Raw genomic sequence first — 53,689 nt, 5'->3', positions numbered from 1 at the left:
TGGCGGCCGCCGCCGACCCACTGGCCGTCGATGAGCTGGCCCAGGCGATCGAAGGCGGATGCCGCGTTCTGGTTGTCTGTAAGCATGGAAAACTCCTGTCGAGGCGAGGTCAGGCCACCGGAACGAGGCCGTGTTGGGCAAGGCGCCATACCAGCAGATCGAAGCGGTCTTGGCCGAAGAAGGGTTCGTCCTGGAAGACGAACAGCGGCACGCCCCAGTGTCCCGCCGAGTGCTGGTCACGCTGGTTCGCCTGTACGGTCTCTTCGTGCGTTTGCGGATTGGCGGCAATGGCCCGCTCCATATCGGCCAGGTCCAGGCCCGCCCGCCGCGCTGCCTGAGCGAGATGGTCGCCCCGGTCCCAGCCATCGACGCTGCCGTCCCACAGCAGCCGGCTTACCTGCACGATGAAGGGCAGCGCCTTGCCACGCCGCCGTGCCTCGATGCCTAGGAGGGTCAGGCGCCGGATGTAGGGCTGATCGTGCGCGATCTCGAGCGTGCGTGGCTCCTGCACGATCGGATCGGGCACCGGGCGGCGGAATGGCATGCCAAGGAAAGCCGCGACGCGTGCCGAGTCGGCGAGAAAGTACGGACGCGCCAGTGCGTGTTGTCTGCTGAAGTGCTCCGGATAGCGGATGGCTAGCGGGTAGACGATCTTGACGTTGCAGTGCACGCCGTGCTCGCGCGCCAGCGCTTCGACGCGTGGCAGTACCAGGTAGCTGTAGGGACTGCGGAACGACCAGTACAGGTCGATGGGTGGGTTGACGGCCATGGCTGCCTCTTGTCATCGCTGCATGCCACGCGGCGGCGTGGAGTGACGGCAAGAGTAAATAGAGCTGTGATTGCCGTAAAATTTATTTTTCGGTCAATTTGATCTCTTTTTAGATATCAATTGCGATGGCTCCCTCTCCACATCCCCACTGGCTGCTGCGCAGCCGGCTCAAGATGCGCCAGATCCTGCTGCTTGCCACGCTGGGCGACCTCGGGAACTTGCGCCGTGCCGCGGCTCAACTGGGCATGACCCAGCCGGCCGCCACCAAGCTGCTACATGAATTGGAATCCGCAATGGGTGTCTCGCTCTTCGAGCGTTCGAGGCGGGGCATGACGCCTACCCTCTACGGCGATGCCATGATCCGGCATGCACGTGGCCTGCTTGCAGATCTCGATGCCGCTCGCGACGAACTGGACGCGCTTGCCGCAGGCGCGGCGGGTACCCTTACTGTCGGCACCATGACGTCCACCTCGTCCGAACTCGTGCCGCGCGCCGTGGCCGCGCTGCTCGAGCGGCACCCCGGCGTGCGGGTATCGCTCGTCGAGGGCGTCCACGACATGTTGATGGCGGCGCTCGCGCGAGGCGAGCTCGACCTGGTGCTGGGGCGGGTCATGGGCGGGGCCGCGATGGACGATCTCGATCTCGAACTGCTCTACGAGGACGAGTTCCTGGTCGTCTGCGGCTCGCGTCATCCGCTTCTGAAGGCGCGCGAGATACGGCTCGCCGACCTGACCGACCAGCGCTGGATCCTCCCGCATGCCAGTGCGCCGCTGCGCCAGCGGCTGGACATCCTGTTCATGGAGCAGGCGGGCGCGCGTCCGCGCCATGCTGTCGAATCCGTTTCGCTCCTGACCAACCTCGCGCTCTTGCAGGAAAGCGCGACGCTCGCGGTCATGCCGGCTGATATCGTCAGACAGTTCTCGGGCACCGGGCTGGTGCGGGCTTTGCCCGTTTCGCTGCCTGGGTTGTTCGGTCCGGTGGCGCTCATCACCCGCGCCGAGAGGCGGCGCTCGCCGGTGGTCGAGGCCTTCATCGACGACTTGAGGCGGCTGGCGGCCCGTTCGGATCGCCGTCTGCCGCAAACCACCGGCCGCCGCCGGGCCCGATGATACAATCCGCCGGTGAAAGCCTCTCATTTTTCCCCGGCCCGCCGGTGCCGTTTCGTCATCCTGATTTCCGGCCGCGGCAGCAACATGCAATCCATCACGCAGGCCTGCCGCGACCAGGGCTGGCCCGCCGAAGTGGCCGCCGTGATCGCCAACCGCGAACAGGCCTCCGGCCTTGAATGGGCCGCCGGGCAGGGTATCCCCACCCGGGTAGTGCCCCATCGCGACCATCCCGACCGTGCCTCGTTCGACGCCGCGCTGGCGCGCGAGATCGATGCCTTCGAACCCGACTACGTGTTGCTGGCCGGTTTCATGCGCATTCTCACCGACGATTTCGTGCGGCATTATGCCGGCAGGCTGGTCAATATCCATCCGTCGCTGCTGCCGCTGTTTCCCGGCCTGGCCACCCACCGGCAGGCCCTGGAGGCGGGGGTGCGGGTCCACGGCTGCACCGTGCATTTCGTCACGCCGGTGCTGGACCATGGTCCCGTGATCGCCCAGGGCGTGGTGCCGGTGCGCGCAGGCGACACCGAGGACACCCTGGCTGAACGCGTGCTGTCCATCGAACACGTGGTCTATCCGGCCGTGGCGTCCTGGCTGGCGCACGGGCGGGTAGGGCTGGAAGACGGCAGGGTCACGGTGGACGGCGTGGCCGACCGCGTGTTCGGCCTGGCGCCGCAGGCGGCGGTTTCGCGGGGAGACGAGGCATGACATCCGAGCGTTCGAGTTCTTCATCCCGGTCGGCGCAGGGCGCCCGGCGTCCCGGCGGCCAGCAGGCCCGGCCCGGCGCGCGGCGCACCGCCCCGGCGGGTACCCATCCCGTCGCGCAGCGCATCGAGCAGGTGCGCTCCGCGCTGGGCGAGATCCTGCAGTGGTCCGGTCCGGCCGACCAGGTGCTGTCCCGCTGGTTCCGCGACCACCCCAAGCTGGGCGGGCGCGATCGCGGCGTGGTGGCCGAGGCGGTCTACGACGTGCTGCGCCACCTGCGGCGCTACCGCAACGTGGCCGAGGGCGGACGGGGCGCCGCCACGCGCCGCCTGGCCATCCTGGGCCTGGCGTCCACGCTGGGCCGGGACGGTATCCTGCCCGTCCTCGACGCCGATGAAGCGGATTGGCTGCGCCGCGTGTCCGCCATCGATCAGGCGGCCCTGCCGCGCGAGATCCGCCTGAGCATTCCCGACTGGCTGTCCGAGGCGCTGGCGATCGAACCGGACAGCGACAGTCTGCTGGCCGCGCTCAATCGCGCCGCGCCGCTGGACATCCGGGTCAATCCGATGAAGGCCGATCGCGAAACCATCCTGGCCGAACTGCGGGCGGGCGTGGCTGCCGATCTGGCCGAGCCGACGCCGTATTCGCCGTTCGGCATCCGGCTGCAGGGCCGGCCGGCGCTGACCCGATGGGGGCGCTTCGAGGACGGCAGCATCGAGGTCCAGGACGAGGGCAGCCAGTTGCTCGCGCTGCTGGTCGCGCCCCGGCGCGGGGAAATGGTCATCGACTTCTGCGCCGGCGCTGGCGGCAAGACGTTGTTGCTGGGGGCGTTGATGCGTTCGACCGGGCGGTTGTACGCCCTGGACGTCTCGCACACGCGCCTGGCGCGCTTCAAGCCCCGCCTGGCGCGCAGCGGCCTGTCCAACGTCGTGCCGGTGGTGATCGCCAACGAGAACGACGCCCGCGTCAAGCGCCTGGCACGCAAGGCGCACCGGGTGCTGGTGGACGCGCCGTGCAGCGGGACCGGGACGCTGCGGCGTAATCCCGACCTCAAATGGCGCCAGAGTCCTGAAAGCGTGTCTGACCTGTGCGCGCTCCAGCGCAGCATCCTGGCATCGGCGGCGCGCTGCGTGGCGCCCGGCGGCCGGCTGGTCTATGCGACCTGCAGCATCCTGCGGGTCGAGAACGAAGGGCAGGTCGAGGCTTTCCTGGCGGCGCATCCCGAGTTCGAATTGCTGTCCGCCCCCGAGCTGCTGGCCGACCGGGCCGGGGCGTTGTCGCTGCCCGGCCCCTATCTGAAGCTGCGTCCCGACGTGCACGCGACCGATGGTTTCTTTGCCGCGGTGTTTCAACGACGCCACGGTCCGGCCGCTGCCCAGGCTGCCGCGGTCGAGGCCGAAATGCCCGAACCGGACGCGGAAGCGGCTGGCCTGGACGACGAAATCGAGGCTCCGGAAGGCGAACCCGCCCGGGACGAGGCCGGATCGGCCAAGAACCTCGGAGAAGAGGGACGATAACCCTGTTTCGATTAGGGTTATCCCCCTCTTTGAAAAGGGTCGTCCCGCCCCCAGATTCGCGTTATCGTGTCGGGCGCATGGCAAAGGGCCGGATTCCGGCCTTTTCGCCATCCGGTCGCGGGTTTCCCCTGGGGAACCACGGCTGTCGTCCGGTTTCTAAGACCTTGGTCCCGCTGGCTCCACCGGCGCCAGGACCGACGAGTTCCGTTTCTTCGAGGCGCGAGGCGCCTCCCGCGCCGGCACTGCCGCCGGCCTGCCTGTGAGGTGATATGGATTTTGTGCTTTCGTTCTTGTCCGATGGTCTGCTTGGCGCGTCGTGGTGGCAGATCGTCGCCTTCACGCTGGTAGTCACCCATATCACCATTCTTGGCGTCACGATCTATCTGCACCGCAGCCAGGCGCACCGCGGGCTGGACCTGCATCCGGCCATCGCGCATTTCTTCCGTTTCTGGCTGTGGCTGACCACCGGCATGGTCACCAAGGAATGGGTGGCGATCCACCGCAAGCACCACGCCCGCTGCGAGCGTGAAGGGGATCCCCATTCGCCCATGGTCTACGGTATCGGCAAGGTGTTCTTCCAGGGCGCCGAGCTGTATCGCGACGAGGCGACCAACCGCGAGACGATGGACAAGTTCGGCCATGGCACGCCCAACGACTGGGTCGAGCGCAACGTTTATTCGCGCTTCGGCTGGCAGGGCGTGGGCCTGATGATGGTGATCGACGTCGCGCTGTTCGGCGCGATCGGCCTGACCGTCTGGGCGGTGCAGATGATCTGGATCCCGTTCTGGGCGGCCGGCGTGGTCAACGGCATCGGCCATTTCTGGGGCTATCGCAACTACGCCAGCCCGGATGCCAGCCGCAACGTCTTCCCCTGGGGCATCGTCATCGGCGGCGAGGAACTGCACAACAACCACCACGCCTACGCGTCGTCGGCGCGCTTTTCCACCAAGTGGTACGAGTTCGACATCGGCTGGGGCTATATCCGGGCCCTGGAGATCCTGCGCCTGGCCAAGGTCAAGAAGGTCGCGCCCAAGGTGCGGCTGGCGCACGGCAAGCCGGTCGACCTGGAGACCCTGCAGGCCGTGATCACGCACCGCTACGAGATCATGGCGCGCTATGCCGACCTGCTCAAGCATGCCTGCCGCGACGAAATTGCCCGCCTGAAGGCCGCCAAGGAATCGCACCTGCAGTGGAAGCTGCTGCGGCGCTCCAAGGCCCTCCTGCATCGTGCCGACGACGAATCGCTGACCGATTCGCACCGTTCCGCGTTGAACACCCTGCTGGCCGACCACCGTTCGCTGGCCATCCTGGTCGAGATGCGGCGCGAACTGGCCGCCATCTGGGAACGCTCCAGCGCTTCCAGCGAACAGTTGCTGCGCGACCTGCAGGACTGGTGCAACCGCGCCCAGCAAAGCGGCATCGCACGGCTTGAAGAGTTCTCGGCCAGGCTGCGCAGCTACGCGACCTGAGCAGCCGGTCGGACGCAAGAAAAAAGGAGCCTCGGCTCCTTTTTTCTTTTGGCGGTCCGGCCAGGCGACGGATCAGCGACGGGCCGGTTCGCCGTCCCGGCGGCGGTAGCCGCTCAGTTCGGCGCCGGCGTTGGCCGGCAGTTCGCGGCATTGGGTGACGGCCAGCACGCCCAGCAGACCCATGGCGGCGAAGGCCATGGTGAAGTCCGTCAACTGCACCGCCGCATGGCCCAGCGCATGCATGGAGGTGTCCAGCACCAGAGCGGCCAGGCCGATGCCCAGCGCCGCCGTCATCTGCTGGTTGGTGCTGGCCAGGCTGGTCGCCGCGCTCATGCGGGGCTGCGGCACGTCGGCATAGACGATGGTGCCGTAGGCGTTGAACTGCAGCGAGCGCGCCAGGCCGCCCAGGAGCAGCAGCAGGTAGATCGCCGCCAGCGGCCATTCCGGCCGGAAGGCGCCGCACAGGCCCAGCAGCACCGCCGACAGCAGGCCGTTCCAGATCATTACCTTCCGGTAGCCGAAGGCTCGCAGGAAGCGCACCGAGATAGCCTTCATCACCAGGCCGCCCACGGCGCCGGCGAAGGTGATGGCGCCGCTCTCGGCGGCCGACAGGCCGAAGCCCAGTTGCAGCATCAGCGGCATCAGGAAGGGGAAGGAGCCGTAGGCCACCCGGTACAGGAAGCCGCCGCGCATCGCCACGCGAAATGTGGCGATGCGCATCAGGCTGAAGTCCAGCACCGGGTCGGCATGGCGGCGGCTGTGCCAGGCGTAGGCCAGCGCGCAGGCGGCCGCGGCGGCCAGCAGGAGCAGCGCGGTCGGGGACGGTCCGCCGTGGCCCAGTCCTTCCAGCCCGACGATCAGGCAGGCCAGGGTCGCGGCCGCCAGGATGAAGCCCAGGTAGTCGAACGACGAGGGCGGCGCGTCGCTGCGGATGTCGGGGATGTAGGTGGTGGCCAGCGCGATGCCGGCCAGCCCGATGGGCACGTTGATGAAGAAGATCCAGTGCCAGGACAGGTAGGTGGTCAGGAAGCCGCCGATCAGGGGGCCGACGGCGGGGCCGATCATCGCGGGAAACAGCACCCAGGACATGGCCGAGACCAGCTGGGATTTCTCCACCGTGCGCAGCAGCACCAGCCGGCCCACCGGCACCATCATCGCGCCGCTGGCGCCCTGCAACAGCCGCGCGCCGATCAGCCACGGCAGGTTCTGCGCGAGGCCGCACAGCACGGAACTGACGACGAACAGCGTGATCGCGCCGCGGAAGGTGTTGCGCGTGCCGAAGCGGTCGGCGATCTTGCCGCTGATGGGAATGAAGGCCGCCAGGCTCAGCAGGTAGGCGGTCATGGCGAAGTTCATGCGGACCGGATCCGTGCCCAGCGACTGCGCCATGGCCGGCAGCGCGGTCGAGATGATGGTGGAGTCCAGTTGCTCCATGAAGAACGCGCTGGCGACGATCAGCGCGATGATCCGGTAGCTGCCCTGGCGGGACGTGGCATGGCCCATGAAGCCGTGGTCTCTGTGCAATGAGTGGAACGCCCGCGCGGAATCGGGCGGGGAAGGGCGCGGCGGTGGCGGCCGCGCAAGCCCGCGATTTTAGTCCTTCGCGCGCGAACCTGCGGCGCTTCCCGCATGCGCGGCGGCGGCCTGCTCGCCGTAGGTCCGGACGGCATCGACCAGCGCCCGCACGCAGGCGGGCAGGGCCTCGAGTTCGCGCACCAGCAGGTCGCGTTCGCGCACGGCCCACGGTTCGTCCAGTTCCACGATGGACAGCTCCATGGTGCGCCGGTGGCGGCGCGCCGCCGACTCCGGGATCACGCCTATGCCGACGTTCGCCTCCACCATCCGGCAAATGGCTTCGAAGCTCGATACCTGGATGCGCAGGATAAGGCCCGCGCCCCGGTTCTCGACCTGTTCCCGCAGGAAGGTCAGCATGGTGCTGCCCTCGTGCAGGCTGATGTGGGGGTAGCGCAGGGTATCGTCCAGGGTGACCCGGCCTCGCGCGGCCAGCGGGTGGGCGGTCGGAACGGCCAGCACCAGCCGGTCGGTGCTGAAGTGCAGGCGTTCCAGGCCGGGGGCGTTGATGGGGCCGGCGGTGATGCCGAGGTCGGTCGAGCCGTCCATCACCCCGCGGACGATGTCGCGGGTCAGCCGCTCCTGCAGGTCCACCGTCACGCCGGGCCGGCCGGCCAGGAAGCGCGCCAGGATCTCGGGCATGAACTCGGTGACCGCGGTGGTGTTGGCGAAGATGCGGATGTGGCCGGTGGTGCCGGTGCCGCCGTCGGCGAAATCGTTCTTCAGGGAATCGACCTGCCGCATGACCTGGCGGGCGTGTTCCAGCAGCCGCCGGCCGGCGGGCGTCAGCTCCACCCCGCGGCTGTTCCGGTACAGCAGGCGGGCGTCGAGCCGGGTTTCCAGCGACTTGATGCGGGTGCTGGCCGCGGTCAGCGAAAGGTGGGCGCGCCGCGCGCCCTGTGTCAGGCTGGGAGCTTCGGCCACATGGATGAAAAGCCTGAGGTCGGCCAGGTCGAGATGCATGGCGGCGGGGGCGGGGGAAAGCGTCCACCTTACCTGATCCCTTCCGTTTTGGCGAAGACTGGATAACGAAAATCAAAATTTACAGAAGGCTGGCGCGGGCGCATGCTGGCGGCATTTCCACGCAAGGCGGCGCCCGCGGGCGGTCCGCAAGGAGCAAGCATGAGCCAGGACCAGGCTCCATCCCCACGCGACTGGATCGGGCGCACCGAGACCTCGGCCGACCAGATCACGAGCAACCTGGCGCGGCGCATCGCCGCCACCTTGGGGCAGCCGGCGCCCCAAGCGGGCGGCGGGCTGCCCGAACTGTGGCACTGGGCCTATTTCCAGGAGCCGGTGGACGCGGCCGGACTCGGCGCCGACGGGCATCCCGCGCGCGGCGGTTTCCTGCCGCCGGCCGAGCGGCGCAATCGCATGTGGGCCGGCGGCCGGCTGGCGTTCCACCAGCCCCTGGTGGTGGGCGAGGATGCCACGCGCCATTCGACCATCCTGTCGGTGGAAGAGAAGGCGGGCCGCACCGGTTCCCTGCTGTTCGTGACCGTGCGCCACGATTACGCGCAGCGCGGCGTCCTGGCGGTGCGCGAGGAACAGGACATCGTCTATCGCGAGCCGTCGCCGCCGCGCACCGCCGATCCGGAACCCCTGCCGCCGGCCGGGTGGACGGAAACCATCGTGCCCACGTCGACCCTGCTGTTCCGGTATTCGGCGGTCACCTTCAACGGCCATCGCATCCACTACGACTGGCCCTATGCCACCGCCGAGGAAGGCTACGCCGGCCTGGTGGTGCACGGCCCCCTGATCGCGACGCTGCTGGTGGGGGCCTTCGTGCGCGCCCATCCGTCGCTGCGGCCGACGCATTTTTCCTACCGCGGCGTGCGGCCGCTGATCGCGCCCACGCCCTTCGAGGCGGCCGGACGGATGGCGGGCGAGGGCGTGGCGCAGGTATGGGCCGGCAATGCGCAGGGCGCGATCCAGCGCGGCGAACTGCGCTACGTGCAGAGATAACAACGGCGGCCCGCGCCAGCGTGCGCGCGGCTGTCTGTCCATCGGAGACGGCATGCAAGAGTACGACGACATCCGCCAGGGCGTGCGCGCCCTGTGCGCCCACTATGACGCCGCCTATTGGCGCGGGGTGGACGAGGTCCGGGGCTTTCCCGAGGCTTTCGTCCGCGCGCTGACCGAGGCCGGATGGCTGGGGGCGATGATCCCCGCCGAGTACGGCGGATCGGGCCTGGGGCTGTCCGAGGCGTCGGTGATCCTGGAGGAAGTCAACCGCTGCGGCGGCAACTCGGGCACCGTGCATGGACAGATGTACAACCTGTTCACGCTGGTGCGCCACGGATCGAAGGCGCAGAAGGATCATTTCCTGCCGCGCCTGGCCAGCGGCGAGCTGCGCCTGCAATCCATGGGCGTGACCGAACCGACTACCGGCACCGACACCACCCGGATCAAGACTACCGCCGTGCGGCGCGGCGACCGCTATGTCGTCAACGGGCAGAAGGTCTGGATCTCGCGCGTGCAGCACTCCGACCTGATGATCCTGCTGGCCCGCACCACGCCCCTGGCCGAGGTCGCCAAGAAGACCGAGGGCATGTCCATCTTCCTGGTCGACCTGCGCGAGGCGATCGGCCATGGCATGGAGGTGCGCCCCATCGCCAACATGGTCAACCACGAGACCAACGAACTGTTCTTCGACAACCTGGAGCTGCCGGTCGACAGCCTGATCGGCGAGGAAGGCAAGGGCTTTCGCTACATCCTGGACGGCCTGAACGCCGAGCGCGCGCTGATCGCCGCCGAATGCATCGGTGACGGCCGCTGGTTCATCGAGCGCGCGCGCGGCTATGCCGGCGAGCGGCAGGTGTTCGGCCGCCCGATCGGCCAGAACCAGGGCGTGCAGTTCCCCATCGCCGAGGCCCACATCGAGGTCGAGGCCGCGGACCTGATGCGCTGGCGCGCCTGCCGCGAATACGACGGCGGCGTCCATGCGGGCGCCAGCGCCAACATGGCCAAGTACCTGGCCGCCAAGGCTTCGTGGGAGGCGGCCAACGTCTGCCTGCAGACGCACGGCGGCTTCGGCTTCGCCTGCGAGTACGACGTCGAGCGCAAGTTCCGCGAGACGCGCCTCTACCAGGTGGCGCCGATCTCGACCAACCTCATTCTTTCCTATGTGGCCGAGCACCTGCTGGGGCTGCCGCGTTCCTTCTGAGGCGTTTCCATGGACAAGACCAGCCTGGCGCGGGACGGCGCCACCGGCGCCCTGTGTGAATTCCTGGCCGCGCTGCGTTTCGAGGACCTGCCCGCGGCGGTGGTGGACCGGACCGAAGACCTGTTCCTGGACTGGGTGGCGTCGGCCCTGGCCGGGAAGGGCGGGCATCCGGTGCCGCTGTTCGAACGCTACGCCGCCGCGATGGGGCCGGCAGCGGGGCGCTGCGCGATCCTGACCAACCGGCGCACCACGTCGGCGCATTTCGCCGCGCTGGTCAACGGCGCGGCCTCGCACCTGGTCGAGCAGGACGATCTGCACAACAGCTCGGTGCTGCATCCGGCCACGGTGGTATTTCCCGCCGTGTTCGCCGCGGCGCAGGACCTGGGCAAGTCGGGCAGCGAGCTGTTGCTGGCCGCGGTGGCCGGCTACGAGGCCGGCGTGCGCATCGGCGAATTCCTGGGCCGGACGCACTATCGCATCTTCCATACGACCGGCACCGTGGGTACGCTGGCGGCCGCGGCCGGCGTGGCCAAGCTGCTGGGGCAGGATGCGCGGACGCTGGCGCACACGCTGGGGTCGGCCGGAACCCAGGCCTCGGGCCTGTGGGAGTTCCTGCGCGAGGCCGCCGATTCCAAGCAGCTCCATACCGGGCAGGCGGCCGCGAATGGGCTCCTGGCCGCCTATCTGGCACAGGATGGCCTGACCGGCGCGCACGGCGTGCTCGAAGGCCGGCAGGGCATGGCGGCGGGCATGTCCTCGGACGCGGATCCGAGCCGGCTGAGCGATCGCCTGGGCCAGCGCTGGGCCACGCTGGAGACGTCGTTCAAGTTCCACGCCTCGTGCCGCCACACTCATCCGGCCGCCGATGCGCTGTTGCACCTGATGCGTACCGAAGGCATCGCCCACGGCGACATCGCTTCGATCCGCGCCCGGGTGCACCGCGCCGCCATCGACGTGTTGGGCAACGTGGACGAACCCAGCACCGTGCACCAGGCGAAGTTCTCGATGGGGGCGGTGCTGGGCCTGATCGCGGTCCATGGCCGTGCCGGCCTGGAGGAGTTCCGCGACCATGCGCTGACCGATCCCGCGGTGGCGGACATCCGCCGGCGCACGACCATGGTGCTGGACGACGGGGTCGATCGCGCTTATCCCGCCCGCTGGCTGGGCCGTGTCGAGGTCGAGACGCGCGACGGCCGGCGCCTGGCGGCCGCCATCGACAGTCCCAAGGGCGACCCGGACAACACCTTGTCGCGTCCCGAGCTGGAAACCAAGCTGAGGCGCCTGGCGGCCTTCTCCGGCGCGGCGACGCCAGCGGAGATCGATGCGTGGATTCCCCGCCTGTGGAACCTGCGGCACGCGCGCGACCTGTCCGATTTCATGCCGGAGGAGTCATGAGCCCATCCCTTTCATCGACCGCGTCGCGCCCGCTGGACGGCGTCACCGTGCTGAGCCTCGAGCACGCCATCGCGGCGCCGTTCTGCACGCGGCAACTGGCCGACCTGGGCGCGCGCGTCATCAAGATCGAACGCCCGGGAAGCGGGGATTTCGCGCGCGGCTACGACGAGCGCGTGCGCGGTCTGTCGTCCCACTTCGTCTGGACCAACCGGTCGAAGGAAAGCCTGGCGCTGGACCTGAAGCAGGAGAGCGCGCGCGAGGTGCTGGAGCGGTTGCTGCCGCGCGTGGACGTGCTGGTGCAGAACCTGGCGCCCGGTGCCGCCGACAGGCTGGGGCTGTCGTTCGAGGCGCTGCACGCGAGGCATTCCAGGCTGATCGTCTGTGATATCTCGGGCTATGGCGACAGCGGCCCGTATCGCGACAAGAAGGCCTACGACCTGCTGATACAAAGCGAGGGCGGCTTCCTGTCGGTCACGGGCACGCCCGGCGAACCGTCCAAGGCCGGCGCCTCGGTGGCCGACATCGCCGCCGGCATGTACGCCTATTCCAACATCCTGGCCGCGCTGCTGCTGCGGGCCACGACGGGGAAGGGCAGCCGCATCGACGTCTCCATGCTCGAAAGCATGGTCGAGTGGATGGGCTACCCCATGTACTACGCGTTCGACGGCGCGCCCCCGCCGCCGCGCTCGGGCGCCTCGCACGCGACCATCTATCCCTATGGCCCGTTTCCGGCGGGCGACGGCGGCACCGTGATGCTCGGCCTGCAGAACGAACGAGAATGGCGCGTGTTCTGCGAACGGGTGCTGGCGCGGCCGGACCTGGCCGACGATCCCCGTTTCGATGCCAATTCGCGGCGCACCGACAACCGGGCCGCGCTGCGCGACATCATCGTGGAGGTCTTCGCCGGGATGACCGCCGGCCAGGTCATGGCGGCGCTGGACGATGCGCAGATCGCCAATGCGCGCGTCAACGACATGGCCGGCGTCTGGTCGCATCCGCAGCTGGCTGCCCGGCGCCGCTGGACTGAAGTGGCAAGCCCGGCGGGCATGTTGCCCGCGTTGCTGCCGCCGGGGACGGGCGGTGCGTACGCGGCCCGCATGGATCGGATACCGGCCCTGGGTGAAGATACCTTGTCCATCCTGGCCGAACTCGGCTATGGCGAAGCCGAGATCGCCGCGCTGCATGCGCGGCAGGAAATGCCGGGCCGTTAGCTGGCAGGGGGGCGACTTCGGCAGAAAAAATCGTGCCGCGCGTGATAGTGTAGGCACTGCGCGGCCGCCAGCGGCACGCGCCAAAACGAAAGCAAGAAACGACTCAGGAGACTACCAATGAATCGAGGCCGTGCGCTTTTCGCCGCCGCTTTATTGTGTCCACTCGCCGCGTTGGCGGCGGACAGCTACCCTTCCCGTCCCATTACGCTGGTCGTGCCGTTCTCGCCGGGTGGCGTGTCGGACACCACGGCGCGTCCGCTGGCGCCTGTCATCGCCAAGCGTCTGGGGCAACCGGTCATCATCGAGAACCGGCCAGGAGCAGGCGGTGGAGTGGGAATGGCCCATGTGGCCAAGGCGGCTCCGGACGGCTATACGCTCATGATGGCGTTGGCCAGTATTTCGGCAATTCCCCCCGCCGACAAGCTGACGGGCAAGGCACCTTCATATTCCACCTCGCAATTTGCCGCCATCGCTCGCATATCGGCCGATCCCACCGTGCTGGTGGTGCGCGACGACGCGCCCTGGAAGTCCGTGCGCGAGCTGGTGGAGGCGGCCAAGGCCAAGCCCGGCACGATCAGCTTCAGTTCATCCGGCATCTACGGCACCACGCATGTAGCGATGGAGCGTTTCGCCCACGCCGCCGGGATCAAGCTGCTGCACGTGCCGTATGGGGGCGGCGGCGAACAGGTGACGGCGCTGCTGGGTGGGCATGTCCAGGCCTCGACGCAGACCTACGGCAACATTTCCGGCCACATCAAGAGCGGCAAGTTCAAGCCGCTGGCGGTTCAAGGCGCCGAGCGCCTGGCCAGCCTGCCCGATGTGCCGACGCTGAAAGAGCTCGGCTACGACGCTGAATACTATCTTTGGGCCGGACTGTTCGCGCCGACGGGCCTGCCCGAGCCCGTCATGGCGAAGCTGCGTACCGTCGTCAAGGAAGCGGCGGCCGATCCGGCATTCGTCAAGGCCATGACAGGAATGGGGACGCCCGTCCAGTATCTGGATGCGCCGGAGTTCGAGGCCTTCTGGCGGGCCGACGAACGGCATCAGACGCAGATCATCAACAGCATCGGCAAACTCGAATAAAAAGGAAATCCATGAAATATGCAATGTATCGCCGTGATGGCGTCAAGCGCGTGGCCATCCTCGACGGTGCGTGCCTGGTTGATCCGCAAGCGGTCGAACAGGCCGTGGGCGGGCTGGGGCCGCAAGTGAGCTGGTTTGCCGACATGACCGAGGTCATCCGCCATGCCCCGCAGTCCCGGGAATTGGGCGCGCGGGCGGTGGTGCTGGCCGCCGAGCGAGGTGTGGGACGCGTGGCGCTGGATGATGTGCAGCTCTGCGCCCCCATGCTGCCTTCCACCATCCTGTGCGCGGGCAGCAACTACCTGAGCCACAATGCCGAAAAGGCCGGCTCCGACACAAGCGGCAAAGAGCCGGAGTTCTTCCTCAAGACCGCCGACTGCGTCGTCGGCCCGAACGACGAGATCGTCCACGATCCGGTGCTGACGCGCAAACTGGACGGCGAGGTCGAGCTGGGCGTGGTCATCGGCAAGCCGGGGCGGCACATCCCACGCGAACGGGCGCTGGAGCATGTGTTCGGCTATACCATCGTCAACGACGTCACGGCTCGCGACCGCCAGGTGCGCTTTCGGCCGGACGGCAGCAGTTGGTACGAGCTCGGGCGCGGTAAGGTATTCGATACCAGCGCTCCGCTGGGCCCGTACATCGTCGGCGCCGAAGACATCCCCGACCCGCAAAGCCTGGACATCCGTTCCTGGGTCAATGGTGAGCTGCGGCAAAGCAGCAATACCGCACAGATGATCTGGAGTGTGGCCGAACTCGTCCATGTGTTTTCCATCAACCTGACGCTGCGGCCGGGCATGGTGATCATCACGGGCACGCCCAGCGGTACGGCCTGGTCCACCGACAAGGAACTCGGCGGCAAATGGTCGGGAGGCAACGGCATCGTCCCCGCCTCGGGTTATTTGAGGCCGGGCGATCTGATCGAATGCGAAGTCGATGGTATCGGCAGGCTGCGCAATCAGGTGGTGGCCGCTTGATCCCGTGCGCAACCCTGCGCGCCGCCCGGGCGGTGGCGCCATGAAGCGCGTGCGCTCCGCCTTGTTCGTGCCGGGGGACCGGCCCGAACGGCTGCCCAAGGCGCTGGCCAGCGGCGCGGATGCCGTCATCGTGGACCTGGAGGACGCGGTCGAGCCCGATGCCAAGGCGGCTGCGCGCGCGGCCGTGGCGGCATCCCTGAGAACTTGCGGGGATCGGCCGGTGGTGGTGCGCGTCAATGCGGTCCAGACGATCTATTTCGACGAGGACATCGCGCTGTGCGCCGCCAGTCCCGCGGTGGCCGCGGTGATGCTGCCCAAGGCGGAGTCGGCGGCGGACGTGGCCCGGGCGGCGGCGGCCGGCCGGCCCGTCTGGCCGCTGATCGAAAGCGCGCGCGGCGTGCTGGCGCTGGAGGCCATCGCCGGTGCGCCGGGGGTGGAGCGCCTGGTGTTCGGCAGCCTGGATTTCGCGCTGGACCTCGACCTGGATCCGGTATCGGCCGCGGGCCGTGCGGTCCTGGACGATGCCCGGCACCGCATGCTGCTTTACGCGCGCGCCGCGGACCTGCCCGCGCCGCTCGACGGCGTGCATCCGGCACTGGACGACGCCGACGGCCTGCGCGCCGAAGCCGCGCGGGCACGCGGGGCGGGCATGGGCGGCATGCTGTGCGTGCATCCCATGCAGGTCGCCGCGATCAACGAGGCCTTCAGTTCTTCGGACGCGGAATTGGCATGGGCCCGCCGCGTCGTCGAGGCGGCGGCGGGGCAGCGGGGGGCGTTCCGGTTGGACGGGAGAATGGTCGATGCGCCGGTGCTGGCGCGGGCCCGGCGGACGATGGCGGCCGCCGGCGGGGCATAGCGGCGCGTTTGCCGCAGGCAAAGAAAAACCCCGCCTGGGCGGGGTTTTTTTGCAAAACCGAGCCGATTACTTCAGCTTGGTTTCCTTGTAGTCCACGTGCTTGCGCGCGACCGGATCGAACTTCTTGATCAGCATCTTTTCCGGGGTGGTGCGCTTGTTCTTGGTCGTGGTGTAGAAATGCCCGGTTCCGGCGGTGGACTCGAGCTTGATCTTTTCGCGAATACCCTTGGTGGCCATGGTGTGCTCCTGTGGATCCGGTGATTAAACGGCTTCGCCGCGAGCGCGCAGGTCGGCCAGGACGGCTTCGATGCCGTTCTTGTCGATGGTGCGCAGGGCGTTGGTGCTGACACGCAGGCGAACCCAGCGGTTTTCGCTTTCGACCCAGAACCTGCGGGATTGCAGGTTCGGCAGGAAACGGCGCTTGGTCTTGTTGTTGGCGTGGGAAACGTTGTTGCCCGTGATCGGACCCTTACCGGTTACTTGACATACTCGTGCCATGGCGACACCTCTTCTACTATTTCGTGAATTCGGGAGACGGATCCGGGGACCGGCAATGCCGGATAGTGCCCCGAAGTTCTGGCGCTGCTTGGCAGGATGGATGCCGACCCGGTTCGCACGGGTTCTCAAGGCATCCCGGCGCAGGGCCAGAATGCGTTGAAAACGTGCGCTAAAAACATCGCGAGCCAGGTTTGCCAGGCTCGAAACGTTTTATTTTCCCGGACCGAGTTTTCTCGCGGACCAAGGGCAACGCCGTAAAGCTCGCAAGAATAGCACGAAAGCCGCCGTTTTTTCAAGCCGTTGTTTGTGGCGCAGCTTGTTTTCCTGCGGAGCCGCCACGGCATTCTACGGCATCGGGCCGCCGACAACGCGAATGGGCCGCTCGCTAACCCTATGTTGACTGATCGATCAGTCAGGGCCTAGGCTAGCGCATCCCTACCCAGGAAGCGCGCCTTGACCGACCAGAACGCCCGAACCGCCATCCTCGACGCCGCCGAAGGGGTTTTCGCCGCCCATGGCTTCGACGGCACCAGCATGCGGCAGATCGCCAATGAGGCGGGCGTGGCCCAGGCATTGCTGCATTACCACTTCGGCACCAAGGAAAAGCTGTACGAGGCGATGTTCGCGCGCCGCTCCGACGCCATCAACGCCGTGCGCGCGGCTGCGCTGGACCGGCTGTTCGGGCCGGACGGGCAGGGCAGGCCCACGCTGGGCGACCTGCTGGAGGCCTTGTTCCGGCCCACGGTGGAGTTCGGCCACGAGGGGCCCGCGGGCAATCTGTTCTCGCGCGTGCTGGCGGCCACGGCCAATGCCGAGGACGAGCGTTCGCGCACGCTGATCGGCGCCCACTACGACGCGATCGCCCGCCGCTTCATCGACGCTTTCCGCCGCATCCTGCCCCAGTTGCAGCAAGAGGACGCGGTGTGGTCCTACATGTTCGCCATTGGCGTGGGCATGACCATGATGGCCGCCACCGGCCGGGCCGGGCGCCTGTCGGACGGCGCCTGCGACGACAGCGACGTCGATGCCGTCATGGCTCGCCTGGTGCCTTTCATCAGCGCCGGCATCGAGGCGCTGGCGGCCGATCGCGCCGCCGGCCGCACGGGCCGTCCTCCTGTTTTTCCCCCGCGCTCCGGTTCCGGAGCCGGCTGATTCCCCGGGGCGGCGCCCCGACCGAGAACCGGGCCGCAATGAGCCCGGCCCCCTGACAAGGAGACATGCATGCGTATTCTGCCGGCCGCATTGGCGGCTTTGCTGGCCACCACCACGATGGCGGTACAGGCCAAGACCATTACCGTGACACTGGTCAACGGCCACCCGCCGGTATTCCGCTGGGTCAAGCATCTGCAGGAGACCTTCGTGCCGGCGGTGAACAAGGCGCTGGAAGGTTCGGATATCAGGATCGAGTGGAAGCAGCAGTACGGCGGTTCGCTGGCCAAGGTCGGCGAAGAGCTGGAAGCGGCCCAGGACGGCGTGGCCGACGTCGCGCTGGTGCCCACGATCTTCGAGCCGGCCAAGCTGCCGTTGCAGAACGTCACCTACTACACGCCCTTCGTCTCGACCGATCCCGGCGTGGTCACCCATGCCGTGCAGGAAGTGCAAAGCAAGGTCCCGGCCATGGCCAAGGCCTGGGAAGCGAACGACGTGGTCTATATCGGCGGTGGTTTCGGGCTTGACGACTACCTGCTGTTCACGAAGTTTCCGGTCAAGAGCGTGGCCGATCTGAAGGGCCGCAAGATCGGTACGCCGGGCCCCTCGATCAACTGGATGAAGGGCACCGGCGCCGTGGGTGTCGCCGGCAACCTGACCGAGTACTACAACTCGCTGCAGACGGGGCTCTACGACGGCGTGGTCACCTTCGCCACAGCGGCCCTGCCGGCCAAGATCCAGGAGGTGGCTCCCTACATCACGCAGGTCGGCTACGGCGCGCAGTATTCGGGCGGCATCGCGGCCAACAAGGACTGGTACGACGCGCAGCCGGAAGCCCTGAAGAAGGCATTGAAGACGGGCGCCCAGGCCTTCGAGAAAGCCTATACCGACGACCTGCGCAAGGCCACGCAGGCCGCGCTGGACGAACTGGTGGCCAAGGGCGGCAAGCTCAATCCGGATTCGGCCGCCCTGCGCGGCGCCTATGCCAAGGTGCTGGAAGACCCGACCAAGGGCTGGATTGCCGAGCTGCAGAAGCAGAAGCTGCCGGCCAAGCAGGTGCTGGACGCCTACATGAAGGAAGTGCGCGCGGCCGGGGCCAAGCCGGTGCGCGACTGGGATCGGAACTGAACCGGGCGGCGAGGTCATCCATGTCTGAAGTCCCCACCACCGGGGAGGGCGATTTCCTCCCCGCGCCCGTCCACCCGCTGCTGCGCATCCTGGATGCCTGCACCGCGGTCCTGAACGCCCTGGGTACGCTGCTGATCGTCGGCGTGATGATCGCCATCAACTCGGACATCGCGGGCCGTGCCTTCTTCGGCCATCCCATCTCGGGCGTGCCCGAGATGGTCAGCATGTCCATCGTCGCCATCGTCTTTCTGCAGATTGCCCATTCGCTGCGGCTGGGCGGGCTGACACGGGCCGAGGTGCTGCTGGACAAGCTGCCGCCGCGGGGGCGCGCCGGACTGGAAGCCTTGTACTGCCTGATCGGCGCCGGGTTCTGCGCGGTGCTGTTCAACGGCCTCCTGCCGCTGTTCGAGCGGGCCTGGACACGCGATCTGTTCGTCGGCGCGATCGGCGACTTCACCGCGCCGATCTGGCCGGTGCGCCTGGTCATGCTGGTGGGGACGGCGGCCCTGGGCCTGCAGTTCCTGGCCAGGACGGCGCGCGCGCTGTGCGCGGCCGTGGCGACGAACGGCCGGGCCGTGGAAGCGGAGGCGTGAATGAATGATCTGATCATCGGCGCGCTGGCGCTGCTCGGGATGGTGGGGCTGATCTATGCCGGCATGCACGTCGCCATCGCGCTGGCCGTCTGTTCCTTCCTGGGCGTGCTGGCGATCAAGGGCAGTTTCCTGATCACGGGCCGCATGCTGGCCCTGGCCGCCACCGAGTCCATCGACTCCTACATCTTCGGCGTGGTGCCGCTGTTCGTGCTGATGGGCTTCGTCGTATCGCAGGCCGACATCGGCCGCGACGCGTTCGACGTCGCCAATCGCATGCTGGGACGCATCAAGGGCGGCCTGGGCATCGCCACCGTGGGCGCCAATGCGATCTTCGCCGCGATCACCGGCATCTCGATCGCGTCGGCCGCGGTGTTCACCCGGGTGGCCGTGCCCGAGATGCTGCGGCACGGCTACACCAAACGCTTCGCCTACGGCATCGTGGCGGGCAGCTCGGTGCTGGGCATGCTGATCCCGCCCAGCCTGCTGCTCATCCTGTACGGCATCCTGACCGAGCAATCGGTGGGCGACCTGTTCCTGGCCGGCGTGGTGCCGGGCATCGTGCTGGCGATCGCCTTCGGGCTGGGCGTCTACTGGATGGCCCGCAAGCGCCCCGACTTCGCCGGCTCCAGCATCTCCGAGGACGTCGCGCCGCTGTCCGCCGCCGCGATGGGACGCAAGGCGCTACCCATCGTGCTGCTGATCGCCCTGGTGCTGGGCGGCATCTACGGCGGGTTCTTCACACCGACCGAAGCCGGCGCAGTCGGCGCGCTGGGCGCGGTGCTGATCGGACTGTTCCGGCGCGCGCTGCCGCCCGGGCGCATCTGGCGGGTGCTGACCGACACCGGCCAGGTCACCGCCGCCATCTGCTTCCTGATCATCGCGGCCAGCATGTATTCGCGCATGCTGTCGCTCAGCGGCCTGCCGGAGTTCCTGACCGCGGCCCTGGCGGCCAGCGACATCGGCTACTGGGGGATCGTCATCGCCTACGTGCTGCTGGTCATCGCGATGGGGACCATCCTGGACAGCTCGTCCATCCTGCTGATCGTGGTGCCGTTGTTCTACCCGATCATGAAGGCCTTCGGCATCGATCCCATCTGGTTCGGCATCATCACCGTGATCGCGGTCGAGGTGGGCCTGCTGACGCCGCCGTTCGGGCTTTCCGTCTATGTCATCAAGGGGACCTCGCCCGACCCCGCGCTGAAACTGGGCGAGATCTTCCGCGGCGCCTTGCCGTTCGCCGCCATCATGGTGGCGGTGCTCGCCCTGATCCTGGTATTTCCGTGGCTGGCCACCGGCCTGCTCGGACGCTGAACGAAGGAGTCCATCATGCCTCGACGTTTCGTCGACCTTTCCGTCGCCCTCGACGACCGCATCGCTTCCGATCCGCCCGGCCACCTGCCGCAGATCGCCTATCTCGACCATCGCTCGACGGCCGCCGACATGGCGTCCTTCTTTCCCGGGCTGGACGTGGCCGATCTGCCGGGCGGCGAGGGGTGGGCCATCGAGCGGCTGAACGTCTCGACCCACAACGGCACGCACCTGGATGCGCCGTATCACTTCCACTCGACCATGGACGGGGGCGAGCGCGCCATCACCATCGACGAAGTGCCGCTGGAGTGGTGCTTCAGCCGCGGCGTGAAGCTGGACTTCCGCCATCTGCCCGACGGTCACGTGGTCACGCCGGACGAGGTCGAGGCCGAACTGGCCCGCATCGGCCACGTGCTCGAACCCTACGACATCGTGCTGGTGAACACGGCGGCCGGCGCGCGCTACGGCCAGCCCGACTATGTGTCGGCCGGCTGCGGCATGGGCATGGAGGCGACGCTCTACCTGACCGAGCGTGGCGTGCGCGTGACCGGCACCGATGGCTGGAGCTGGGACGCGCCCTTCGTGCACACCGCCAAGCGTTTCGCCGAAAGCCCGGATCCCGCCATGATCTGGGAAGGCCATCGCGCGGGCATGGCGCGGGCCTACTGCCACCTGGAGAAGCTCGGCAACCTGGAAAGCCTGCCGCCGCACGGATTCATCGTCTCGTGCTTTCCCTACAAGATCCGTGGCGCCTCGGCCGGTTTCACCCGCGCCGTGGCCATTTTCGAAGACTGAACCGGAGCCCGCGATGAACGACACCCAAGCCAAGCCCGCCAAGAAATCCGCGCCCAAAATCATCATCACCTGCGCGGTCACGGGCGGCATCCATACGCCCACCATGTCCGAGGCGCTGCCGTATCGCCCCGAGGACATCGCCGCCCAATCCATCGCGGCGGCCCAGGCCGGCGCGGCCATCCTGCACCTGCACGCGCGCGATCCCAAGGACGGCCGGCCCACGCCCGACCCGGCGGTGTTCATGCAGTTCCTGCCGAAGATCAAGGAAGCCACCGACGCCGTCATCAACGTCACCACCGGCGGCGGGCTGAACATGACGGTGGAGCAGCGCCTGGCTGCGCCGCTGCTGGCCAAGCCCGAGATGTGCTCGCTCAACATGGGATCGATGAACTTCGGCATCTACCCCATGGCCGATCGCTACAAGCAGTGGAAGTTCGACTGGGAAGAGAGCTACCTGCGCAACACCGACGACTTCATCTTCCGCAACACCTTCCGCGACATCGAGCGCATCCTGAAAATGCTGGGCGAGGAGCACGGCACCCGCTTCGAGCACGAGTGCTACGACGTCGGCCACCTGTACAACGTCGCGCATTTCGTCGACCGCGGCCTGCTCAAGCCGCCGTTCTTCATCCAGATGATCTTCGGCATCCTGGGCGGCATCGGCGCCGAGCTGGACAATCTCATGTTCATGAAACGCACGGCCGACCGCCTGTTCGGCAACGACTACCGCTGGTCGGTGCTGGCCGCCGGCCGCCACCAGATGAACTTCGCCACGCAGGCGGCCTTGCTGGGCGGCAGTGTGCGGGTCGGTCTGGAGGACAGCCTGTACATCGGCAAGGGCCAACTGGCGGCGTCGAATGCCGATCAGGTCGCCAAGGTGCGGCGCATCCTGGAGGAAATGGGGCACGAGATCGCGACGCCGGACGAAGCCCGCGCCATGCTGGCGCTCAAGGGCGCGGACCGGGTCGGGTTCTGAGCGCAGCCATGGCGGGCGCTTCCAATCCGCTGGACGGCTTCGTCGTCGATCCGGCCGCCATCGCCTATGCGGGGCAGGGGCTGCAACGCCCCGAATGCATCCTGGCCGAGCGCGACGGTTCGCTATGGGCCGCCGATGCGCGCGGCGGCGTGGTCCACATCCGGCCCGACGGCAGCCAGCGGCTGGTCACGCAGCAGGCCGACACGCACTTTCGCCAGGCCGCCGACGACGCCACCCGCTTCGTCGCGGGCACCTTGCCCAACGGCCTGGCCTTCGCCCGCAACGGCGACATCGTCATCTCCAATTTCGGCACCGACCGGCTGGAACTGATGACGCGCGAGGGCCAGACCCGCGTGCTGGCCGACACGGTGGACGGCCAGCCCATCGGCAAGGTCAACTTCGTGCTGCGCGACAGCCGCGACCGGCTGTGGCTGACCATTTCCACCCGCATCAGGAACTGGATGCAGGCCATGGATCCCAAGGTTGCCGACGGCTATATCGCCTTGTACGAGCACGGCCGGCTGCGCATCGTGGCCGACGGCTTCCACTTCACCAACGAGATCCGGCTCGATGCCCGCGAGGAATGGCTGTACGTGGCCGAGACCTGCGCCCGGCGCGTTTCGCGCCTGCGGGTGGCGACGGACGGCAGCCTGTCGGGCCGCGAGGTGTTCGGTCCCGCCGACCACGGCGCCTTCATCGACGGCATCGCGTTCGATGTCCATGGCAATCTGTGGGGCACGCACGTGATGACGGACCGGATCTTCGCGATCACGCCGGAAGGGGAGTTGCGGATCGTGCTGGACGACGATGGCGGCAGCGCCGCGGGGCGGGCGCTGATGGCGGCGTTCGAGCGGGGCGAGGCGACGCCGGAGATGATGCTGGCGTGCGGGGGAAGGATCGCGCCGTGGTTCGCGAGCGTGACGTTCGGGGGAAAAGACCTGCGGACGGTTTATATCGGGAGCTTGCGAGGGGAGCGGATTCCGTATTTCCGGGCTCCCGTGGCGGGGTTGCCCATGGCGCATTGGTAGGGGGCTTGAGACGGCGGAGGCCGGAGCGGACCCTACACCACTCCGCGCTCCGCCAGCGACGTCGTCTGCCCGCCCGCCACGATGATGTGATCGAGCAGGCGCACGTCCACCAGCGCCAGCGCGGCTCGGACGTGGCGGGTGAGGTGTTCGTCGGCCTGGCTGGGTTCGGCGTTGCCCGACGGGTGGTTGTGCGCGAGGATGACCGAGGCGGCGTGATGGCGCAGCGCGGCGCGGACGATTTCGCGGGGGTAGACGGTGGCCTGGGCCAAGGTGCCCTGGGACAGTATTTCGCTGGTGATGAGGCGGTTGCGCGCGTCCAGGTACAGCGCCATGCAGCATTCGATACGGCGGTGGGCCAGGGTGGCGGCGCAGTAGCGGCGGACCTGCTCGGGGCGGGAAAGCGCGTCGCCGCGGTGGATTTCCTCGGCCAGTTCGCGCCGGGCGAGTTCCAGGATGGCCTGCAACTGCGCGGCCTTGACTTCCCCCAGGCCGGGCACGTCCCGCAGTTCGTCGCGCGAGGCGCCGAACAGGCCGCGCAGGCCGCCGAACCGCCCCAGCAGGCAGCGACCCAGTTCGAGGGCGTTGCAGCCGTGCGTGCCGGTGCGCAGCAGCACGGCCAGCAGTTCGGCGTCGGTCAGCACCGTAGGGCCGTGGCGCAACAGGCGCTCGCGCGGGCGTTCTTCGGGGGGCAGGGCGGCCTGGAGGGTAGGAAGGGCGGTCGGCATGGCGGCAGGACGGGTAAAATCGGTTCTTTGGCGCACAGCATCGACACGGTGACACACTTTGGCTGCATCTTCTTCCCCCACGCCCCTCGTTGTCCGTGAGGACTCCTACGTAACCCTGCACTACCGCATTTCGCTGGCCTCGGGCGAGGGCGCGGGCGGCGTTTTCGTCGATACCTTCACCGGCCGTCCGGCCACGCTGCAACTGGGCCTGGGCCAGTGGGCGCCGGGCATGGAGGCGGCGCTGGTCGGCCATGGCGAAGGCGAGAGCTTCAGTTTCACCCTCGCTCCCGCGCAGGCCTACGGCGACCGCAATCCGGAGCTGATCCAGCGCGTGACCCTGGCGATGCTGCGCGAGCACGCGGGCGACGAGACCTTCGAGCCCGGCGACCTGGTCGAATTCGCCGCGCCCAACGGCGGCCGGTATTCGGGCGTGTTCAAGGAGCAGGGCGACGACTATGCGCTGTTCGATTTCAACCATCCGCTGGCCGGTTCGGCACTGAAGGTGGATGTGTCCATACTCGGAGTGATGTGATGGCGCAGGCGCCCATGGAAGTGGTCCTGGCCCAGCCGCGCGGCTTCTGCGCCGGGGTCGACCGGGCCATCGAGATCGTCGAGCGCGCCTTGCAGATCTACGGCGCGCCCATCTACGTGCGGCACGAGATCGTCCACAACCGCTATGTGGTCGAGGACCTGCGCGCCAAGGGCGCCATCTTCATCCAGGAACTGGACGAGGCGCCGGCCGGTTCGACGGTGGTGTTCTCGGCCCACGGCGTGTCCAAGGCGGTGCGCCACGAGGCCGAGCAGCGCGGCCTGCAGGTGTACGACGCCACCTGTCCCCTGGTGACCAAGGTCCACGTCGAGGTGGCCAAGATGCGTGCCGCCGGCAACGAGATCGTCATGATCGGCCACAAGGGGCACCCCGAGGTCGAGGGCACGCTGGGCCAGTCCGAGGCGGGCATGTACCTGGTCGAGACGGTCGAGGACGTGGCCGCGCTGGCCGTGGCCGATCCGGGCAGGCTGGCCTACGTGACCCAGACCACGCTGTCGGTGGACGACGCGGCGCAGGTCGCGGCGGCGCTCAAGGCCCGGTTCCCGAATATCGCCGAGCCCAAGAAAAGCGACATCTGCTATGCCACGCAGAACCGCCAGGACGCGGTCAAGATCATGGCGCCCGAGTGCGACCTGGTGCTGGTGGTGGGCAGCGTCAACAGCTCCAATTCCAACCGCCTGCGCGAGGTGGCCGAGCGCAAGGGCGTGGCCGCCTACCTGATCGACGGCGCCGGCGACATCGACCCGGCCTGGCTGGAAGGGCGCCGGCGCGTGGGCGTCACGGCGGGCGCCTCGGCGCCCGATGTGCTGGTGCAGCAGGTCATTGCCCGCCTGAAGGAGCTGGGGGCCGCCTCGGTGCGTACCCTGGCCGGTGCCGAGGAAGGCATCGCCTTCCCGCTGCCCAAGGGTTTGTCCAGGAACGTCCGCCTGTAGCCCCCCGGAGCCCCCATGCGTCTCTACAGCTATTTCCGCAGTTCCGCCGCCTATCGCGTGCGCATCGCGCTGGCCCTGAAGGGGCTGCCGTACGACTACCTCGCGGTGCACCTGCTCAAGGACGGCGGCCAGCAACTGCAGCCGGACTTCCGCCGCCTGAGCCCGGATGCCCTGGTGCCGGTGCTCGAGGACGACGGCCACGTGCTGACCCAGTCGCTGGCCATTATCGAATATCTGGAAGAGACGCGGCCCGAGCCGGCGCTGCTGCCGGCCACCCCGGCCGAGCGCGCCCGCGTGCGGGCGCTGGCGTTGAACGTCGCCTGCGACATCCATCCGTTGAACAACCTGCGCGTGCTGAAGTACCTGAAGAACCCGCTGGGCATCGACCAGCAGGGGCGCGACGAATGGTACCGGCACTGGGTGGAGGGCGGCCTGGCCGCGCTTGAACGCATGCTGGCCGATTCGCCCTATACAGGGCTGTGCTGCCACGGCGACCAGCCGACGGTGGCCGACCTGTGCCTGGTGCCGCAGGTCTACAACGCCCGGCGCCTGAAGGCGAACCTGGATGGAATGCCGACGGTGGCGCGGATCGCCGACCATTGCGCCGCGCTGCCCGCCTTCCAGGCCGCCCATCCCGATGCGCAGCCGGATGCGGAATAGCATTTGAATTGCCGAGCAAAGTTTTGCTAGAATAGCGGGCTAGCTTGAAGCCTGCGCCTTTGGCGCGGCGGTTCATCAGGCTGGGCAAGGTTTCGCCGGCATAGCTCAGTTGGTAGAGCAGCGCATTCGTAATGCGAAGGTCGTAGGTTCGACTCCTATTGCCGGCACCATCAAAAAGGGGCAGCCCATCGGGCTGCCCCTTTTTCTTTGCCGTTCCCGCAAGTCTTCACGGCGAAGGTTCCTCGTCATTCTGGTCATGCATGGTCCGCAGATCGCGGGTCAGGTGCTCCATCCTGTCCGCGATTGCGCGGAGCTGCGCCGGCGGCAGGACCATATGAGCCGCCAGGCGGAACAGATACAGGTGCGCGAACAGGGTGGGAATCGTCTCGTCCGTCCAGCCTGGCCAGACATCGTGGAGCGGGCCGTCCCGCTGGGATGGAGGGGCATCGGAGCCGGGCGCGACCCGGTCCATATCGGGTGGGGGCTTCATGCCCGCTGCCGCGAGGCGGCCGGCTGCATGGGCGTCAGGCAGTGCCGGCAGGCCAGGGAACCGGGGGAAACATAACGCCCGCATCGTGGGCAAAGCGCGCCTCCGCGCCGTGCGATTTCCGCCAGACGCCGCGTCCGGCGCCGGCTCCGGATGATAAGCGCAATGGATATGGCACATATCAGGACAATCAAAACCGCGAAAAGAAGATCCATTTGTCCCTCAAATTCGGAATTTCGAGTGAGGGTGGATGATATCCACATTTTGTTACCGTGGGTTTCATTTAAGGGGCGTTCCTCCTTCCACGAACGCGGAAGGGGGCGGGCTACGGCCGGTGGACGTGACGTCCGGTTGATCCAGGTCAAGCCCGGCCGACCGCGGCCGGCTTGCGCCACCCGGCTTCATGGCACGATGGGTTCTCCCCTAAAACAATGATGGAATGCCAGCATGGGTACCGATACTTGCAGCATCTTGCTTGCCACCGATTTGAGTGCCCGCGGCGACCGGGCCCTGGACCGCGCGATCGAGATCGCCCGCCAGAGGCGTTGCAAGCTCGTCGTGCTTCACGTCGTCGAGGAGTCGCCGCTGGTCGAGCGGCTGATGGCGCGCGGCAGCCGCGAAGCGGACAGGGAAACGGCCGAGCGGGCCCTGCGCGACATCGTGGGCGAGGTGGATGTGCCGATGGAGCTGGTGCTGGAGACCGGCAATCCCGTCGAGGTGATCCAGCGTACCGCCCGCGGCCGGCAATGCGACCTGATCGTGACCGGCGTGGCCCGCGACGAGACGCTGGGCCGGCTGTTGCTCGGGTCCACGGTCGAGAAGCTGGCGCGCGAGTCGACGCTGCCCATCCTGATCGTGAAGAAGCGTCCGCACCGTAGCTATCAGCACGTCGTCGCGGCCACGGATTTCTCCGAGGGCTCCCGCCAGGCGATGAACGCGGCGCGGGCGTTCTTCCCCGCCGCGCAAATGACGCTGTTCCATGCCTATCCCACGCTGAAGGCCGATCCGGACTTGGCGGAGGTCGAGGCTGCGCGGCGCGCGGCCGAACGCCTGGCCGACGGCTTCATCGCCAACAACCTGTCCCAGGCGGGGCGGGCGGGCACGCGGCTGGTCCTGGAGCACGGCCTGCCCGAAGGCGTGGTGCCGGACTATGTGCGCAGCCATCCGACCGACCTGCTGGTGGTGGGCACGCATGGCCTGACGGGGCTGCTGCGGACCGCGATCGGCAGCGTGGCGGAACGGCTCATCTACCTGACGCCCTGCGATGCCCTGATCGTGCGGACGATGGAGCGCTGAAACCGGGCGGCATGCCGGGGTCCTGATTCCGGCATGCCGTTGTTGTTACCTAACTGCGAATAAGTCGCATTTGTGATATCGTAGCGATCTTCACGGTCAGCTACGCGATTCATTCGAATGAGTGCCACCTTGCATTGGAATACGCCGGCCCCCGTCGGGCTGCGCGTCGGCGCTGGCGCCGCGGTGGTGCTTCTGCATGTGGCGGTGGTAGGCGCGATACTGGTAGCCAAGTCCGAGCCACAGGTCGCCAAGCCGGTCGAAACGGTCGAGGTCCGGTTCGTCGAGATCGCGCCCCAGGTCCAGGTGGCCGCCGCGCCGCCCGCACCCACGCCTCCCGCCCCGAAGCCCGAACCCAAGCCCAAACCCGTTCCTCCCAAGCCCACCCCCAAGCCCGTTCCCAAGCCGCCGCCTCCCAAGCCCGCGCCACCTCCGCCCGAACCGGCTCCCCCTTCCGAAACCGCCTTGTCGCAGCCCGCTCCGGAACCGGCGCCCGCGCCCGCCCCCGAGCCGGCCACGTCGCAACCGCCCAGCGGCAAGCCCGAGCCGTCCGACCGTACGGCCGCGCCGCAGGCGCCGGTTTCCAACGAGCCCAAGCTGGTCGGCCGCATCGAATACCTGGGGGCGCCCCCCATGCCGGAGTACCCGCGCACGTCCAAGCGCCTGGGCGAGGAAGGCAAGGTACTGGTGCGTTTGCTGATCAATACCCGCGGGCTGGTGGACAAGGCCACGCTGGAGAAGTCCTCGGGATTCAACCGGCTGGACGAGGCGGCATTGGAAGCCGCCCGGCGCGGCCGCTTCAAACCGTATACCGAAAACGGCATGGCGATCGCCGCCATCGCCATCGTGCCGTTCGATTTCACTCTCAGGAACTGACATGACCGAGACCCCAAGCCTGGGCTTTGCGCACTTCGTCTCTCAGACCGACGGTCTGGGCAAGGCGCTGTTCTTCATCCTGGTACTGATGTCGCTCGCGACCTGGTACCTGATCGTCGTCAAGGCCATCGCCAACATGCGTTCGCGGCGGCAGGGCGAGACCTTCCTGCAGCATTTCTGGAACGCGACCTCGCTCGAGGCCGTGGACCGCGAAATCACCACGCACGGCGCCAACGATCCGTTCTCGCACCTGACCAGCCATGCCCTGTACGCTCGCCTGCATCACGCGAAGTTCGGCGCGGCCAAGCTGGAAGAGGCCGGATCGCAGTCCGATTTCGTCACGCGCACCATGCGCAAGGTCATCGACGAGGAAACCGCCAAGCTCGAGAACGGCCTGACGCTGCTGGCCTCGGTGGGATCGACCGCGCCCTTCGTCGGGCTGTTCGGCACGGTATGGGGCGTCTACCACGCGCTGGTCTCCATCGGCCAGGGCGGCGCGGCCACCATCGACCGCATCGCCGGCCCGGTGGGCGAGGCGCTGATCATGACCGGCCTGGGCCTGGCGGTCGCCATTCCCGCGGTGCTGGCCTACAACTTCTTCACGCGCAGCAACCGTGTGCTGCTGGCGCGCCTGGACGCCTTCGCCCACGACCTGTTCGCGTTCCTGACCACCGGCCAGCAGATCGTCACGGACGGCAACGTGCGCGCGCTGAAGGCCAAGGCGGGCGAATAAGACTAGGAGTCTTCCATGGCTTTCGGCAGTTTCAACAGCGGTCGCGGCGCGGGAGCGCCGCAATCCGAGATCAACATGGTGCCGCTCATCGACGTGATGCTGGTGCTGCTGGTCATCTTCATCATCACGGCACCGCTGCTGTCCCACGCGGTGCGCATCGACGTGCCGCAGGCGACCTCGGCGCCGGTCGATTCCGACCCGGCCAAGATCGACCTGGCGATCGACGCCAGTGGCAAGGTGTTCTGGAACGACGCCGAGGTGACGCTGGAGGACCTTCCCGCCCGCTTCGCCACCGTGTCCAAGGACACGCCGCAGCCCGAGCTGCACCTGCGCGCGGACAAGAACACCCGCTACGAGATCCTGGCTCAGGTCATGGCCGACGCGTCCCGTTCGGGAATGAAGCGCATCGGCTTCGTCAGCACGCCGGAGCCGCCACCGGCGGCCAAGTAAGGGAATGGGGACCAGGCCCTAGCTTTCGGCAGCGCCTGGGTTTACCCTAGCGGCTTTCCCCTTTCTGGCTGCGCCGGTCCCCCGGCGCTTTGTCATATGCGTGTATTGGTCATCGAAGACGACGCCACCCTGGGGGGTGCCCTGGCCGAGTTCCTGGGCGACCAGGGCTACGCCGTCGATCTCGTTTCCAGCGGCGAGCGTGCCTCGGCCGCGCTGTCCAGCCAGGGCTACGACCTGGTGCTGCTCGACCTGAACCTCCCGGGCGAAGACGGCCTGACGGTGCTGCGGCGGCTGCGGGCCAACGAAAATCCGGTGCCGGTCGTGATCCTGACCGCGCGCGACGCGCTGGAAGACCGGGTCGCCGGCCTGGATGCCGGCGCCGACGACTACGTCACCAAGCCCTTCGAGCTGCCCGAGCTGGCGGCGCGGGTACGGGCCCAGATACGGCGGCGCGCGGGCCAGGTCAATCCGATCATGGAGGTCGGGGCCCTGAGCTTCGATACGATAGGGCGCGAGCTGCGGGTCAGCGGCGAACGCGTCGCGCTGTCGGTGCGCGAGCTGTCCGTGCTCGAGATGCTGATGGCGCGCGCCGGCCGCGTCGTGACCAAGCGGCAGATCGTCAATTCGCTGTCGGCCTGGGATGCCGATTTCAGCGAGAACGCCGTCGAGGTCTACGTCTACCGCCTGCGCAAGCGGCTGGAGAAGGCGGGGGTCAGCATCCAGACGGTACGCGGGTTCGGCTATCTGCTGGAGTCCGATGCCGTCGCGCAATGAGGCCCGGCCCGCTCCGGAGACCCGGGTCCTGCACCGGCGCTCGCTGGCCTGGCACCTGCTGGTGCGGCTGCTGCCCGCCGTGCTGCTGCTGGCCACGATGGACAGCGTCATCACCTATGTCCTGACCCGCAAGCTCAACACCCAGTCCCACGACCGCGCGCTGATCGATACCACCCGCGCGCTGGCGCGCCAGGTCGTCATGACCCCCCAGGGGCCGCAGCTCGACCCGGCCTGGAATACCACCCGCTTCCTGACCACGGACCCCGACGAGCGGACCTATTTCCGCATCAGCGTCGATGGCGAGATCATCGCGGGAACGGCCGTCCTGCCTTCGCCGCCGGTGGTGGACGATCCGGACAGCGCCGCGGATGGCGAGGCCGAGCCGCTCGCGCTGCTCGACCGCATCAACAAGGCCGTGCCGACGATCTACGATTCGCTCGTGGAAGGCCTGCCGGTGCGCGCGGTGGCGCTGGATTTCAGTGTCGACGACTACCTGGTCGAAGTGGCGATGGCCGAGACCCTGAACACCCGCAGCCGTTTCATCGAGGAGATCCTGTCGGTGCTGGTGGCGGGGCAGTTGCTGCTGATCGCGCTGCTGGGCTTCGTCATCGTCACCGCGGTCCGTTCGGGCCTGGAGTCGGTCAGCAAGCTGTCGGACGAGATCGAGAGCCGCAGCATCGACGACCTGCAGCCCATAGGCGGCGACGACGTGCCGAGCGAACTGACGCCGCTGATCGCCAAGACGAATTCGCTGCTGGGCCGGCTGGACGAGGCGGTGGCCGCGCAGCGTCGCTTCATCGGCCATGCGGCGCACCAGTTGCGCACGCCGCTCAGCGGGCTGAAGCTGGAGTCCGAGTTGATGCTGGCGCGTCCGGTGCCGGACGACGTGCGCCAGCGAGCCGAACGGATCAAGGCCGCCGCCGACCGCATGATCCGGGTCGGCGAGCAATTGCTGGTGCTGGCGCGTATCGATGCCAACGTGCGCTCGCGCGACACCTTCGCCCGGATCGACCTGACCGAGTTGACGCGCGAGTGCGGCGCGCGCTGGGTGCCGGCTGCGCGCCATGCACAGGTCGAGATCGTGCTGATCGCGCCGGACGAGGCGGTCTGGATCGATGGCGACGCGGTGCTGCTGGACCAGTTGCTGGGCAACCTGATCGACAATGCCATCCGCTACCACGGCGGGCCGGGAGAGATCGTGCTGCGCGTGAACGATTCGCCGCCCAGCCTGGTCGTGGAGGACGACGGGCCCGGCATCGCGGCCGAGGACCGGGCGCGGGTTTTCGATGCCTTCTACCGGGCGAAGAATTCGCAGGCCGGGGGCTCCGGGCTGGGACTGGCCATCGTCAAGGAGATTGCCGAGGCGCACGGCGCGCACTGGGATCTGCGCAGCCGTCCGGAGTTCGCCGGCACCCGCATCAGCCTGGTGTTTCCGGGGCCGCGCATCGGTGCCCATCTGAGCCGGGTGCGCAGCGAGCCGCGACAGCCGGATTGGTAGCCCCGACCGTTCCCGTCAGCGTATGACGGCGGTCTTGAAGTAAGGCACGGCGATGCCCACGATGCGTTCCATGGGGCCGGCCAGCACGCTGAAAGTCAGCCACAGCAGCAGCAGGCCCGCCAGCAGCGTGACCGCGAAGCCGAGGTTGAAGATGTTGAGCTGCGGCGCGCTGCGCGAGACGAAGCCCAGCGCGATGTTGATGGACAGGACCGCGGCCAGTACCGGCAGCGCGATCTGGAGTCCGCCGGCGAAGACGATGGTGCCCAGGTTGGCCAGCCGCATCCAGTCCAGGTTGTCCAGCGGATGGGGTGAAACGGGAATGATGCGGAAGCTGTCGCCCAAGGTCAGCAGCAGCGTCAGGTGGCCGTCGGTGGCCAGGAAGGCAAGCATGGCCGACAGCATCAGGAAGTTGGCCAGCAGCGGCGAGGGCGCGCCGCGCTGCGGGTCCAGGAAGGAAGCGAAGCCCAGGCCCATCTGCAATCCCACCAGGTCGCCCGCCAGTTCGAAGGCGGCGAAGACCGCGCGCAGGCCGAAACCCATGGCCGCGCCCACGATGATCTGCTGCAGGAGCAGCAGCAGGCCGGTCCCGGAGAACGCGTCCACCGGCGCGGCGGGCACGGCGGGGGCGACCAGGAAGGAGATCAGGAGCGCCAGGCCGACCTTGACCCGCTGGGGCACGGCGCGATGCCCGAACACCGGCGCGGTCTGCACCAGCGCCAGGGCGCGCACGAAGGGCCACAGCAGCGCCGCGATCGCGGCGTGGATGTCGGCGTCGGTGAAGCTGAGCACGGACGGCGCAGCTCAGCCGAGCATGAAGGGAATGTTCTCGAACAGCCGCCGGATGTAGTCGGTCATCATCGACAGCATCCATGGGCCGGCGATCAGCGCGGCGGCGAAGATGGCGACCAGCTTGGGCACGAAGGACAGCGTCATTTCGTTGATCTGGGTCGCGGCCTGCAGCACGCTGATGACCAGGCCCACGACCAGGGCTGACAGCAGCAGCGGGGCGGCAAGATAAAGGGCGATCTGCACCGCCTCTTGCGCCAGGGTCAGGATGCCGGCGGTACTGTTCATGGGTGGCCTTCGGACGGGTGTGCGGAGCACGGCGGGAGATGGTTCATCGGAAGCTGGCCACCAGGCTGCCGATCAGCAGGTTCCAGCCGTCGGCCAGGACGAAGAGCATGAGCTTGAAAGGCAACGAGATCAGCACCGGGGACAGCATCATCATGCCCATGGACATCAGCACGCTGGAGACGACCAGGTCGATGACCAGGAAGGGCAGGAAGACCATGAAGCCGATCTGGAAGGCGGTCTTCAGTTCGCTGGTCACGAAGGCGGGCACCACCACCCGCAGCGGCAGCTGGGCCGCCTCGGATACCGGCGGCGTGCCGGCCAGGCGCATGAACAGCGCCAGGTCGGACTCCCGGGTCTGCCTGAGCATGAAGTCCTTCATCGGCCGCTGGGCCTTGTCCACGGCTTCCCGGAAATCGATCTGCTTGCTGTCGAAGGGCTGGTAGGCCTCGGTATAGACCTTGTCGAGCGTGGGCGTCATGATGAACAGGGTCATGAACAGCGCCAGCCCGATCAGCACCATGTTGGGCGGCGAGCCTTGCAGGCCCAGCGCGCTGCGCAGCAGCGAGAGCACGATGATGATGCGCGTGAAGCTGGTCATCATCAGCAGCACGGCCGGCAGGAAGCTCAGCGCCGACAGCACCAGCAGCGTTTGCAGCGACAGCGACCAGGTGGTGGCGCCGCCCGGGCCGGGGCTGCTGGTCAGGGCCGGGATGCCGGCTTCCTGCGCATGGACGCCGCCGGCGGCCAGCAGCAGGAGCAGGGCGATGGGAAGCACAAGCGCGCGCATCATTGCTTGCCGAAGCGGGCCAGGAGCGTGCGGAAGTCGGGCAGCGGGGCGGCCGCGGCGGATTCCGCGGGGGCCGCGTCGCCGGGGCGCGGCAGCACGGCCAGCGGCCGGACGTTGCCGGCCGAGACGCCGGCAACGATCCATTGGTCCGCGATCTCGATCAGGACGACGCGTTCGCGCGGCCCGACCATCAACTGGCCGCGCAGCCGCAGCGGATGGCCGCTGCCCGCCTGGGGGCGCTGCACGCGCCGCAGCAGCCAGGCGCAAGCCATGATCAGCGCCAGCACGGCGATCAGCGCCAGCACGGTTTGCAGGGTCGAACCGGGGGCAATCATGGGGCGGCTAGCGGTTGAGGCGGCGCAGCCGCTCGGACGGCGTGACGATGTCGGTCAGCCGGATGCCGAATTTGTCGTTGACCACGACCACCTCGCCCTGGGCGATCAGGCAGCCGTTGACCATCACGTCCATGGGTTCGCCGGCCAGGCCGTCGAGTTCCACCACCGAACCCTGCGCCAGTTGCAGGATCTGCTTGATGGGGATGCGGGTGCGGCCCAGTTCCACGGTCAGGGTGACCGGGATGTCCATGATGATCTCGATGTCGTTGACCGTCCTGGACGTCTCGCCGCCGGGGGTGAACTGTTCGAACAGCTCGTCGGCGGGGCGCGCGGCCGCGCTGGCCTGCGACTGCTCGGCCAGCGCCGCGGCCCAGTCGTCGTCGGCCGTGGCGCCGGGCGACTCGGGCAGGTGTTCAGGATCCGCTTCCATTCTCATCTCCTAACTGGTTTTCCGATTGCAGGGTGGCCAGCACCTTGCCGATGCGGATCGCGTACTGCCCGTTGCTGACGCCGACCTTGCAGTCGAATATGGGCACGCCGTCCACGTAGGCGGGCAGCGTGGGGGCGATGTCGATCGGGATGACATCGCCCTTCTGCATGTTCAGCAGATCGCGCAACACCAGTTCGCTCTGGGCCAGGTTGACCACCATTTCGACGTCGGCCAACTGGATCTGCTTGGACAGCATGCGCAGCCAGCGTTTGTCGGGTTCCATCTGGTCGCCCTGGACGGGGCTGTACAGCGCATCGCGGATGGGCTCGACCGATGCGTACGGAAAACAGATGTGCAGGTCGCCGCCGGACGAGCCGAATTCGATCGAGAAGGTCGAGCAGACGACGATCTCGGACGGCGTGGCGATGTTGGCGAACTGCGTGTGCATCTCGGCGCGCTGGTATTCGAAGTGCATGGTGTGGACGGCGGCCCACGCCTTGGCGTATTCGTCCAGCACCACCGCCAGCATGCGCTGGATGATGCGCTGCTCGGTGGCGGTGAAGTCGCGCCCCTCGACCCGGGTGTGATAGCGGCCGTCGCCGCCGAACAGGTTGTCGATGACCGAGAACACCAGCCGCGGTTCGAAGATGAACAGGGCATTGCCCCGCAGGGGCTTGAGCGAGACGATGTTCAGGTTGGTCGGGACGACGATGTTGCGCAGGAATTCGCTGTACTTGACCAGCCGCACCGGACCGACCGAGATCTCGGGATTGCGCCGCAGGAAGTTGAACAGTCCCACGCGCAGCAGGCGGCCGAAGCGATCGTGGATGATCTCGAGCGACGGCATGCGGCCGCGCACGATCCGTTCCTGCTTGGCCAGGTTGTAGGGGCGTATGCCGCCGGCGGGCACTTCCTCCTTGGGCTGGTCATCGTGCTCGCCGGTGACGCCTCGCAGCAGGGCATCGACTTCGTCTTGCGAGAGGAATTCACCGGCCATCGTGGGCGCTCCGGGCGGCGTCGTGGGGATGCGTCATCGGCGTCACGGCGCAACAGGATCTACTGGATCACGAAACTGGAGAAGTGCGCGGCATAGACGCTGGTGCGGAACTCCGGCGCGATGTATTTGCGCGCGATGTCGAGGATCTGCGCGGCCAGGGCCTGCTTGCCCTTCAGGCTGAGCAGTTCGTCGGCGGACTTGGCGCTCAGCAGCAGCAGGATTTCGCTGCGGATGGGGGGAATGACCGAGGTCAGGGCGGCGCCCGCCTTGGCGTCGCCCACTTCGATCACGACGCCTACCTGCGCGAAGCGGTCGTTGTCGCGTTCGGCCAGGTTGGCGGTGAACAGGTCCAGGGCCGTGAAGACGTGCTTGCCCGAGCTCGCGGGCGCGGCCGCGGCCGGCGCGGCGGGGGATGCGGGCTGGGAGGCGTCGTCTCCCTGTTGCGATCCGGCGTAGCTGTAGGTCTCGAAGTTGGCCAGTTGCTTGTTGTGGACGAGCAGCAGCGCGGCCATGGCCGCGATCACGACCAGCAGTACGAGTCCGCCCAGCACGAAAATCCAGGTGCGGGCGCGTTTCACAGGAACAATGGCCTCGGCCATGAACAACATCTCCGGAGTCGGTGGGAAAGGGCAGCGAACTGTCCCCAGGTTGCATTATCCAGACACGGGCCGGCAATGATCGGTCGAACAGCAGGGGAAATCCTGCAGTTGGCCGGCCGATGCCGGTGTCATGCGTACAGGTCGACCATGCCGTTGCCCGAGGACGTGGCGCGGACGGCCCCACCCGCGACAGGGCTGGAGGCGTCGGTGCCGGTGGGCGGCGCGCGGTCCGCGGGCGCCTCGCGTCCGGCGAACTGGCGGGCGGCCAGGAAGCCGCTCTGCTGCTCGCTGCCGACCGAAGCCTGGCCCAGGCTCAGGCCGTTGGCGGCCAGCGCGTCCTTGAGGCCGGCCAGCGTATTCTCCAGCGCCTGGCGCGTCGATTCGTGGTTGCTTCCGAACACCACGCTGGCGGCGTCGCCGTCCAGGCGCAGGTGGATCGTGATCGGGCCCAGCGCCTCGGGATCGACGCGCAACTGCGCGGTTTGCAGGTTGCCCCCGGCCATCCAGCGCAAGGCCGTGTCGATGCGATCCTGCAAGGCGCCAGCGTGCAGCGGCACTGGCGCGCCCGGCACGGTGGGGGCTTCGCCGCGGACCGGGGGCGCCGGCGCGTGGTGGGACGGCGGGGCGTTGACCGGAACCGTGGCGGAGGCCTGCAGCACCCCGGCGGGGCCGGCCGATGCTTCGTGGGGCGCGGGCTCCCCGGCGGCCGGCTGGGAAGCCGCCGGCGGCTGGGTGCGAGCCGTGGGCGCCGTCCGGTCCGTGCGCCGGCCGGCGGAGTCCGGGGCCGTGCCGGAGGCGGGCGTCGTGGCGGTGGGGCGTGCGGTCACGCCGGCGGCCGGGGGTGTCGCCAGGGCGACGGCATCCTGTTCGGCCACGGTGGGCGGCAGGACGAGCGCATCCGCCGGGGTCGCGGATGCCGGTGCGGCTGCCGGGGCCAGGGCAGCGCCGGCATCGGCGGCGCCGTCCGGCGCAGGGGCCGTGTCCACGGACGTGGCGGCGGGCGGCGCGAGGTAGCTGGCCCACTGCGACAGCCAGGGCTGGTCCGGTGCAACCGTGGGATCGGCGCCGTCCTGGCCGCTGGGCGCCTCGGCATCCGTCGCTTCGGCCTGCGCCGGGGTGTCGGTCCTGGTGGATTCCGGAGGCCGGGACGCCGCCGCGAGCATGTCCTCGAAGGGACGGCCGCCAGGCGCGCCGTCGCCGGATCCGGCCGGAGCGGGCGAGGGCGGAACGGCGGGCTGGGCGAACGAGACGGGAAGCGCGTTCATATCGCGTATCCCGTCGGGGTGCCGTAGTGACGGCGGCTGGCGAATTCGTCGATCTGCTTCTGCACGCGCCTGGCCTCGGTCGATTCCTGGCGCTGGGTTTCCCGCTGGGCCAGGATTTCCAGGGACTTGAGCTTGCGTTCCTCGTCGAAGAACGCCGCCCGCATCGCGTTCATGTGGCCGGTGCAGCGCTCGACCTCCTGCGCCTGCTGCTCGACGGCCTCGGTCAGTTGCTGGATGAAGCGGGCGTAGTTGCCGACCAGCGTGCCGTCCAGGCCGATGCCGGTCTGGTTGCGCATGCGCGATTCGTAGTCCGACCGGTAGTTCTCGATCAGCACCAGGCGCTCGCGGGCACGCGAGTGTGCCGCGGCGGCCTGGGCGAACTCCTGGGCGGCCTTGTTCTTGCGGCCTTCCGCAAGTTCGATCAGCGTGGCGAGCGTGGTGGTGGACGTCATGGCGGGCCTCTGGGGCGGATCAGGTGTCGGCGCCGAAGTGTTCGGCGATGGCGGTCATCAGGGTCAGGCTGTCGGCATAGGGCGCGCGGTCCTGCATGTCCTGCTGCAGGAAATTGCCGATGGTGGCGTGCGCGGAGATGGCCTGGTCGAGTTCGGGGTCGGTGCCCGGCACGTAGGCGCCCACCTGGATCAGGTCGCGCGAGCGCTGGTAGCGCGAGAACAGTTTTTTCAGCGTGCGCGCATGGCGCTGCTGCTGAGCATCGACGATGTTGTGCATGGCCCGCGAGATCGATTGCTCGATGTCGATCGCGGGATAGTGGCCGGTGTCGGCCAGCGTCCGGTTGAGCACGATATGGCCGTCCAGGATGGCGCGGGCCGAATCGGCGATCGGATCCTGCTGGTCGTCGCCTTCGGTCAGGACCGTGTAGAACGCGGTGATCGAGCCGGCGCCGTGCGTGCCGTTGCCCGCGCGTTCTACCAGCGCGGGCAGCTTGGCGAACACCGACGGCGGGTAGCCCTTGGTGGCGGGCGGCTCGCCGATGGCCAGTGCGATCTCTCGCTGCGCCATCGCGTAGCGCGTGAGCGAATCCATGATCAGCAGCACGTTCTTGCCCTGGTCGCGGAAATGCTCGGCCAGCACCGTGGCGTAGGCGGCACCCTGCAGGCGCATCAGCGGCGCGGCATCGGCGGGCGCCGCGACGACGACCGATCGCGCCAACCCCTCCGGGCCGAGAATGTGGTCGATGAATTCCTTGACCTCGCGGCCGCGTTCGCCGATCAGGCCGACCACGGTCACGTCGGCCTCGGTGTAGCGCGCCATCATGCCCAGCAGCACGCTCTTGCCGACTCCGGAACCGGCGAACAGGCCCATGCGCTGTCCTCGCCCCACCGTCAGCATGGCATTGATGGCGCGCACGCCCACGTCCAGGGGGCGCTCGATGGGCTGGCGTTCGATGGGGTTGACCGGCCGCGCGGCCAGCGGCGCGCGCTGGGCGGAGGTGATCGGGCCCAGGCGGTCGAGCGGATGCCCGGCGCCGTCCACCACGCGCCCCAGCAGCGCGTCGCCGACGGGCAGGTGCTTGGTGATTTCCTCGGCCGGCAGGTCCGATCCGGCGGCGGCGTCGGCCGGCGGGTAGGCGGGGGCGGCGCGCTGCGGTTCCAGCGGCATGACCAGCGATCCCGCCGTCAGGCCATGCACCTCGCTGGAGGGCATCAGGAACAGCCGTTCGCCGTTGAAGCCCACCACTTCGGCTTCGGCGGCGCGGCCGTGGGCCTGCATGATTCGGCAGGTGCTGCCCACCGGCAGCTTCAGGCCCACGGCCTCCATGACCAGGCCGGCCACGCGCGTCAGGCGTCCCGATGCGGCCACGGGCGCCGCCGTGCGCACGCGGGCGGTGCAGCCTTGGACGAAGCGGGCCAGGCTGGCGGTGGCGTCATGCACGCTCGTCGCTCCACGGGCTGTCCTGCCCCAGCGTGGCCAGGGTGCGCTTCCAGCGCGTACCCAGGGTCGCGTCGATATCGGATTGCTGGGTGGATATCCGGCAGCCGCCGGCCTCGACGCCGGCATCCTCGACGATCTTCCATTGCCCCAGTTCGAGTTCCTCGCCCAGGTGGGCGCGCACCAGTTGCACGTCGGACGGGTGCAGCAGCAGTTGCTTACCGGTTTCGCCGCCGATGAGCTGGTTGAAGGCGTCGCGCACCACCGCCAGGATCACGTTGTTGTCCAGGGCCAGTTCGCGCTGGATGACCTGGCGCGCGATCTCGGCGGCCAGTTCCAGCAGTTGGGGCGCCAGGCCGGTCTCGAAGCGGTCGAACACGTCCGAGGCGGTCCGCGCCATCGCCTGCAAATGCTCGGCCTCGCGCCGCGCCGCGGCGCTGCCATGGTCGTAGCCCGCCGCATAGCCTTCATCGAAGGCCGCCGTCTTGATGCGTTCGACCTCGGCCGGATCGACGGCCGGTACGGGAACGACGGGACGCGGGGCCGCTTCGGCCACGGCGGGCTCCGGCGTCGCGGTTTCGCGCCGAGCGGCGTCCTCGCGAGCGCGGCGGTCGGCCTCCTGCGCGGCGGCCAGCGCCGTTTCGATCGCGCGCTTTTCCTCCGGCGTCTGCGGCCGGCGCCGGGCCTCGCCCTGCATGGACGCATCGCCGAAAGTGTCCAGGCGCCAGACGGGCAGGTTGCGGCCCTCGTCGGCGCGCAGGATGCGGCGGGCGCCCAGCAGCGGCTCAGACATATTGTTCCTCGCCCATGCCGTTGATGGCCAGGTCGCCGGACTCGGTCAGGCGGCGCGCGACCTTCAGGATTTCCTTCTGCTGCGCCTCGACCTCGGAAATCTTGACCGGGCCGCGCACGTCCAGGTCTTCGCGCAGCTGCTGCGCGGCGCGTGCCGGCATGCAGCGGAACACCTTGGCGCGCAGCTCGGTGCTGGCACCCTTGAGCGCGAGGATGAGCGAGTCGGGCGTGACTTCGCGCAGCAGCAGCTGCATGCCGCGGTCGTCGGCGTCGATGAGGTTCTCGAAGGTGAACATCTCGTCGATGATGCGCTGCGCCAGTTCCGTGTCGACCTGCTTGACGATGGACAGGATCTGGTTTTCGGACGACGAGCCCACGTAGTTGAGGATGTCGGCGGCGGTCTTGACCCCGCCCAGCTTGCGGCGCTTGATCTGCTCGTTGCCCGACAGCATCTTCAGCAGCACGTCGTTCAGCTCCCGCAGCGCGGCCGGCTGGATGCCGTCCAGCGTGGCGATGCGCAGCAGCACGTCGGCGCGCACGCGCTCGGTCAGGTAGTTGATTACCGCGGCCGATTGGTCCGCCTCCAGGTGCACCAGGATCGATGCGATGATCTGGGGATGCTCGTGGCGGATCAGTTCGGCCACGCTGGCCGGGTCCATCCACTTCAGGCTTTCGATGCCCGAGGTATCGCCGGTGTGCAGGATGCGGTCCAGCAGGAACCCGGCCTTGTCCGCGCCCAGCGCCTTGGTCAGCACGTTGCGCAGATAGGCGTCGGCATCGGCGCCCAGCCCCGTGTGCGCGCCGATGTCCGTCTCGAAGCGCTGGATCACCTGGTCCATGGCCTCGCGCGGGATCCCCTGCATCCCGGCCATTGCCGTACCCAGCTTCTGCACCTCGCGCGGCGACAGATACTTCAGCACCTCGGCCGCCTCTTCCTCGCCCAGCGACAACAACAGGATCGCCCCATCGGCCACTCCCTGGTCGGGTTCGGTATTGACTACGTTCATCATCGGCATATCACTTCGTTGCACCCGCCGCAGCCAGCGACAGCGCCGACGCAACAATCCAAGAAACTCGACCCGGACCCAGGATGCGGTGGATCCGGCTCCGCCGGTCCACCCGCATCGCCCCCTGGGGGGCGCGCGAAGCGCGTAGGGGGGGGCTACACATCGTTCACCCACTGCCGAATGACCGTGGCCACGACCTGCGGGTTCTCCCGGGCGAAGCGGCGGACCTTCTCCAGCGGATCTTCCGGTTGTTCCTCGGCGGTATCGACCGGGGCCTCGGCCATCATCGCGGGGCCGGCGGCGGCAAAGGCGGGTTCGGGCGGCGGCGGGGGCGTGGTCAGCTGCTTGATGGCGGGGCGGATCACGCCGATGATCAGGTACAGCACCGCCAGCGCAAGGACCAGCGCCACGCCTATGTCGCGTGCCAGGTTGACGAACTCCGGCTGTTGCCAGAACGCCGGCTCGGAGGCGGCTTCGGCGGCGGCTTCGTTGAACGGGATGCTGATGACCGACACCGAATCGCGGCGCTGCGCATCGAAGCCGACGGCTTCGTTGACCAGCGCCTTGATCTGCGCCAGTTCGGCATCGCTGAGCGGCGTGCTGACCGTCTCGCCCTTGACCACGCTGGTGCGATGGTTGACGACCACGGCGGCCGACAGGCGCTTGACGCGGCCCACGGGTTCGCGCACGTAGCGCACGGTCTTGTCGAGCTCGTAGTTGGTGGTGTCGGCCCGCTTCACGTTCTGCGCGGGAGGTTGGGCCTGCGTGCCCGGCGCGGGCGGGTTGGTGGCGGCGCCGCCGGTCGTGGGGGCGATGGCGACCCCGGGCGGCGTGTTGCTGAGCGTGCCCGGTACGCCGCCGTCCATGCCCAGCGCCGGTTCGTGCGACTCCGAGCTTTGCCGGCTGCGGATGGCCGCCTGGTCGGGCGAAGCGCCGTTGGGTCGATAGATCTCGTCGGTCTGCTCGTGCCGGCTGAAGTCCAGGTCGATCGCGACCTGCGCGCGCAGGTTCTGGGCGCCGACGATGGGCGAGATCAGTTCGGAGATGCGGCGGGTGTACTGGCGCTCCAGCGTGCGCAGGTATTCGAGCTGCGTGGCATCCAGGCCGTTCGGGTCGGTGTCGTTGGCCGACAGCAGGGTGCCGGTCTGGTCCACCACGCTGACCGCGCCGGGCGCCAGCTCGGGCACCGACGAGGAGACCAGGTGGACGATGCCGGCGACCTGGCCGCGTTCCAGCACGCGGCCGGGCAGCATCTGCACCAGCACGGACGCGGTGGGCCGGTTCTGTTCGCGCATGAAGATGCTGGGCTTGGGGATGGCCAGGTGGACCCGCGCGCTCTTGACGGTGCCCAGGCTCTGGATCGAGCGGGCCAGCTCGCCTTCCAGCGCGCGCTGGTAGTTGACCTGCTCCTGGAACTGGGTGAGACCCAGGCGGCTGTTGTCCATCAGCTCGAAGCCGACGTTGCCGGCGCGAGGCAGCCCCTGGGAAGCCAGGCGCAGCCGCACCTCGTGGACCTGGTCGGGCGCGACCAGGATGACGCTGCCGCCGTCGGCGACCCGGTAGGGAATCTTCTGCTGTTGCAGCGCGGCAACGATGGTTCCGCCGTCCTGGTCGGACAGGCCGCTGAACAGGACGCGGTAGTCCGGATCGCGGCTCCACAGCAGCGCGGCGACCACGATGGCCACGAGCATGGGAATGCCGATCAGCAGGGCGAGCCGGTGGCGGGTGGGCAGCCTGCCGAACGACTCCAGGAGCTTGTTACCGTGTGAGGCCCCGGCGGCGGGTGGGTTCTGCGTGTCGTCGGCCATGTAATGAAGCGGGGCGTTGAATGCCAGATAAGAAAGAAGGGGCGACCAGGCGTCCCATTTCCCAGGGCTTGTATTATTTGATGCAGAATGTCACAACCAAGGAAGGAATAGACGGGTTTTGCCCCGGTACTTCCCGGTCTGGATCCTTCCCGCCGCGGCTACTATCCCAGGCTCCACAGAACCGCCCACGGGAAACCGCATATGGACCGCATCCAGGACGTGCTCGCCTCTTCCGCCGGGCAGGCCGGCTCGACCGGCATGGCGCGCGCGGCGCAGATGCTGTCGCGGCCCGATGCCCTGATGGGCGGTGGCGCGGCTGCCGGCGCGGCGCCGGCCTCGTTCGCCAACGCCCTGGTCGATGCGATCCAGGGCGTGCAGCAGGCTCAGTCCGAGGCCAGCGCAGTCCAGAAGGCCTACCAGCAGGGCGATCCCGAGGTCGGCCTGGAAACCACGATGATCGCCATGAACAAGGCCAGCCTGTCGTTCCAGATGCTGGCGCAGGCGCGCAACCGCGTGATCGCCGCCTACAACGAAGTCATGAACATGCAGGTCTGAGCCGGGCTGGCGTCTAGCGTCCGTCCGGACCGGCGCCCGCTTCCTCGTCCTGCCTGTACACCCACGCCAGCACCTCCGCCACCGCCACGTACAACGAGGGCGGGATGCGGGCGTCCAGGTCCACTTTCATCAGCAGGTCGATCAGTTCGCGCGAGCTGTGCACGAACACGCCCGCTTCCTTGGCGCGCCGCAGGATTTCCTCGGCGATTGCGCCGCTGCCCTTGGCGACCACGATGGGCGTCTTGCGTTCTTTTTCGTAGCGTAGCGCCACCGCCTGGATGCGCTTGGGGTCGAGCGGGTCGTCGGCGGGCGGATCGGCGGGGAATTGGGTCATGTGCGGGCCGGCGAGCGGGAGGCCGTGGCGATCCTGAAGTCGGACATGCGCAGGCCCTGGCCATCGAGCGCCTGTTGCAGGTCCAGGCCGCCGGCGGTCAGGCGGGCTTGCAGGTCGCGCAGGCGCTGGCCGCGCAGTGTCCGGGTGTCGGGCTGGATGGCGATGCGGGTGTCGGTACCGTCCAGCGCGACGTCCACCTGCATGGTGCCCAGATGGCGGGTCTGGACCGAGATGCGGACGCGCCAGGTCCGCGGCAGGCCGGCATCGGCGCCCTGGCCTTCGTCCGGCTCGATTTCCAGGGTGAAAGGCTGTTCCGCCCAGGCGCCTTGCAGGAACAGGCGGCCGCTGGCCAGCGCGGCGATCTGGTCGTGCACGACCTGGCGCACGTCGGCTGGGATGGCGGCCAGGGCCGCTTGCAGGCCCTTGGCCGCGCTTTGCTCGGGCGTGGCGGGTTCCGCCGCGGGCGCCGGGGCGCCGGCCGAGGGTGCCAGGTCGCGGGCCTGGGGAGCGGGCGAAAGCGCCGCCTGCGGCTCGGCGCGCAACGCTTCGATGGGCAGGCGACCCTCGCGCCATTCCTGCAGGTGGGCTTCGTAGAACAGTCCGGACTGCTGCACGGCTTGCCGGATCTGGCGCGCGGCCTCGTCAGGCAGCGTGCCGGCCGGAATGCGCAGGGCGTCCAGGGGCACGCTGCGCTGCGTCCCGCCCGTCTCGTCGACCAGCGCGAGCAGCAGGCGGGCCGAGCCGCTCAGCATCACCTTGGTGTCGCCGGTCTCGAGCTTGAGCTCGGCCAGCGACGGCATGGGGACGGGCGAGACTCCGCGCATCGCCCGCGTGGCCACGTCGGGGGAAGCCGCCTCGGCATCGGCCGTGGCGGGCGCCTGGATGCCTGGTCCACGACCTCCACCGCCTTCGCCCGGCAAGCGCGGGCCGCCGATCCGGCCACTGTCCTGGCCGTGCAGGAAGGTGCGGTCGTCCAGCAGCCGCAGCACCACGGTCACGCCCGGGCTCAGCGCCTGGCGGGTATTGATCAGGTAGGGCTTGCCGGCGATGTTGACCAGCGCCTCGGTATCGCTGTTGGCCTGAAGCACGGTCGCCCGCACCAGCCCGTGCGGCAGTCCCGCCGAGCCGGATGGGCGCGCGCCGCCCGCCGCGTTGCCGCCGGATACGTTCAAGAGCCGCGCCAGCACCGCCTCGCGGGCATCCTCGCGATAGCGCTCCCAGCTCTGGATGGGGGAGACGCCGCTGACCGGCTGCGTCTGGCGGGTATCCGCTACCAAGCGCCTGCCCCTTCAGCGGTACATCTGCGCGCCGAAGGCGTGGCGCCGGGGTCGCAATATATGTTCCAGCTCCCGCATCCACGGCTCCGCGATGTTGCGCGTGGCGGCGTCGTTGGCAAGGATTTCGCGTATCAGGTGCATGCAGGTTTCGCGCTCGGCGGGCGGGCAGGTCTCGATGGGGCGGCGGCGCAATTGTCCCACGAGCTCGGCGCAGGCCGATTCGCTGGCCGTGACGGCATCCCAGTCGCCCCGTTGCGCCGCGGCCAGCATCGCGCGGCTGATCTCGGCCAGCCGGCCGTAGAGCGCGGGCAGTTGCTCGGGGTCGGGCGCCATGCCGGTATCCTGGCTCGCCATCATCAGGCAGCAACCTGGCTGTCGGCCTGGATCGACGCCCAGGCTTCGCGCAGTCCGTCCAGCAGGCGGACGCTTTCCAGGATGGGGGCGGGATCGTTGTCGATGCCGGCCTGCATCGTCCGCCGGAGCATGTAGTCGTACAGGGCGTTCAACTGGTTGGCCAGGTCGCCGCCGGCCTTGTGGTCCAGGCTGGCGCGCAGTCCTTCGTCCAGGATGCGCGTGGCGCGGCTGAGCGCCCGGGTCTTGCCAAGGGGGTCGTTGGCCTCGATGCAGCCGATGGCCTTGCGCAGCGACTCCAGCGCGCCGTCGTACAACATCAGGATCAACGCGTGCGGACTGGAGCTGGATACCCCGGTCTCCACCCCGACGCTGACATAGGCCCTGGCCCCGAAATTTCCGAATCCCGACACGTGCGACTCCTGCTGAACGCGTAGCGGCATGCCGCGTGCACGGCAGCCCTGACGGATTTAACGGCCTGGCGCGATGGACTTAAAGCGGGAATTGGCGCGGCAAAACCGCGGAGTTCCCTCTTGCGCGCCGGCCGCGTTACTTGTTGAGGTTCTTCAGCGCCTCGATCTGCTGGGTCAGGAAGCTGCCGGTGTTGTTGAGCTGAGTCAGCAGCGAATCGAGCGCCGTGAACTGCTGGCGGTAGCGCGCCTCGATCTGTTCCAGGCGATTGCTCATCTGGCTCTGCTGGGTCTCCAGCGTCTTGATCGTGCTTTTCAGGCCGTCGGTGCGGCTGTCGATCACGCCCTTGCTGTCGGTATAAGGCGACAGTTGGGCGGTGAAGCGCTCGACCAGGCTTTGCGAGTCTTCGCCGAAAGGCTTGGGGGTGAACAGCCGGGACACGGCGTTCGGGTCGGCGGCCATGGCCTTGTTGAACTTGTCGGTGTCCAGCGTCAGCGCGCCGTCCTGGTCGAAGCCCACGCCCAGCGAGGCCAGCGTCGTGTAGGCGCCGGTGGCGCCCGGCAAGGGCGAGAAGACTTCATTGCGCATGCGCGCGGTCAGGTCGCGCACCAGGCCGTCGCCCGCCAGTGGCCCGGTGGCGCCGGCCTTGCCCCGGGTTTCGCTGGGCGCGTTGGCCGACAGCGCCGCGGCCACGTTCAGGAAAGAGTTGTAAGCGGTGACCAGCGATTGCAGCGCCGCCGCGCCGCCGCTGGGCGACGGGTTGGTGGCGATGGTCGTGGTGCCGGATTTCTGCAGCGTGATCGTAACGCCGTCGAGCACCGAGGTGACGGTATTGGTGGCGCTGGTGACTTCCATGCCGTCCAGCTTGAACTGCGCGTCGGCGCCGGCCTGCAGCCGGCTCATGCCGGCGGGCGAGCCGCCGCTGGAATAGGACGGGGCGGTGGCCGGGTCATAATCGAAGAAGTCCAGCGAGCGGGTGCCGCCGGTGCCCGAATCCGAACTGGTGACCTGGAAGGCGTTGGCCGCGCCGGTGGTGGTGGACGTGAGCACCAGCCGCGATCCGGTGCCGTCGGTGACCAGCGAGGCCGTGACGCCGATTTCCGCCTTGTTGATGGCGTCGCGCAGGCCGGACATCGTATTGTTGGTGGTATCGATGACGACGGACTTGGCTTCGGCTTCGCCGGCGACGAAGCTGCCGTTCTCGACCTTGCCCAGCGTGAAGGTCAGGGTGCCGGTGTTCAATTGCGCATCATTCGCCAGCGCGCCGCTGACGGCCTTCTCGGCCAGGGCCAGCGAGGTGACGTCGAGTTTGTGGCTGATCTTGCCGGCCTTGTTGTCGGCCGTGATGAAGGCGACCGAGGCGTCCGACGAACTGCCGACCAGGCCGGTGAATTTTTCCGGCGTCAGGCCCGCGGCGGCCGTCAGCAGCGAAGACAGCGAACTCTTGAGCTGGCCCAGGGCCGAGATCTTGGTCTGGGCCGAGGTGGCCTGGGCCTGCAGCTTGGTGAGCGGCACCTTCTCGGCCGCCATCAGGTTGCTCAGCAGGGTGGACAGTTCGAGGCCGGAGCCCACGCCAAGGGCGGATCCTACGCTAGCCATGGAGTATTCCTGGTATCGGGTTGGCGGGCGGGTTCAGGCCTTGCGGCTGAACAGGGCGCCCTTGATCTGGTCCAGCGAGCGGCTGAGCGCCAGCGCTTCCTCGGACGGGATCTGCCGGATCACGTCCTGGGTGTCGCCGTCGACCACCTTGACCACGACCTTGCCGCTGTCGTCGTCGATGCTGAACGTCAGGTTGTGGGCCGCCAGCGGGACGAAGCGGTTGAAAGCGTCGACCGCGGCCCGCAGTTCCCCCACGTCCGGGACCTGGGCCGTCGCCGGCAGCGACGGATCGAGCAGGTTGGTCGAGCCAGCGGGCGCGATGGGCCGGGCGGCCGACGCGGCGGCGGCCGGCAGGCTGCGCAGGTCGGCGGCGGTATCGATGGCGTGGATGCTCATGAAGGTTCCGTGGCGATAGGGGGGCGATACGTGGATTAACGGGCCAGGGAAGGGAAACTTGAGTAGGAGTGGCATGGCAAAAAAAATCCCCACCCGGCGCAAGGCGGGGTGGGGACGATCCGCCGGAAGGACGCCGGCGGAAATGCCGCAATGCTTAGCCGCGGAGCAGCGTCAGCACGTTGTTGGGCAGCGAGTTGGCTTGCGCCAGCATCGCGGTGCCGGCCTGCTGCAGGATCTGGCCGCGGGTGAGCGAGGCGGTTTCCGAGGCGAAGTCGGCGTCCTGGATGCGGCTGCGCGACGAGGACAGGTTCTCCGAGGTGGTTTCCAGGCTGGAGACGACCGAGGTGAAGCGGTTCTGGATCGCGCCCAGCGAGGCACGCGCGTCGCTGACGGTGGACAGGGCGGCGTCCAGGGCGGACAGGGCGTTGGAGGCGCCGGCGACGGTCGAGATGTCGATGGCGTTCAGCGCGGTGCCGGTCTGGGTGATCGTGCCGGTCAGTGCGAAGGCGCCGGTGCTGCTGATCGAGCCGGTCACGCCGGTGGGGGCCTTGTACGAGACGTTCAGCGAAGCGCCCGTGGTGCCGGCGGCGGCCAGGCCGAAGTCGGACAGCGTGGTGGCGACGGCGGTGCCCAGCGTCAGGGCGCCGATCGTGACGTTGCGGCCGTCGGCGGCTTCGAGCTTCAGGCCCGAGCCGGTGTCGGTGGCGCGCACGCCGGTGGTGGCCGATTGCGCGTTGATCGCGGTCAGGGCGTTTTCGCGGTTGGTCGCGGCGTTGGTGGTGGCGGTCAGGTTGATCGTCAGGCCGTTCAGCGTGAAGCTGGCGGTGCCGGCGGTCGTGGTCGTGACGGTCGACGTGCCCGTGACTTCCGTGGCGTTCGCGGTGACGTTCAGGCCGGCGATGCCCTGGGTGTTCAGCGCGTTGGCGATGGCCTTGGCGTCGTTGGCGATGCTGCCGAGGTCGAACGTGCCGGCCGAGCCGATGGTGACGGTCTGCGCCGCGGCGGTGTCGCTGGCGGTGCCGATCGACAGGTTGGTCGCGTTGAAGCCGTTGTACTGGCCCAGCGTCGAGGCCTTGGCGTCGGCGATGTTGCTGATGGTGATGGTCTGACCGGCATTGGCGCCGACTTGGAACTTCTGGGCGGCGAACGAGCCGTCCAGCAGCTTGGTGCCGTTGAAGTCGGTGTCGCGGGCGACGCGGTCGATTTCGGCGGTCAGCTCGGCCACTTCCTTCTGCAGCGAGGCGCGGTCGTCGGCCGAGTTGGTCGAGTTGGCCGATTGCACGGCCAGCGTGCGGATGCGCTGCAGGTTGGTGCCGATCTGGCTCAGCGCGCCTTCGGCGGTCTGCGCCAGCGAGATGCCGTCGTTGGCGTTGCGCACGGCCTGGTTCAGGCCGTTGATCTGCGTGCTCATGCGCTCGGAAATGGCCAGGCCGGCGGCGTCGTCCTTGGCGCTGTTGATGCGCAGGCCGGTCGACAGGCGCTGCAGGGCGGTGTTGACGGCGCTCTGCGAGCTGTTCAGGTTGCGCTGCGCGTTCAGCGAAGCGATGTTGGTGTTGATGACTTGTGCCATGACCTATCTCCGTGAGGGTGAGTCATATGGTGTTTCAGGAGGGGCCCTGGGGGCCCGACGATGCATCCGCGGCTGGAGGTCCTTCCGCAATTGCGCCAGGGCCATCGCAGGCTGCATGCAGTGCCGGCGTGGCCGCGTTGAGGCAATTAACGGGGTGGTGATTTGAAAACTTTAGGCGGGGAAGGCGGCGGGATGGAAAAAAATACCGCTAAAGTTTCGCCGCGACGGTCCGATTGCGGGCGCCGCCGGGTGGGGTTTCAGGCCGGCGTTTCCAGCGTGAAGTAGAAGGTCGCGCCCTGTCCAGGCGCGCTTTCGGCCCAGATCTGTCCGCCGTGGCGGTTGATGATGCGGCGGACGGTGGCCAGGCCGATGCCCGTGCCGGGAAAGTCGCTGGCACGATGGAAGCGCTGGAAGGCGCCGAACATGCGTTCGGCGTTCTGCGAATCGAAGCCGGCGCCGTTGTCGCGCACGAAATAGATGGTGCTGTTGCCGCGCAGCAGGCTGCCGAACTGGATGTGCGCCCCGGCGCGTCCGCCGGTGAATTTCCACGCATTGCCCAGCAGGTTGTCCAGCACGATGCGCATCAGTCCGGCATCGCATTCGGCCAGGGCGGAGGTGGGGAGTTCCTCCTCGACCTGGCGGTCGGGCTGGCTGTGGCGCAGGTCGGCCAGGACCTCGCGCGCGAGGGCCGCCAGGTCCACCTGGCCCTTGAGCAGGCTGCTCTGGTTGATGCGGGCCAGTTGCAGCAGGTCGCCGATCAGCGCTTCCATGCGCTGCGCGTTGTCCGCGATGTGCCGCAGGTACGTGGTGTCGGCCTCGTCCGGCCGGCTGGCCAGCCCGCGCTCGAGCAGCCCGGCGAAGCCCGCGATCTGCCGCAGCGGCGCGCGCAGGTCATGCGAGACCGAGTACGAGAAGGCTTCCAGTTCCTCGTTGATCACGCTTAGCAGATGGGTGCGCTGGGCGACCCGCTTCTCCAGTTCGTTCTGGATGCGGCGGGCGCTTTCCTGTTGTTCCATGTGCTGCGTGACGTCCTGCGCATAGCCGGAAACGGCGATGGGTTCGCCTTCGTCGTTGCACAGGCAGCTCATCTGGATCTCGAACCAGCGCGGTTCGCCGTTCACGGTCCAGATCTGCTCGAAGCGCTTGCGAGCGCGCGACTCGAGCAATTGCCGATGGCGCAGCGCGTGTACGCGCGCGATCGAGGGGGGCATGAGTTCTTCCATGGCCCGGCCCAGGCAGTCGGCGGCCCGGGGGAGGCCGAGCAGGTCGGCGTAGGCCTGGGAGACGTATCGATACCGGCCGTCCCGGTCCACGACCCAGGTGGCTACGGGCAGCGATTCCAGTGTGGCTTCCAGCAATTCATGGTCGTTTCCGGCCCAGGGCGCTGCCTGCTGGATGGGTGGAATCGCATTTCGCATTTGCGTGTTCAAATGAAACAAGTGATACAGAATTTGTAAGAAAAATTCTTACACGCGAAGTTTACCTAAGCAGACGCGAATTCCAGCGGGGTTCCAATGTCAATTTGGTAACAAGTGTCCAATAATTTACATATTGAATTGGTCCCTGTGCCAGAGGAAAAGACTGGCCGGGGTGCTCTGTCTTTACCTCCCGTTTTACGGGGTTACCCTGAAAGGAATCGCGATGGTCCAAGTTTGCGACGTGGTCGATGCGGATGTGTCGGCTCCCGGGGCCGAATCTTCCCCCATGTCCCGGCTGAGTGAAGAGATCCGCGATGCCAATCTGACCTACCTGATGCTGGCCCAGCAGATGTTGCGCGTCGATCGCAGCGAGGCGCTCTACCGCCTGGGCATCACCAGCGAGGTGGCCGACATCCTTTCGTCATTGACCACGGCCCAGTTGCTGAAGATCGCCGGCTCGAGCATGCTGCTCGCCCGGTTCCGCTTCGATGACTCGCTGGTCTGGAACCTGCTGTCCTCGCCCAAGCGCGACGATGTTTCCCCCCGCATCCACGCCGCCATCCTGATGGCCGGACGCACCGCCGCGATGGCCGCTTCCTGAGCCGCGTCATGTCCTGCTGCAGTATCAGGAGGCCGCATGGTCCGCGCTAAAAGCGTCCTGTCCGAGGCGCGCCAGATCGAGATTGCCTCCGAATTGATCCGCCTCGATGCCCGCTTGCAGGTGCTCGAGGCGGAAGTGCAGCTGTCGCGCGAGCGCCTCCTGCGCCTGTACCGCGAGATCCGCGGAAAATCGCCGCCCAAGGGCATGCTGCCGTTCTCCACCGACTGGTTCATGACCTGGCAGCCCAACGTCCATGCCTCGCTGTTCATGAACATCCACCGCCATCAGGTGGGCCTGGACGATGCGACGGCGGTCGAGGCGCTGATCCGCGCCTACCGCCTATACCGGGAGCAGATAGGCCAACTGGGCCTGCCCGAGGTCCTGTCGATCACGCGGGCATGGCGCCTGACGCGGTTCTTCGACGCCGGCATGCTGGGCATGACGGCTTGCACCTGTTGCGGCGGCCAATTCGTCACTCATACCTTCGAGCTGGCCCACCAGTACGTCTGCGGGCTTTGCCACATGCCGTCCCGCGCCGGCAAGACCCGGCGTCCGGCCAATGCGGAAGTCGCCAAGGCGGCCCCCCGCTGATGCCGGACCCGGGAGCTTCCGCTCTCAAGTTTTGTTTTCGCCGGCCGAAAACCCGTTCATGGCTTCGCGCAATGTGCCAACGAAGCCCGATTGCCCCACGCTAGTCAGTCCCCCAGATTCCTGGCCCGGCAAGGCTCCCGATGCCCGCATCGACCCTGCCCAGACCCAGGATGCGGTGGATCCGGCTCCGCCGGTCCACCCGCATCGCCCCCTGGGGGGCGCGCGAAGCGCGTAGGGGGGGACATCTACATGCTCGTCATCATCGGCTACATCATTGTTGGGGCGTCCGTGCTGGGCGGATATGCCATGCATGGCGGCTCGCTGGGCGCGCTGTTCCAGCCGTTCGAACTGATCATCATCGCCGGCGCGGCGCTGGGCGCCTTCGTCTGCGGCAATTCCAGCAAGGTGGTGCGGGCGACCTTGCGGGCCTTGCCGACCACGCTGCACGGTTCGCGCTTCACCAAGCAGCGCTACCTCGACCTGCTGGCGCTGCTGTACGAGATCCTGAACCGCGTGCGGCGCGAAGGCCTGATGTCCATCGAGGCCGACGTCGAGGAGCCGCACAACAGTCCGCTGTTCCAGAAGTATCCCGCGCTGCTGGCCGACGAACACCTGGTCGAGTTCGTGACCGACTACCTGCGGCTGATGGTCAGCGGCAACCTGAATCCGCTGGAGCTGGAAGCCCTGATGGACCAGGAAATCGATACCCATCACCAGGAAGCCAGCGTGCCGGCGCACGCCATCCAGCGCATCGCCGACGGACTGCCGGCCTTCGGCATCGTCGCCGCGGTCATGGGCGTGGTCAACGTGATGGGGTCGGTGGGCGAGCCGCCGGCCGTGCTGGGCGCCAAGATCGGGGCGGCGCTGGTCGGCACCTTCGTCGGCATCCTGCTCGCCTACGGCATTGTCGGTCCGCTGGCCTCGGTGCTGGAGCAGAAGGTAAGCGAAAGCAGCAAGCAACTCGAATGCATCAAGGTCGCCCTGCTGGCGAGCCTGAACGGCTATGCGCCGGCGCTGGCCGTGGAGTTCGGCCGCAAGGTGCTGTTCTCGACCGAGCGTCCCACGTTCGGCGAGCTGGAAGACACGGTGCGGGGCAAGTCCGCGGCGTGACGGCACGGTAGGGAGTCGCGATCATGGCAGGCAAGGACGGCGCAGCGCCGATCATCATCAGGCGGTCCCGCAAACGGGCCGGCAAGTCCCATGGCGCGGGCATGTGGAAGATCGCCTATGCCGACTTCGTCACCGCCATGATGGCCTTCTTCCTGCTGATGTGGCTGCTGACGACCTCGGCCCAGGCCGACCTGGAAGGCATCTCCGAAT

At 68.1% G+C, this 53,689-nt stretch carries 60 protein-coding genes, 1 tRNA gene and 1 pseudogene (2 of these 62 running past the window's edge); 33 read left to right on the top strand and 29 right to left on the bottom strand.

Translation table 11 applies throughout. The features are described from left to right. Together EGT29_RS18115 and EGT29_RS18110 are read right to left on the bottom strand one after the other, a co-directional pair. Positions 1 to 86, bottom strand: the start of a protein-coding gene (locus tag EGT29_RS18115; RefSeq protein WP_124690284.1) for an NAD-dependent succinate-semialdehyde dehydrogenase. It extends 1,378 nt beyond the left edge of the window; the window shows 86 of its 1,464 coding nt (coding positions 1-86); its start codon is at positions 84 to 86; its stop codon lies off the left edge, out of view. Positions 87 to 109: 23 nt separating this feature from the next. Further along, the gene (locus EGT29_RS18110) at positions 110 to 769 is read right to left on the bottom strand and encodes a 2-hydroxychromene-2-carboxylate isomerase (protein ID WP_124690283.1); all 660 of its coding nucleotides are present in this window, start codon (positions 767 to 769) and stop codon (positions 110 to 112) included. Between the two features lie 125 nt (positions 770 to 894). On the opposite strand from EGT29_RS18110, the gene EGT29_RS18105 reads away from it, so the two are divergent. The 4 genes from EGT29_RS18105 to EGT29_RS18090 all read left to right on the top strand — a co-directional run bounded on the left by EGT29_RS18105 (position 895) and on the right by EGT29_RS18090 (position 5,569). Next, positions 895 to 1,878, top strand: a complete 984-nt coding sequence (locus EGT29_RS18105) for a LysR substrate-binding domain-containing protein (protein WP_124690282.1) — start codon at positions 895 to 897, stop codon at positions 1,876 to 1,878. Between the two features lie 12 nt (positions 1,879 to 1,890). Beyond that, positions 1,891 to 2,586, top strand: coding sequence for a phosphoribosylglycinamide formyltransferase (gene purN / locus EGT29_RS18100; RefSeq protein ID WP_124690281.1), 696 nt, complete (start codon positions 1,891 to 1,893; stop codon positions 2,584 to 2,586). Next, positions 2,583 to 4,100, top strand: coding sequence for an RsmB/NOP family class I SAM-dependent RNA methyltransferase (locus EGT29_RS18095; RefSeq protein ID WP_124690280.1), 1,518 nt, complete (start codon positions 2,583 to 2,585; stop codon positions 4,098 to 4,100). The genes purN and EGT29_RS18095 overlap by 4 nt, the downstream gene beginning before the upstream one ends. Positions 4,101 to 4,369: 269 nt before the next feature. Further along, on the top strand, positions 4,370 to 5,569 hold the full coding sequence (locus tag EGT29_RS18090) for a fatty acid desaturase (protein WP_124690279.1): 1,200 nt from the start codon (positions 4,370 to 4,372) through the stop codon (positions 5,567 to 5,569). Positions 5,570 to 5,641: 72 nt separating this feature from the next. On the opposite strand, the gene EGT29_RS18085 is transcribed toward EGT29_RS18090, so the two are convergent. Both EGT29_RS18085 and EGT29_RS18080 read right to left on the bottom strand, forming a co-directional pair. Beyond that, positions 5,642 to 7,072, bottom strand: coding sequence for a DHA2 family efflux MFS transporter permease subunit (locus EGT29_RS18085; RefSeq protein WP_124690278.1), 1,431 nt, complete (start codon positions 7,070 to 7,072; stop codon positions 5,642 to 5,644). Between the two features lie 90 nt (positions 7,073 to 7,162). After that, positions 7,163 to 8,104, bottom strand: coding sequence for a LysR family transcriptional regulator (locus EGT29_RS18080; protein WP_124690277.1), 942 nt, complete (start codon positions 8,102 to 8,104; stop codon positions 7,163 to 7,165). Between the two features lie 159 nt (positions 8,105 to 8,263). On the opposite strand from EGT29_RS18080, the gene EGT29_RS18075 reads away from it, so the two are divergent. From EGT29_RS18075 to EGT29_RS18045, 7 genes are all read left to right on the top strand, one after another. Next, on the top strand, positions 8,264 to 9,106 hold the full coding sequence (locus tag EGT29_RS18075; RefSeq protein WP_124690276.1) for a MaoC family dehydratase N-terminal domain-containing protein: 843 nt from the start codon (positions 8,264 to 8,266) through the stop codon (positions 9,104 to 9,106). Between the two features lie 52 nt (positions 9,107 to 9,158). Further along, on the top strand, positions 9,159 to 10,307 hold the full coding sequence (locus tag EGT29_RS18070) for an acyl-CoA dehydrogenase family protein (protein WP_124690275.1): 1,149 nt from the start codon (positions 9,159 to 9,161) through the stop codon (positions 10,305 to 10,307). A gap of 9 nt (positions 10,308 to 10,316) precedes the next feature. Then, on the top strand, positions 10,317 to 11,702 hold the full coding sequence (locus EGT29_RS18065; RefSeq protein WP_124690274.1) for an MmgE/PrpD family protein: 1,386 nt from the start codon (positions 10,317 to 10,319) through the stop codon (positions 11,700 to 11,702). Beyond that, entirely contained in the window at positions 11,699 to 12,913 is a 1,215-nt protein-coding gene (locus EGT29_RS18060; protein WP_124690273.1) for a CaiB/BaiF CoA-transferase family protein, read from the top strand. Before EGT29_RS18065 ends, EGT29_RS18060 begins: the two co-directional genes overlap by 4 nt. 117 nt (positions 12,914 to 13,030) lie before the next feature. After that, entirely contained in the window at positions 13,031 to 13,996 is a 966-nt protein-coding gene (locus tag EGT29_RS18055; protein WP_124690272.1) for a tripartite tricarboxylate transporter substrate binding protein, read from the top strand. An 11-nt stretch (positions 13,997 to 14,007) separates the two neighbouring features. Next, a complete protein-coding gene (locus tag EGT29_RS18050; RefSeq protein WP_124690271.1) occupies positions 14,008 to 14,973 on the top strand; it encodes a fumarylacetoacetate hydrolase family protein in 966 nt (321 codons plus the stop codon). 40 nt (positions 14,974 to 15,013) lie between these two features. Beyond that, positions 15,014 to 15,829 (top strand): CoA ester lyase, encoded by an 816-nt coding sequence (locus tag EGT29_RS18045; RefSeq protein ID WP_124690270.1) that lies wholly within the window; start codon positions 15,014 to 15,016, stop codon positions 15,827 to 15,829. A gap of 66 nt (positions 15,830 to 15,895) precedes the next feature. Here EGT29_RS18045 and rpmG read toward each other — a convergent pair whose 3' ends face one another. Together rpmG and rpmB are read right to left on the bottom strand one after the other, a co-directional pair. Next, positions 15,896 to 16,066, bottom strand: a complete 171-nt coding sequence (rpmG, locus tag EGT29_RS18040) for a 50S ribosomal protein L33 (protein WP_124690269.1) — start codon at positions 16,064 to 16,066, stop codon at positions 15,896 to 15,898. Positions 16,067 to 16,090: 24 nt separating this feature from the next. Beyond that, on the bottom strand, positions 16,091 to 16,327 hold the full coding sequence (gene rpmB / locus EGT29_RS18035; protein WP_124690268.1) for a 50S ribosomal protein L28: 237 nt from the start codon (positions 16,325 to 16,327) through the stop codon (positions 16,091 to 16,093). Between the two features lie 453 nt (positions 16,328 to 16,780). Between rpmB and EGT29_RS18030 the strand changes: the two genes are divergently transcribed. From EGT29_RS18030 to EGT29_RS18000, 7 genes are all read left to right on the top strand, one after another. Next, positions 16,781 to 17,479: a TetR/AcrR family transcriptional regulator gene (locus EGT29_RS18030; RefSeq protein ID WP_124690267.1), complete on the top strand. Its 699-nt coding sequence runs from the start codon at positions 16,781 to 16,783 to the stop codon at positions 17,477 to 17,479. Between the two features lie 69 nt (positions 17,480 to 17,548). Then, positions 17,549 to 18,604, top strand: coding sequence for a C4-dicarboxylate TRAP transporter substrate-binding protein (locus EGT29_RS18025; protein WP_124690266.1), 1,056 nt, complete (start codon positions 17,549 to 17,551; stop codon positions 18,602 to 18,604). 20 nt (positions 18,605 to 18,624) lie between these two features. After that, on the top strand, positions 18,625 to 19,197 hold the full coding sequence (locus EGT29_RS18020) for a TRAP transporter small permease subunit (RefSeq protein WP_124690265.1): 573 nt from the start codon (positions 18,625 to 18,627) through the stop codon (positions 19,195 to 19,197). Next, positions 19,198 to 20,508, top strand: a complete 1,311-nt coding sequence (locus tag EGT29_RS18015) for a TRAP transporter large permease (protein ID WP_124690264.1) — start codon at positions 19,198 to 19,200, stop codon at positions 20,506 to 20,508. It begins immediately after the preceding gene. A gap of 15 nt (positions 20,509 to 20,523) precedes the next feature. After that, a complete protein-coding gene (locus EGT29_RS18010) occupies positions 20,524 to 21,300 on the top strand; it encodes a cyclase family protein (RefSeq protein ID WP_124690263.1) in 777 nt (258 codons plus the stop codon). A gap of 13 nt (positions 21,301 to 21,313) precedes the next feature. Then, positions 21,314 to 22,276, top strand: coding sequence for a 3-keto-5-aminohexanoate cleavage protein (locus EGT29_RS18005; protein ID WP_124690262.1), 963 nt, complete (start codon positions 21,314 to 21,316; stop codon positions 22,274 to 22,276). 8 nt (positions 22,277 to 22,284) lie between these two features. Further along, positions 22,285 to 23,304, top strand: coding sequence for an SMP-30/gluconolactonase/LRE family protein (locus EGT29_RS18000; protein WP_124690261.1), 1,020 nt, complete (start codon positions 22,285 to 22,287; stop codon positions 23,302 to 23,304). A 32-nt stretch (positions 23,305 to 23,336) separates the two neighbouring features. On the opposite strand, the gene radC is transcribed toward EGT29_RS18000, so the two are convergent. Beyond that, positions 23,337 to 24,029: a DNA repair protein RadC gene (radC, locus tag EGT29_RS17995; RefSeq protein WP_124690260.1), complete on the bottom strand. Its 693-nt coding sequence runs from the start codon at positions 24,027 to 24,029 to the stop codon at positions 23,337 to 23,339. 58 nt (positions 24,030 to 24,087) lie between these two features. On the opposite strand from radC, the gene EGT29_RS17990 reads away from it, so the two are divergent. The 4 genes from EGT29_RS17990 to EGT29_RS17975 all read left to right on the top strand — a co-directional run bounded on the left by EGT29_RS17990 (position 24,088) and on the right by EGT29_RS17975 (position 26,341). Beyond that, positions 24,088 to 24,561, top strand: a complete 474-nt coding sequence (locus tag EGT29_RS17990) for a peptidylprolyl isomerase (protein WP_124690259.1) — start codon at positions 24,088 to 24,090, stop codon at positions 24,559 to 24,561. Continuing rightward, positions 24,561 to 25,511: a 4-hydroxy-3-methylbut-2-enyl diphosphate reductase gene (ispH, locus tag EGT29_RS17985; RefSeq protein ID WP_124690258.1), complete on the top strand. Its 951-nt coding sequence runs from the start codon at positions 24,561 to 24,563 to the stop codon at positions 25,509 to 25,511. Before EGT29_RS17990 ends, ispH begins: the two co-directional genes overlap by 1 nt. A 15-nt stretch (positions 25,512 to 25,526) precedes the next feature. Next, the gene (maiA, locus tag EGT29_RS17980) at positions 25,527 to 26,171 is read left to right on the top strand and encodes a maleylacetoacetate isomerase (protein ID WP_124690257.1); all 645 of its coding nucleotides are present in this window, start codon (positions 25,527 to 25,529) and stop codon (positions 26,169 to 26,171) included. Positions 26,172 to 26,265: 94 nt separating this feature from the next. Then, positions 26,266 to 26,341, top strand: a tRNA-Thr gene (locus tag EGT29_RS17975). Positions 26,342 to 26,397: 56 nt separating this feature from the next. On the opposite strand, the gene EGT29_RS17970 is transcribed toward EGT29_RS17975, so the two are convergent. After that, positions 26,398 to 26,661, bottom strand: coding sequence for a hypothetical protein (locus tag EGT29_RS17970; RefSeq protein ID WP_124690256.1), 264 nt, complete (start codon positions 26,659 to 26,661; stop codon positions 26,398 to 26,400). Between the two features lie 444 nt (positions 26,662 to 27,105). Here EGT29_RS17970 and EGT29_RS17965 point away from each other — a divergent pair, with 444 nt between their 5' ends. The 6 genes and pseudogenes from EGT29_RS17965 to EGT29_RS28940 all read left to right on the top strand — a co-directional run bounded on the left by EGT29_RS17965 (position 27,106) and on the right by EGT29_RS28940 (position 32,282). After that, a complete protein-coding gene (locus EGT29_RS17965; protein WP_124690255.1) occupies positions 27,106 to 27,954 on the top strand; it encodes a universal stress protein in 849 nt (282 codons plus the stop codon). A gap of 117 nt (positions 27,955 to 28,071) precedes the next feature. Beyond that, on the top strand, positions 28,072 to 28,827 hold the full coding sequence (locus EGT29_RS17960; RefSeq protein WP_124690254.1) for an energy transducer TonB: 756 nt from the start codon (positions 28,072 to 28,074) through the stop codon (positions 28,825 to 28,827). A gap of 10 nt (positions 28,828 to 28,837) precedes the next feature. Beyond that, positions 28,838 to 29,560, top strand: a pseudogene (locus tag EGT29_RS17955) (MotA/TolQ/ExbB proton channel family protein); the annotation flags it as partial. Positions 29,561 to 29,575: 15 nt separating this feature from the next. Beyond that, on the top strand, positions 29,576 to 30,010 hold the full coding sequence (locus EGT29_RS17950; RefSeq protein WP_124690252.1) for a biopolymer transporter ExbD: 435 nt from the start codon (positions 29,576 to 29,578) through the stop codon (positions 30,008 to 30,010). A gap of 96 nt (positions 30,011 to 30,106) precedes the next feature. Continuing rightward, a complete protein-coding gene (locus EGT29_RS17945) occupies positions 30,107 to 30,784 on the top strand; it encodes a response regulator transcription factor (protein ID WP_124690251.1) in 678 nt (225 codons plus the stop codon). Then, positions 30,768 to 32,282, top strand: a complete 1,515-nt coding sequence (locus EGT29_RS28940; RefSeq protein ID WP_124690250.1) for a sensor histidine kinase — start codon at positions 30,768 to 30,770, stop codon at positions 32,280 to 32,282. The genes EGT29_RS17945 and EGT29_RS28940 overlap by 17 nt, the downstream gene beginning before the upstream one ends. Positions 32,283 to 32,297: 15 nt before the next feature. Here the strand turns inward: EGT29_RS28940 and fliR are convergent, their stop codons facing one another. The 13 genes from fliR to fliF form a co-directional block, all read right to left on the bottom strand. Then, the gene (gene fliR / locus EGT29_RS17935; protein WP_124690249.1) at positions 32,298 to 33,071 is read right to left on the bottom strand and encodes a flagellar biosynthetic protein FliR; all 774 of its coding nucleotides are present in this window, start codon (positions 33,069 to 33,071) and stop codon (positions 32,298 to 32,300) included. 12 nt (positions 33,072 to 33,083) lie between these two features. Next, positions 33,084 to 33,356, bottom strand: a complete 273-nt coding sequence (gene fliQ / locus EGT29_RS17930; RefSeq protein WP_124690248.1) for a flagellar biosynthesis protein FliQ — start codon at positions 33,354 to 33,356, stop codon at positions 33,084 to 33,086. A gap of 43 nt (positions 33,357 to 33,399) precedes the next feature. Next, positions 33,400 to 34,146, bottom strand: a complete 747-nt coding sequence (gene fliP / locus EGT29_RS17925; protein ID WP_124690247.1) for a flagellar type III secretion system pore protein FliP — start codon at positions 34,144 to 34,146, stop codon at positions 33,400 to 33,402. Continuing rightward, positions 34,143 to 34,478: a flagellar biosynthetic protein FliO gene (gene fliO, locus EGT29_RS17920; protein WP_124690246.1), complete on the bottom strand. Its 336-nt coding sequence runs from the start codon at positions 34,476 to 34,478 to the stop codon at positions 34,143 to 34,145. The genes fliP and fliO overlap by 4 nt, the downstream gene beginning before the upstream one ends. 7 nt (positions 34,479 to 34,485) lie before the next feature. Continuing rightward, positions 34,486 to 34,908 carry a flagellar motor switch protein FliN gene (gene fliN, locus EGT29_RS17915; RefSeq protein ID WP_152796145.1) on the bottom strand — a complete coding sequence of 141 codons (423 nt, stop codon included), beginning with the start codon at positions 34,906 to 34,908 and terminating at the stop codon, positions 34,486 to 34,488. After that, on the bottom strand, positions 34,892 to 35,905 hold the full coding sequence (fliM, locus tag EGT29_RS17910) for a flagellar motor switch protein FliM (protein WP_124690244.1): 1,014 nt from the start codon (positions 35,903 to 35,905) through the stop codon (positions 34,892 to 34,894). The genes fliN and fliM overlap by 17 nt, the downstream gene beginning before the upstream one ends. A gap of 59 nt (positions 35,906 to 35,964) precedes the next feature. Beyond that, on the bottom strand, positions 35,965 to 36,504 hold the full coding sequence (gene fliL / locus EGT29_RS17905) for a flagellar basal body-associated protein FliL (protein WP_161567863.1): 540 nt from the start codon (positions 36,502 to 36,504) through the stop codon (positions 35,965 to 35,967). A gap of 128 nt (positions 36,505 to 36,632) precedes the next feature. After that, positions 36,633 to 37,769, bottom strand: a complete 1,137-nt coding sequence (locus EGT29_RS17900) for a flagellar hook-length control protein FliK (protein ID WP_124690242.1) — start codon at positions 37,767 to 37,769, stop codon at positions 36,633 to 36,635. After that, positions 37,766 to 38,221, bottom strand: coding sequence for a flagellar export protein FliJ (gene fliJ, locus EGT29_RS17895; RefSeq protein ID WP_124690241.1), 456 nt, complete (start codon positions 38,219 to 38,221; stop codon positions 37,766 to 37,768). The genes EGT29_RS17900 and fliJ overlap by 4 nt, the downstream gene beginning before the upstream one ends. A gap of 19 nt (positions 38,222 to 38,240) precedes the next feature. Further along, a complete protein-coding gene (gene fliI, locus EGT29_RS17890; protein ID WP_370283049.1) occupies positions 38,241 to 39,563 on the bottom strand; it encodes a flagellar protein export ATPase FliI in 1,323 nt (440 codons plus the stop codon). 91 nt (positions 39,564 to 39,654) lie between these two features. Further along, the gene (locus EGT29_RS28760; protein ID WP_124690239.1) at positions 39,655 to 40,452 is read right to left on the bottom strand and encodes a flagellar assembly protein FliH; all 798 of its coding nucleotides are present in this window, start codon (positions 40,450 to 40,452) and stop codon (positions 39,655 to 39,657) included. Further along, the gene (fliG, locus tag EGT29_RS17880) at positions 40,445 to 41,461 is read right to left on the bottom strand and encodes a flagellar motor switch protein FliG (protein WP_370282439.1); all 1,017 of its coding nucleotides are present in this window, start codon (positions 41,459 to 41,461) and stop codon (positions 40,445 to 40,447) included. The genes EGT29_RS28760 and fliG overlap by 8 nt, the downstream gene beginning before the upstream one ends. Positions 41,462 to 41,613: 152 nt before the next feature. Next, the gene (gene fliF / locus EGT29_RS17875; RefSeq protein WP_124690238.1) at positions 41,614 to 43,266 is read right to left on the bottom strand and encodes a flagellar basal-body MS-ring/collar protein FliF; all 1,653 of its coding nucleotides are present in this window, start codon (positions 43,264 to 43,266) and stop codon (positions 41,614 to 41,616) included. A gap of 201 nt (positions 43,267 to 43,467) precedes the next feature. Between fliF and fliE the strand changes: the two genes are divergently transcribed. After that, on the top strand, positions 43,468 to 43,821 hold the full coding sequence (fliE, locus tag EGT29_RS17870) for a flagellar hook-basal body complex protein FliE (RefSeq protein WP_124690237.1): 354 nt from the start codon (positions 43,468 to 43,470) through the stop codon (positions 43,819 to 43,821). Between the two features lie 13 nt (positions 43,822 to 43,834). Here fliE and EGT29_RS17865 read toward each other — a convergent pair whose 3' ends face one another. From EGT29_RS17865 to EGT29_RS17830, 8 genes are all read right to left on the bottom strand, one after another. Further along, the gene (locus tag EGT29_RS17865) at positions 43,835 to 44,155 is read right to left on the bottom strand and encodes an EscU/YscU/HrcU family type III secretion system export apparatus switch protein (RefSeq protein WP_124690236.1); all 321 of its coding nucleotides are present in this window, start codon (positions 44,153 to 44,155) and stop codon (positions 43,835 to 43,837) included. Beyond that, the gene (locus tag EGT29_RS17860; protein WP_124690235.1) at positions 44,152 to 45,432 is read right to left on the bottom strand and encodes a flagellar hook-length control protein FliK; all 1,281 of its coding nucleotides are present in this window, start codon (positions 45,430 to 45,432) and stop codon (positions 44,152 to 44,154) included. The genes EGT29_RS17865 and EGT29_RS17860 overlap by 4 nt, the downstream gene beginning before the upstream one ends. A 12-nt stretch (positions 45,433 to 45,444) precedes the next feature. Further along, the gene (locus EGT29_RS17855; RefSeq protein WP_161567862.1) at positions 45,445 to 45,765 is read right to left on the bottom strand and encodes a flagellar protein FliT; all 321 of its coding nucleotides are present in this window, start codon (positions 45,763 to 45,765) and stop codon (positions 45,445 to 45,447) included. A 23-nt stretch (positions 45,766 to 45,788) separates the two neighbouring features. Beyond that, positions 45,789 to 46,196 (bottom strand): flagellar export chaperone FliS, encoded by a 408-nt coding sequence (fliS, locus tag EGT29_RS17850; RefSeq protein ID WP_161567861.1) that lies wholly within the window; start codon positions 46,194 to 46,196, stop codon positions 45,789 to 45,791. Between the two features lie 136 nt (positions 46,197 to 46,332). Next, a complete protein-coding gene (gene fliD, locus EGT29_RS17845) occupies positions 46,333 to 47,793 on the bottom strand; it encodes a flagellar filament capping protein FliD (RefSeq protein WP_124690232.1) in 1,461 nt (486 codons plus the stop codon). 33 nt (positions 47,794 to 47,826) lie between these two features. After that, positions 47,827 to 48,189 (bottom strand): flagellar protein FlaG, encoded by a 363-nt coding sequence (locus EGT29_RS17840; protein WP_124690231.1) that lies wholly within the window; start codon positions 48,187 to 48,189, stop codon positions 47,827 to 47,829. Positions 48,190 to 48,343: 154 nt separating this feature from the next. Beyond that, positions 48,344 to 49,759: a flagellin gene (locus tag EGT29_RS17835; protein ID WP_124690230.1), complete on the bottom strand. Its 1,416-nt coding sequence runs from the start codon at positions 49,757 to 49,759 to the stop codon at positions 48,344 to 48,346. 257 nt (positions 49,760 to 50,016) lie between these two features. Further along, complete coding sequence (locus EGT29_RS17830) at positions 50,017 to 51,177, bottom strand: ATP-binding protein (RefSeq protein ID WP_124690229.1); 1,161 nt, start codon at positions 51,175 to 51,177, stop codon at positions 50,017 to 50,019. A 286-nt stretch (positions 51,178 to 51,463) separates the two neighbouring features. On the opposite strand from EGT29_RS17830, the gene flhD reads away from it, so the two are divergent. The 4 genes from flhD to motB all read left to right on the top strand — a co-directional run. Further along, on the top strand, positions 51,464 to 51,778 hold the full coding sequence (gene flhD / locus EGT29_RS17825) for a flagellar transcriptional regulator FlhD (RefSeq protein WP_087841533.1): 315 nt from the start codon (positions 51,464 to 51,466) through the stop codon (positions 51,776 to 51,778). Between the two features lie 36 nt (positions 51,779 to 51,814). After that, the gene (flhC, locus tag EGT29_RS17820) at positions 51,815 to 52,369 is read left to right on the top strand and encodes a flagellar transcriptional regulator FlhC (protein ID WP_124690228.1); all 555 of its coding nucleotides are present in this window, start codon (positions 51,815 to 51,817) and stop codon (positions 52,367 to 52,369) included. Between the two features lie 249 nt (positions 52,370 to 52,618). After that, complete coding sequence (gene motA, locus EGT29_RS17815) at positions 52,619 to 53,479, top strand: flagellar motor stator protein MotA (RefSeq protein WP_124690227.1); 861 nt, start codon at positions 52,619 to 52,621, stop codon at positions 53,477 to 53,479. Between the two features lie 23 nt (positions 53,480 to 53,502). Beyond that, on the top strand, positions 53,503 to 53,689 hold the 5' end (the start) of the coding sequence (motB, locus tag EGT29_RS17810; RefSeq protein ID WP_124690226.1) for a flagellar motor protein MotB. The gene runs 722 nt beyond the window's last position; the window shows 187 of its 909 coding nt (coding positions 1-187); it begins with the start codon at positions 53,503 to 53,505; its stop codon lies beyond the right edge, outside the window.

Origin of the sequence: Pigmentiphaga sp. H8, assembly GCF_003854895.1 — a bacterium.
Taxonomy (GTDB): Bacteria; Pseudomonadota; Gammaproteobacteria; order Burkholderiales; family Burkholderiaceae_B; genus Pigmentiphaga.
This window is presented reverse-complemented; position numbering and strand designations above follow the sequence as displayed.

What these genes read in the sequence shown, in the direction of transcription:
- fliG (WP_370282439.1), bottom strand. Translation starts at nt 41,461, where the DNA reads ATGATGAACGTAGTCAATACCGAACCCGACCAGGGAGTGGCCGATGGG.
- fliN (WP_152796145.1), bottom strand. Translation starts at nt 34,908, where the DNA reads ATGGAAGCGGATCCTGAACACCTGCCCGAGTCGCCCGGCGCCACGGCC.
- EGT29_RS18050 (WP_124690271.1), top strand. Translation starts at nt 14,008, where the DNA reads ATGAAATATGCAATGTATCGCCGTGATGGCGTCAAGCGCGTGGCCATC.
- radC (WP_124690260.1), bottom strand. Translation starts at nt 24,029, where the DNA reads ATGCCGACCGCCCTTCCTACCCTCCAGGCCGCCCTGCCCCCCGAAGAA.
- EGT29_RS17945 (WP_124690251.1), top strand. Translation starts at nt 30,107, where the DNA reads ATGCGTGTATTGGTCATCGAAGACGACGCCACCCTGGGGGGTGCCCTG.
- EGT29_RS18055 (WP_124690272.1), top strand. Translation starts at nt 13,031, where the DNA reads ATGAATCGAGGCCGTGCGCTTTTCGCCGCCGCTTTATTGTGTCCACTC.
- EGT29_RS18095 (WP_124690280.1), top strand. Translation starts at nt 2,583, where the DNA reads ATGACATCCGAGCGTTCGAGTTCTTCATCCCGGTCGGCGCAGGGCGCC.
- EGT29_RS18025 (WP_124690266.1), top strand. Translation starts at nt 17,549, where the DNA reads ATGCGTATTCTGCCGGCCGCATTGGCGGCTTTGCTGGCCACCACCACG.
- fliD (WP_124690232.1), bottom strand. Translation starts at nt 47,793, where the DNA reads ATGGCTAGCGTAGGATCCGCCCTTGGCGTGGGCTCCGGCCTCGAACTG.
- fliO (WP_124690246.1), bottom strand. Translation starts at nt 34,478, where the DNA reads ATGATTGCCCCCGGTTCGACCCTGCAAACCGTGCTGGCGCTGATCGCC.
- rpmG (WP_124690269.1), bottom strand. Translation starts at nt 16,066, where the DNA reads ATGGCCACCAAGGGTATTCGCGAAAAGATCAAGCTCGAGTCCACCGCC.
- fliQ (WP_124690248.1), bottom strand. Translation starts at nt 33,356, where the DNA reads ATGAACAGTACCGCCGGCATCCTGACCCTGGCGCAAGAGGCGGTGCAG.
- ispH (WP_124690258.1), top strand. Translation starts at nt 24,561, where the DNA reads ATGGCGCAGGCGCCCATGGAAGTGGTCCTGGCCCAGCCGCGCGGCTTC.
- EGT29_RS18075 (WP_124690276.1), top strand. Translation starts at nt 8,264, where the DNA reads ATGAGCCAGGACCAGGCTCCATCCCCACGCGACTGGATCGGGCGCACC.
- fliE (WP_124690237.1), top strand. Translation starts at nt 43,468, where the DNA reads ATGGACCGCATCCAGGACGTGCTCGCCTCTTCCGCCGGGCAGGCCGGC.
- EGT29_RS18010 (WP_124690263.1), top strand. Translation starts at nt 20,524, where the DNA reads ATGCCTCGACGTTTCGTCGACCTTTCCGTCGCCCTCGACGACCGCATC.
- EGT29_RS17865 (WP_124690236.1), bottom strand. Translation starts at nt 44,155, where the DNA reads ATGACCCAATTCCCCGCCGATCCGCCCGCCGACGACCCGCTCGACCCC.
- EGT29_RS18090 (WP_124690279.1), top strand. Translation starts at nt 4,370, where the DNA reads ATGGATTTTGTGCTTTCGTTCTTGTCCGATGGTCTGCTTGGCGCGTCG.
- EGT29_RS17950 (WP_124690252.1), top strand. Translation starts at nt 29,576, where the DNA reads ATGGCTTTCGGCAGTTTCAACAGCGGTCGCGGCGCGGGAGCGCCGCAA.
- flhD (WP_087841533.1), top strand. Translation starts at nt 51,464, where the DNA reads ATGTCCCGGCTGAGTGAAGAGATCCGCGATGCCAATCTGACCTACCTG.
- EGT29_RS18085 (WP_124690278.1), bottom strand. Translation starts at nt 7,072, where the DNA reads ATGGGCCATGCCACGTCCCGCCAGGGCAGCTACCGGATCATCGCGCTG.
- EGT29_RS28940 (WP_124690250.1), top strand. Translation starts at nt 30,768, where the DNA reads ATGCCGTCGCGCAATGAGGCCCGGCCCGCTCCGGAGACCCGGGTCCTG.
- EGT29_RS18000 (WP_124690261.1), top strand. Translation starts at nt 22,285, where the DNA reads ATGGCGGGCGCTTCCAATCCGCTGGACGGCTTCGTCGTCGATCCGGCC.
- maiA (WP_124690257.1), top strand. Translation starts at nt 25,527, where the DNA reads ATGCGTCTCTACAGCTATTTCCGCAGTTCCGCCGCCTATCGCGTGCGC.
- EGT29_RS17840 (WP_124690231.1), bottom strand. Translation starts at nt 48,189, where the DNA reads ATGAGCATCCACGCCATCGATACCGCCGCCGACCTGCGCAGCCTGCCG.
- EGT29_RS18065 (WP_124690274.1), top strand. Translation starts at nt 10,317, where the DNA reads ATGGACAAGACCAGCCTGGCGCGGGACGGCGCCACCGGCGCCCTGTGT.
- EGT29_RS18020 (WP_124690265.1), top strand. Translation starts at nt 18,625, where the DNA reads ATGTCTGAAGTCCCCACCACCGGGGAGGGCGATTTCCTCCCCGCGCCC.
- EGT29_RS18080 (WP_124690277.1), bottom strand. Translation starts at nt 8,104, where the DNA reads ATGCATCTCGACCTGGCCGACCTCAGGCTTTTCATCCATGTGGCCGAA.
- EGT29_RS28760 (WP_124690239.1), bottom strand. Translation starts at nt 40,452, where the DNA reads ATGTCTGAGCCGCTGCTGGGCGCCCGCCGCATCCTGCGCGCCGACGAG.
- EGT29_RS18110 (WP_124690283.1), bottom strand. Translation starts at nt 769, where the DNA reads ATGGCCGTCAACCCACCCATCGACCTGTACTGGTCGTTCCGCAGTCCC.
- EGT29_RS18060 (WP_124690273.1), top strand. Translation starts at nt 11,699, where the DNA reads ATGAGCCCATCCCTTTCATCGACCGCGTCGCGCCCGCTGGACGGCGTC.
- EGT29_RS17970 (WP_124690256.1), bottom strand. Translation starts at nt 26,661, where the DNA reads ATGAAGCCCCCACCCGATATGGACCGGGTCGCGCCCGGCTCCGATGCC.
- fliJ (WP_124690241.1), bottom strand. Translation starts at nt 38,221, where the DNA reads ATGACGTCCACCACCACGCTCGCCACGCTGATCGAACTTGCGGAAGGC.
- EGT29_RS17965 (WP_124690255.1), top strand. Translation starts at nt 27,106, where the DNA reads ATGGGTACCGATACTTGCAGCATCTTGCTTGCCACCGATTTGAGTGCC.
- EGT29_RS18070 (WP_124690275.1), top strand. Translation starts at nt 9,159, where the DNA reads ATGCAAGAGTACGACGACATCCGCCAGGGCGTGCGCGCCCTGTGCGCC.
- EGT29_RS18105 (WP_124690282.1), top strand. Translation starts at nt 895, where the DNA reads ATGGCTCCCTCTCCACATCCCCACTGGCTGCTGCGCAGCCGGCTCAAG.
- EGT29_RS17960 (WP_124690254.1), top strand. Translation starts at nt 28,072, where the DNA reads ATGAGTGCCACCTTGCATTGGAATACGCCGGCCCCCGTCGGGCTGCGC.
- EGT29_RS18045 (WP_124690270.1), top strand. Translation starts at nt 15,014, where the DNA reads ATGAAGCGCGTGCGCTCCGCCTTGTTCGTGCCGGGGGACCGGCCCGAA.
- EGT29_RS18005 (WP_124690262.1), top strand. Translation starts at nt 21,314, where the DNA reads ATGAACGACACCCAAGCCAAGCCCGCCAAGAAATCCGCGCCCAAAATC.
- fliF (WP_124690238.1), bottom strand. Translation starts at nt 43,266, where the DNA reads ATGGCCGACGACACGCAGAACCCACCCGCCGCCGGGGCCTCACACGGT.
- fliP (WP_124690247.1), bottom strand. Translation starts at nt 34,146, where the DNA reads ATGATGCGCGCGCTTGTGCTTCCCATCGCCCTGCTCCTGCTGCTGGCC.
- motA (WP_124690227.1), top strand. Translation starts at nt 52,619, where the DNA reads ATGCTCGTCATCATCGGCTACATCATTGTTGGGGCGTCCGTGCTGGGC.
- EGT29_RS17835 (WP_124690230.1), bottom strand. Translation starts at nt 49,759, where the DNA reads ATGGCACAAGTCATCAACACCAACATCGCTTCGCTGAACGCGCAGCGC.
- fliL (WP_161567863.1), bottom strand. Translation starts at nt 36,504, where the DNA reads ATGGCCGAGGCCATTGTTCCTGTGAAACGCGCCCGCACCTGGATTTTC.
- rpmB (WP_124690268.1), bottom strand. Translation starts at nt 16,327, where the DNA reads ATGGCACGAGTATGTCAAGTAACCGGTAAGGGTCCGATCACGGGCAAC.
- flhC (WP_124690228.1), top strand. Translation starts at nt 51,815, where the DNA reads ATGGTCCGCGCTAAAAGCGTCCTGTCCGAGGCGCGCCAGATCGAGATT.
- EGT29_RS17900 (WP_124690242.1), bottom strand. Translation starts at nt 37,769, where the DNA reads ATGAACGCGCTTCCCGTCTCGTTCGCCCAGCCCGCCGTTCCGCCCTCG.
- EGT29_RS18015 (WP_124690264.1), top strand. Translation starts at nt 19,198, where the DNA reads ATGAATGATCTGATCATCGGCGCGCTGGCGCTGCTCGGGATGGTGGGG.
- fliM (WP_124690244.1), bottom strand. Translation starts at nt 35,905, where the DNA reads ATGGCCGGTGAATTCCTCTCGCAAGACGAAGTCGATGCCCTGCTGCGA.
- EGT29_RS17855 (WP_161567862.1), bottom strand. Translation starts at nt 45,765, where the DNA reads ATGGCGCCCGACCCCGAGCAACTGCCCGCGCTCTACGGCCGGCTGGCC.
- EGT29_RS17830 (WP_124690229.1), bottom strand. Translation starts at nt 51,177, where the DNA reads ATGCGAAATGCGATTCCACCCATCCAGCAGGCAGCGCCCTGGGCCGGA.